The organism is Acidobacteriota bacterium, assembly GCA_016703965.1.
Lineage (GTDB): Bacteria > Acidobacteriota > Blastocatellia > Pyrinomonadales > Pyrinomonadaceae > OLB17.
This window is the reverse complement of the sequence record JADJBB010000027.1, coordinates 1-51,661: the sequence shown is the minus strand read 5'-3', so window position 1 is coordinate 51,661 and position 51,661 is coordinate 1. Positions and strand designations below refer to the sequence as shown.

The window sequence follows — 51,661 nt, the reverse complement described above, 5'->3', positions numbered from 1 at the left end:
AGTATTCGGTTTCGGTGAACCGACCGCTGTTGTAGTCCTCATTGGGTTCCCAAGCCTTTCGCGGACTGCCGTATTGGTCGTATTGGACGCACGACGATATCCAAGAATTCGTCTCGTTATTCCACAGCTTAGTAGTCGTGGGCTCGCGAAGTAATCTTGAGTTAGCTGGTATCGACAGGTCGGTCGATGGATCGGTCCAAGTACTTACAAGGTTCCCGCTAAGATATCCGCTACTTGCCCCCAGATAATTTTGTTCATCAAAAAGTGTTTGCGTTTTGGTGAGGACATTACCTTCCTTGTCCAACGCACGGCTCTCTGTAGGGCAAACTGTTTATTCCTCTAGCTTATAGTCAGGGGATATATAATCCGTTTCTCCAATCGTGGCGATTGTTGATGAATTAAAATAACCAGCGATCTGACTAAACGTCCCCGTCTGAGCGAGACTCAACGGAATATTCCTGAAATGGTGCGATTTTGTGCGCTTCAAATTAAGGTGAGCAAAATACTCAGCATCCGTGGGTGCAGTATTGTTATTGACACCCGGCGTCTCATATTCATTTTCACTTAGCGTCGCCAAGGCCTGACCGTTTTCGATAATAACCGAAACCGTTCGCGCTACTTGTGGATCACGCTGAGCGAGCGAATTCGCGGGTCTGATAGGATCATTCGTCGCAACTGGCCCGTGAACCGTCCACTCAGTCAGAGTTCGTGAACGCAAGACGTTATTCTCATCGAAGCTACGTTCATCTACCGGCATCCTGGCTTTCGGTTTTATCGAACCCAAATTGATGTTCGTACGCCGTGTCGGACAAAAGATACCTCTCGGTCTTTGCACCGGCGGTGGATGAAGAGTTACCTTTCGACGAAGTCATCGTGACTTTATAGTTGGCGTTCGCCCTGATCCTGTGAACGCAACAGCATACGTCCAATGCTGGTCTGGAACAGTACTATTTGCCTGAAAGACATTTCGTTTCTACCACGCCCTGTTTGTCTGGTCGTGGCGGGATAATCAGAAGCCGTCATCGGGGCGATCTGCCCGTATTGGAAGGTTCGAAACTGCCGGTTGGGTAAACGATCTTTGTGATCTCGCCGTATTGGTTGTACCTGAACTCATACTTCTGCCCGTTGGGAAGATCAACGCCCGCCAGAACCACTGGGTTGAAACGTTTAGCTAATGCGGTTGCGGGCGTATCACCATCAAACGGATTGCAAGACCGCATGCCAATTCCGTTGAGCGGAAACAGTTTCTCCGTTGTATTCGGATTTGCCGAATTCACTGGATTCTCGGCGCTACCAAAACACGTAATCGACGTGTAGTAATAGATGTTTTGCTCAGGATGTTCCAGTGATCAGGTTTAGTGGTAATGGAACTTCAAACTCACGGCCCACGGTGTCCTTTACCTTCCGAACATTTTGGCCGTCGACTGTGAATTGATTAGGAGTTTCGGAAGTACTATAGACGGTTCGATTTCCGTCAATGTCAACCAGTTCTTTCGCCTCGAATAAGGCCGTCTGATCAAAACTTCCAGTTGATTGGCCCGGAAATTGATAGCGACTGCCATCCGTCATATGGAGGGTGCTCCCATCTGATGTACGAACGAGAGTCATTCCCGACCCATCCACCGCAAGAAACTTGCCCAACGTATCTGGAACACCAAATACGCCTTCGCAGTCGGGGCCGTCGTTGACCGAACCAGAGCAATAGCCAAACACGGCGTCGGATTTTCGAAACTCATGCGTCGAACCATCACCCATTCTCACATTTACGCGCTTAACGTAGTGCATCTTTGGCGGATTTTCGATGCCCGGAGGCGGCTCTATGTCTATGTCACAGTTGGGATGCCATGACGGGCATTGCGGCTCCTCGACACAAAAGGAGCAGGAGGCGGGACAATAACCGTTCTGGTAGTGGCATGAGGCACCGCCACCGGGGCCACCGCCGCCGCAGTTGGCAGTGTTCCAGTCAAAGCGCGTGCATTCCCAAGGGTCACATACTCCATTCTCGCACGTACGTGTTCGTTCGATGCAGACCCAACCACAAGGCAAGTTGGGATTACTAAGCAAGCCAGAACCCCGCCCCGCTGTTGCAGCCTGTTGGGTATAAAAATTGAATCCGTTGATATCCTCACCGGGTGTGAAAACTTCGCCTTCTTGATTATAGATCTCAAATTTCTCTTCAATTGTCGGGGCAGCCAAACTGCTGGTCCAACCTGCAGCACTTCTCTCCGCGAACATCGGGGCTAGCTGAGTTACGTATTGTTTGTAATGACCAATTGGAGTGAAATAGAAGTAGGTTGAGCGATTGTCCATTCTCCATAGTTTTGATGAGTAGCTCAATCCAATTGGCAGACTGTTGCCATTTCGACCCGGATAGCTGAAAAGCGGTATGTTCATCTCCATTGCCAAGGTTGAAGGATTAACATGCGCGAGACTTTTCAGATTTTGATCTGCTGCCCCACCAGTGTCTTTCGACTTTGCTCGTGAGGACCCGCCCGACTGCCCATTGACTATCAAAGCACATACCAGCAGAGCAATGAGAATTCCTATATGCTCCAGCCCTGTAAAACGACCTATCCCTAGATTTCGCTGCCAAGCTGATCTCGCCTCAAGATTCTTTGTGTTAGTTTCCATATCACGTTTCCCTTTCACTGCCGCCGCCAATTACTTACCTTCGAAAATATGCAGGTACCGGAATATCATCCGCCATTCCCCAATGCTCTTGTCTTAGGGTGTTCGATGAGCCGGACTTGCGGATGTACCAGTCGCCACTTGAATTGCGCCAGACGGCGATATCGACCTTGCCGTCGCCGTCGAAATCGTTTGCGACGGGGATGTCACCGGCGGCGTCACCAGTCGGAGTGGTCGTCGTGGTCGAGGTCCATGAGGCGTTCATGATGATCCAACCGGCATTGTGCCGGACGGCGTAGTTGGCCTTGCCGTCGCCGTCGAAATCGGCTGAGACCGGAGTGTCGCCATCGTTACCGAATGTCACCTGCTGTGTGGTCGTGTCGGAGCTTCGGAGTGTGTAGAAGGAAGTGGCAGAGGGCCGCCAGACGCTGATGTCGGCTTTGCCGTCGCCGTCATAGTCCCTCGGTGTCGGGATGTCGTTGTTGACGCCGTAGGTCACTGTCGTCGTACCGCTGTCGGATGATCTGGAGATGTACCAGACTCCTGTCGAAGGCCGGAAGACCGCAACGTCCGTCCTGCCGTCACCGTCGAAGTCGGCAACCGCGGGTATATCGCCGCTGGCACCGAAAGTCACCGTGTAATAGCTGCTGTTGCCGGAGGTCGCGATCCACCAGACGTTGGTCGAAGGCCTGAACACAGCAAAGTCGGTCTTGCCGTCTCCGTCGAAATCGCCCTGGACGGGCGTGTCGGTGCTGTTGCCCCAAGCGTAAGATGTCCAGGCCGAGGTCACGAGGTTGTAAACGTACCAGGTCCCGCTTGACGGCCGCCAAACCGCAAGATCCGCCGGCGGAGTCTCGTTGGCGTTGGCATCGACTACAGCCAGCATTCGTGAACCAGCGTACACGTACTCTTTGCTAAGCTGCGGTGTTGGCGTAGGAAGTGGTGCCGCGAAGGGGTTCCAACTGCTCGAAGCATTCTTTGGCAATGCCTTGCCAAACCAGCCGGTCCGCTGGCCGTTTAGAGGATCCGTGCTTGGCAGCCACCCGCTCTTTGCAAATATGCCGATGCCGACCAGGGGCAAAACAACAATCACTCCGATCAGGACCAGATGCGAACGCACAAACGTTGCGATCCGGGCGAATTTCTGGCGTCGAGGTTCAGCGAGTTGGTCCGTTGGCTCTAAAATATGAGACGGTTGATCCGATCGTCCGAGATCTTTGGCCTCAACAACGCTGTTTCGTAGTGTCTTCTTGGACATGGGCTCTCCAATAAGTATGTGTAAATGGAAAAACTAATGCGGCTTGGGAACAGGCGAAGGGATTTCTCTTGTGAGGAGTCTTTCGATTCGGGAGTTCAAAGCCAGCATTTGCAAATAACAAGTGCAATCAAGAAAGCCGGTTCCTTAGATAATGCCAGTGAGGCGGCTCAATCACAATGTTTCCGGCATTAAATACTACTGTTAAAGCAATGTCAAACCGAGGTTGAAAAAAGTATCCTCATTCGAATCGCAGAGACGTCTGACCCAAGTAAATGCGCCAGTTGCCAATCATTCTTCTAACTTTCTGCATGAGAACCACCTCCACTCAGATCCAGGGGGATCGGGTTCAGCATACGAGGTCTCGACTGTGGTGTTCGGCAGTCAGTAAGGCACCTCGGTGCAGAAGCGGCAATCGCGCTTTTTTTGCCCCAAGGCAATCAGCGTGTCGATATGCATTTGGAAGGCGAACTGTTGCATGGATGTTCCGTCTGTTACTGTGCTGTTTCGGAGAGGAAATTATTGGAGAAAAACAAAACGGGTAACGACATTCGATACCCGTAACGTGTTAAGTTAATTGGCTCCGCAGGTAAGACTCGAACTTACAACCCTTTGGTTAGCAGCGGAACGCATTCTGAAATGATTCCGCTAATGTTCTCACTTTGATTTCGACTCCTGTCGGGTATTCGGTTGCTCGACAAGACCCAACATGATTAGGTTGTTTGACGAAGGGGCGGCGGACAGGTTCTCAATATCAGGAATTGGCAATGCTGGGCCTTTCCACGTTCTGTCCGAAGTAGGAGTTCCGACCAGAAAGAGTGTCAATGCTTCGTCACGCACTTTGCCAATTGGTACGGCCCAGAGAGTAAATCGATGGGGACCAATCTTTGAATACATGTAAAAGTAATTTCTATGTATCATCGAGCGGCCATGCGATACGTAATTTCTTTCTTTCTTCTCCCAAACTATACCTTCGAGATCCTCTAACTTTTCGGGGAACGATCCCCGCTTCTGATGAAATTTTAGTAGATCTCTATTCATTACTTGAGTCGCATCAAAAGGAATTTCAGCACGGCGATCTCGATCCTCGGACCAAAGGGAATAGATATACACGCCAACCAGCATCATTAACGCGAGCGGCGCCAGGATGAGTGATATCTTGAGTCGGTTTAACATGGATCTAAATTTGCGAAAGTTGACTGACGGGGGCGGAAGTCGTCATGAATCGCACATCCTCAGGAAGGCGGTGCAGGGCATTCTTAATCAAATCGGAGTTCTCGGCGGATTCTACATCGAGCAGAAAATCAGATTCGGTTTCGCTTGGTGACGATCCAACTAACTCCGCAATTCTTTCACTGGACAACACTCTGTCAACACCGGCTGAAATTATTTCTTTTAACGAAGTCCTTTCGGGATCTGTCAGTTTAACTTTCCCAGCATCACCAGAAAGCGAGAATTGTGCGTCTATATCGCCCAGATGAACTTCTTTCGGGGCCCCTTTGTTGGGAGCAAGATACATTTCATTTGACACCGCGAACGGAGGGTAAGCTGCGCGAATTGGCGGTGCAGTGTCGCTTATTATTAGAACTTCTGAATGGGCAGCTGTCTGCCGGATCTCGGTCGGCAGCATAAGAGCACGTTTTTGCTCGGCATATCTTGTATTGTCCTGCTTCTTCCCCGGATAGTCCTGAAAGGTCTTTGAAAAGATCGTTGTATCGCCAAGCTGCTTTGATGCGTAATCAGCGGTCACGTCGTCTAGGCCGGGGAGAAATATCTTGGTCATTATGGTTCCAAGAATCGCGTTCGCCTGCTCTCGTCCATATTGGTCATACATCTGAGGCAGGTCCTGATATCCGAGACCTAATCCCACGCCACGACCTCGGCCGATGCCTGAGATTCGCTTCACTTCGGAAACGTTCAACTGATAGGCCTCGTCAATAAGGACAAAACAAGGAAACTCCGGTTCATTAACACCATCAAGTCTCATTTCCATAACGGCCTGTCCGATGAAGGTTGCTATCAGTTCCTTGTACACGTCCGCAGCTCCTTCCGAAACAACCAGGTAAACAGCAGTTCCGGATTCGCGAAGATCTGAAAAGTCTATCACCCGGCAACCTAGTGCAGTTTCATCCTTGGCTGGCGGGGAAGTAACCATCCGGGCAGGAGCAAGAGTAAACGGTCGCAACTTGTTATACAGACCGATCAGAATCGAGCCACGGGTCTGCACCGGTGCCTGTCGAAAAGCCAGGTAAGCCTGTTTTGCGTACAGACTAGGCGAATTCATCATCGCATCGTTGAAAGCCTCATCGCTTTCACCGCTAAGAAATAGAAGAAAGTCTGCTGCAAACGCGGGAATCGCTTTCTCGCGATAAACCTCTGATATGTGCAACAAGATCGCGGTCAATGCTATTTGTTCGGCATCGCCCCAGAACGGATCGGCATTCGTGCGGCGGCGGCCTTCGATCCCGATCATCATTCCGGCAATCTGACATGCAAAAGCCGGATCGTTTCTACATTTGGGAATGAAGTTCCATCGATCGCTTTTTGTCGGGTCGTTGAGGTCCAAACGATAGATCGTTTTGGCTGATTTGGCAGTCTGGGCAAAAAGCTCACCCTTTGGGTCGTAAACCAGACACGATGACTTCTTAAGGATCGCCCGGATCATCGACATGAAGAAGGTTTTTGATTTGCCGGATCCGGTTGGGCCGAACATGACAAAGTGGCGGAGCCACTGGCTCGCGGGAAGAAAAACATCGCGGCCACGAAAGGCTTTTGCAAGGGGAAGCGCATTTGCGGGTAACGGCAGTCCTTTGATCCGGTTCATCAGACCACAGCGGATCAAGTCAGAGGCCTTCGCCCACCTCGCAGAGCCGTGGGCGGTACTCATTCGTCGGACGCGGTAGGCCCACATCAGCGAGTACGCATCTACAAATGAGCCAGCGACACATATCAATGCCATCGCCCAAAAGACCAAAGTGATCAGCCCATAGACGTCCAATAGGATTCCTGCATACAAGCAAAGTAATGATCCGAGTAGCCCCAATGTGATGAAGAACAGACACATTCCAATATCCGCAGACCATTGCCAAAATGCCTGATACGACGGCAAATATTGCTCGTTGGCTTTCCGTGGTATCCCATAGGAAGCGTCGAATTTCTCAATCCATTCTCGAGAAAACATATCGTAATTACCTATAGTGCATTTAGTAAAAAAGCACTTTGCTCCTTAAGCGAATCGATGGTCGCGGAGTTAAGCGACATCACATCTCCCCGCCAGTGCCGGATCTTCCATCCTGAGGCACTCAGTTGTTCCGTGGTCGATAGAGCGGCCGGGATTGCTTTATCGCGGAGAGCTTCAAAGTAAAGAACTGTGTTAGGTTCGCTTTGCGGCAGCGGAAATCGGAAAAGCAGTTGAGAGCCTTGATCAGATCTCGGGATAGCGAGAACTTCAAATGAAAGAGGTTCGCGCCGATATGCGATTTGGAATGTGCTCTGTTCGGAAACAATGGTCCCATTCTTAGAGTGAATACCAGGCGGTAGTAGGCGAGCCCTCTCAAGATGTCTCGTAATCTCTGCAACACTGCCCGGCAGTTTCCCGGTTTCCGTATTCAAGGACAACACCGACAACGAGACCGCCATCCCCAATGCGGAGGCTTCCCTCAGTCTTACAGCGCTGTCATACTCCGGGCCGGAAAAAGGGTTTTTTATTTGCGATTCGGCCGTCGACGAATGCTGTTCAGGTTCACTGCCGCGAGTTTCGATAAATCTGACTTGGGCCGCTTCGTTCTGAGGCGATAGGATTCTGAAAGTTCCGTATATTCCGACAAAGCAAAGGACTACTAGAACGCCAACCTGGCGCGAAAGATCGACTGTTTGGCTGATCGTTCCGAGCCTTTTTTTGATCCTCGAATACAGACCCAATTTGCTTTCTGATTTATTCATATTGAAGAACCGGATAGTTGCGGCCACCGAAGCTTCCAATTGGAATCTCGTGAGGCAAGCCACGAATCGATATCCGGGTGGAAAGCGTTAATCATCGCGAGAAGATAGTCGAGCTGAAGAGTGAGCAGTTCTCGGGATGAACCCGTCTTTACGAAATAACAGAAATACCGAACAAGGCTTTTCGGATTCAGCGATTCGATCGAGTCCCGCTCGAATGCGGCAACTATGTCGATCGATTCACGAACGCTCGGATGATCCTCCAAACCCGCGATGCCGCGAACGGCATCGATCAGCTTGGTTGTGAGAGCCAACTGGACTGATGTGGCGTTTCTGTTTCTCGTGGATAAGATCTCAAGTTCCTTCTCCAGTGACGGGCTTGAGAAACGGCTATAGACGTGTCTCGAAATAAACGGCGAACTGAGTTTATGTCGAAGATCGTTTGAGGTCGTGATAACTATAGGTCTTGACTGCCAATCGGAAATGCCGATGGTTCCGCCTTCGTATCGGGGAATGTAGATGAGTCCGCGTTCGAGCGGCATAAGAAGGGAATCTTCTATGCTCGCTCCAAATTTATCGCTTTCATCAAGGATCAAGACCGGCGGCGGTTTTCTTGGAGTGCTAGATGCAGCGATTGCTGCAAGGTCATAGGCCATTCCAACTTCACCAAGAATCAGAAATCGGCGCTGCCATTTAGATCGCCGAGCGTTGTCGAGAAACCCGGCCTGCTCTTCGACTGGCAGCCGTTTTGCGAGAGCAAGGTGTTCTCTCATCCAAACTTCCTGCTCCTCGCCGTCCCAGTCATAAAGGATCTCTTCCTGCTTCAAACCATCCCGACCGGCCACGACGCACGTAGAAAGATTGCAGGCTGCAGCTAGTGCTTCCGGAAAAGCAGTCTTTCCGCTGCCTCTTGTTCCCGATATCAGCCATGCACGACCGGATTTTAAGCTTTCGCAAAAATCCTCGAATACTGGTTCATCGGGTACATATCCGTTGCGAGCCATCAGATCAAATAGATCGGCTTCACGTCCCATTGATACGAGTTTCCGGGGGTTTATCTGAGGTCGGCTTTTGTCAAAAGGATCATTCCTTATCTGCTCCCGTCGCTGTGGCGGTCATTGATGTTGTCGGTTCGGGCAGTTGGGTCACAAGAACGTACCCGCTGGTTCCTGCTAAAACTTCCAGGAATGTGTCCTCGCGTTCGGTTCCAAATAGTGACTCGCTGGTGTCCTCGGACAGCCTTTCCGATCCACGACGAAGCGGTTCGGAAAGGACAATAGTTCCACCTGAACGGAATGAACCGACCGAGCCCAATATCGACCCGGCAGTTTCCTTCAAGCCCCGAAAGAATCGCGCCCATTTTCCGGTGATCCTCTTCCTGTTTCCCTTGATGCCGGAAGCACCGTCTGTTCCCATAAGTTCACCGCTGAATTTCACCAGTTCACCAGAGGCCGGATCGATAAGCCCGACAATATTGACGAAAGCTCGGACGGATTCGCCGCCTCGCAGATTGCCAATAAGCATTGTGCCCGCACGGTATGAGTATCCCTTGCCTTCAATCGGCTGCGTCAGCTCCATGCGAACGACACCGCCAGAACTTCTGAGTGTGTAAATAGCTCCAATCAGTCGGACGGGAAGCAACGTCCCGAAAGGTATCTGGCCACTGCTCTTTGCCTTCTTAGGATCGGTAGCGAGATTTCCCGAAGATGCATTTTGAACAGGAGTCGCGTCATTTCTTGCTTTGGTTATTCCGAAGAAAAGCGATCGACCCACAGGCTCGATAGATGTATTCGGCTGTGTGAGTTGAGGGCCATTTCACACGCGGCCGATCGTCTTTGTTCCTAGTTTCCGAAGTTTCGTCCCGGGGCCTGTTTGTTTCCTGGGACGAGATACTAGTGCCGATATTAGTGGGCGGGGCTCCTCCAGATCGTGAGTCTGCCATAGAAACGATATCGCCGGGTCGGCCGGCGTTTGTTTCGGGTTTCCTCAACCGTCATTATCTCGGGCGTCTGGTTAGCTACAGAGTCTTTGCTAATACTGGGTTCTTTAGAGGCGACCATCGTTAGAGCCGCTTTGAGCTTTTCATCCTCAGTCATCGGAGCAGACAACGTATCTTTCTCGCCGGTGCGGTTCACGGAATGTGGTTTCTGCGTGGCGAAGAATCCCATACCGAAAAACCAGGTAATAGCTACCCCCATCAGAAAAAGAAATACTGTGAAAGCAGCGACGCTTTTTAGTACTTTTTCGGTTCGCGAGCCTCTGGGCTTCGAATCAGTTTCAGGAGCCAGGTCGTCGGAGTCCACCTCCTCATCTTCCGGTTCGTCGGGTTGATTTTCAAGAAGAAGATTTTCACGATCCTCATCTGCTTCGATGTCAGGTAAGGCGGTTGGAATTTCTGCGGCATTGGTTGATAAGGTTTGCATCGAATTCCTCCTTTATTTTGATCCGTTTAGAGCGGCTGAGATCGGGGCGTCGGCGGCATTGCTCTGGGCTACGACAACTCTGATCTTTTGATTGGTTCCGAGAGTCGGTGCTTTATAGACCAACGCATGAAAAGTCGTCGAACCCGGCAGGAGAAGTCCTTCAAATGCGGTTGTTTCCAGATACCGTATATCGAGTTTTGAGCTCAGAAGGCTGTTGCCGTCCTTGTCGAGCGTCTGTATCTGAAGTTCCGGGTTGCCTTGTACGAGCCTGAGGTTGGATGTTGTAGAGTTTCGAATGCCGATGATAACCAGCCGGTTCTCGGCATCCAGGTCCGTAATTCGCGTCAGTGAGAGTTCTAACCCGTGTAGCTGAGGTGTCCAAGTTCCGAGGTGTTTCTTGGGATCGCGAAGGACATCCGCGAGGCGCTTGTTCGAGGTTTTCGATATTTCGGAATCGGTCATTGCTCGCTTTGAACTGACGCGTTTTGTGTCGGGCAGATCCGTGAACGCGGCTTTGGCAATGGATGCTTTGTCGGAGTTCGGAGAATCCGAACTTCCCGCTTCTGCGACTTGAGCCACCCCGACGAGTTTCGATACTGCGCGCGAGTTGATCGGTGAAGAGCTGGTTACTTCGCCGCCAAGATTGAATGCGAGGCCCGCAATTTTTCGTGCCGACACAACAGCATCCCTGTCATATGTGATAACGCAGCGGTGTGCGTTCTTTTTAAGCTCACTAACGGGAACGAGTTCAAGGATGAGAACGAGACCGGATCGCATCTGAAGGCTGATCGCGGCCGAGGTTCCTCCGTCTTTCGATGGAACGAATCCTTCCCCCGGATAGATCGTTATCGACCGGTCAGTTTCCTTGGTAGGAGATTGAAATACGGATGCAAGCTTTGGGTTGCCCTCGTGTATGTAGTAGATCCCATCTGACGCAGGGAACTCCACAATTGTGACCGCATTTTGAGCAAGCCCGAGACGCACGATGGTCGGTTGCTTTGGATTGACCGTCACATTTGCTTCTCCCGAAAGAAAATCGGATTGCGGGGCGTTAACAACCGCCACGGGTTGAGCTCCAACGGGAGCAACGGAAATATTTACGGCTTTTTCGGCGATGTCCGACTTAGACTCGTGCGAGACGGGCCGGACAACCTTTTTTGGTTTCGGTTTGTTTGCGGACTTACGAATCTGAGCCTCAGCATTTCCGGAAGTCACGGCGAGCACGACAAGTGCGACTCCCAGCAACTTCAAAAAGTATTCAGCGGGTTTATATGTTCTTGGGTTTTTCATGGATAAATTTAGGTTCCTCGTTACTTGCCGCCAGGTGTTTCGCCAACGGGTTGATTTTGTGGAGATGTTTCCTCAGCATCTCCGATGAGTGTTATAGGCGAGACAGTCTTGCCATTTACGGGTTCGACCCGAAAGCGAAGGATCGTGAATCCCGTTCTCAGGTTGTTGTCATTGCGTATCGGTGCCGACGGACTGTCTTTAAGAAGGAATTTGCATTTGAGCTGAACGGACTCTTCCACGTCCTGGCCTGAGGCTTTTCGTCGTATCTTTCGCGTGCCGATCGCACGGAGAATGTATGGATCGCTTTCATCCACCGACAGATCTTGAAGTTCCCAGGAAGAATTCACGCTTTCTGTCTTTTCGGCAGCAAGGACGCCATTCTGCTTTAGTCGAGTGGCCATCGCCATCGAAAGATCGGGGTCGAGCATTCGGAGCAGTTTGTTGACTTGTGCCTCACGCGTCGTTTGTTCGACTTCGTAGAGCGCGGTAAGAAATTCCTTTACCAGATACTTTTTGTCCGTAGATGTTGGGGTGTCTTGTTCGATGCTGACAGTTTCCGTTGAACCGTAGTCGCGATTGTTTAGCTCTACAACTCGCCCACTGGATTTATCAACGACTATACGATCAGCCTTTCTGAAGATCAGAAACATATTTACGCAGCCGCTTAGAACAAGAGCAAACAACAACACCCCAAGGATCTTCAGGAGAGAGGCGATGGTTACGATGTCGTCCGGATCGCGGGTGAGATATGTAAGAGCATCAGCCGGGCTGCTCAATGCATCAGGTGATTCGATTTTGGTTTCATTTGCTTTCATAGGATTTATGTCTCGGTAGGGCTAATGGCAAAACCAGTGCCAAACGCGAAATAGCCAAACTTTTGCGGGTTCGCTCTTACAGCATTCTTGACCGGTGGAAAAATTTGCCGAACGGTGCGAAAGTCGTCCACGATTGAGTCGAAAATTCGCCGACTACTTACTTGGGTGTGAAATCTGGAGTGTGCCCGCAAAGGTTGACCGGGCGCGTTGAGCTGAATTTGTTGGAAGTGCCGGGTCAACAATGACGGGGCCGAAATCTAGTTCTGGGAGATGGTTTGAACTGCTGGAAGACATAACGCTTCGTTTACCGGTTCGCGGATCGTAGAACACCGATATAGCTTGGCTTCCTTTAACCTCAACTATTTTTGATAGCCCTTCTTTTCGAGCGTTTTGTTCGGGTCTGAATGTATTTGTGGGCACGCCCAGCCGTCCTTGCCGCTGAAGCCAACGATAAACCTCCACACCTTGCGTGACATATCCAACCGTCTCTTTGTACGGCGGGACACCGTTGGGCATTCGTCTCCTTGAGGCATTGATAACTCTTCCATTTACCCTTAATTCGCGGCCATGCAGGTAGGCTGAAACAGTTCCTTCGCCAGCGTTATATGCTGCCAAAACAGACTCGAGTTTCCCGTCAAATAGGCGTCCCAGATACTTCACGTACTTGGCTGCCGCTCGCAGTGAGGATGTTGGTTCATACGGATTAGCTAACCCAAATCGGGCAGCCGTCGCTGGCATGAACTGCATAAGCCCCTGAGCATTTTTCGGGCTCGTCAGCCATGGACGGAAGCGTGTCTCGTTATAGGCGATCGTCCACAGAATTAAAGGATCGACACCTTCACTTCTTGCCGCCTTTTCGATGGTCGGCTCGAACAATCTTGCTCTTGAAAGCACATCCATTCGGGCAAGTGAAGTCCGAGAAATTGTTTGTGTTTCCTGAGAGGCAACTGTCAGAGGAAATACAAAGCCAAGCACTGATAAAAATGTGATCGAGTAGATGGTTCGTTTTTTCATGTTGTCGGTTATGGCAACCGATGTGCCAGCGACATTTTTCGCCGTGCGGCACGACCCTTGCAAAGCGAGTGAAATCATTGACGTTTTCCCATTGCTTTCGGCAACGTCAAGGAAATCTATCTAGTGAGGACGATTATGAAAAAATTACTGACACGGACCAAGGGCTTGGCATCGGCGATGGCTCCGCTCGGCCTGATCTTACTTTTTACAAACCTGAGTTCGGCCCAAGGCCCGATCTTCACCGGCGACGCGAGCAATCTTTCCAACATCATCCGCGAATCGCTCAAACTCATGGCGATCATTCTGTTTTGTCTTGGAGCGGTCGGCGTCGCCTGGTCGATCTACAACAAAATGACCGGAAAGGAATGGGGCAACCAAGCGTTCGGTTCGATTCTTTCGTTTGCCTTCGGAACGATAGTCGCGGTGTTCTGGCAGCTTGCTCAAGGCCGTACTGTCGGAGTCGATACCAATTTCTAAGGAGGCAGCCAGATGAGAAGACGCGCAACGCGGCCTAATGTTTTTCGCGGCTTGAAACGGTTTGGAGTTTATTCGACCGACTGGAAGTTTATCTTCATTCCCACGGGTATCGCTTATCTCGTTCCGTTCGTTTTAGGTCTGTGGGTCGGTTATGTGCCGCTGGGCTTTCCGCTGGGACTGTTCGTGTTTCTGATTCTTCTGGGAGTCTTTAACTACCTGCGACTGAGCAAGCCGACCTATTGGCTTTCTCAGAAGTTCGACGCGGAGATCGACAGATGGGCGACCTTTCGACCGCCTCTGCGAGGGGATCTAAAGCCAGCCGACTGGAAAGCACCTAAAAGGAAATAGACATGGACACAGCAAACCTATCATTCACACAGATCGCCATTTCATTCTTCGGAGGGCTTCTTTCCGTGGGACTCGGTCTTACAGCAGGCTGGAGAATCTTGCCTGCTCTTAAGTTCCACAGAAGTCGTCCGAAGGACTTGCCACAACGGAGCCATGCGAAAACGCAGGTAGCGGCCGAGCAAGCGGGACGACTGTTTCCTACCGAAATAGCCGGACTTGATGGAAATATCATACGCTACAAAGACGGCAGTTTCGGAAAGGCATTTGTTTTCGAACCCGTGAATAGCCTTTACATCGACGGAAACGTCACTGAACAACGGATCGAGGAACTGAAAACTATCCTGAAATTCGAGAAACCGAAGGATACGATCATTCAGTTTAGGTTCGTGAATTCGCTGGATACGGGTGAAGTTCTTCGAGACCATCTGTCATCACGAGATTCGGCTACATCCGATCCGGTAGCGGGAGTTCTCCAGGCTACCAATCTGTCGCTCCATGAGGAAGCAATCAGATCAGGCGAAGTCATGCGCCAGACCGCTACTGTCTGGATTCGCGTTCCGGTCAGAGACCCGAACGATAAGGGCGTGTTGTCCCATCTCCTGCCATCGCTTGTAAAGGATGCAAAGGACTATGGCATCACACGACTCCTCCGATCTCCCCTTGTAAGGATAAGAAATCGCGAAAGTGAATTGATGGTGCGAAGGGAGGTGCAAAGTGAAGCCGCGTGCAAACTCAAAGCGTCACGGGTCTTTCAGTCATTCGAAGCTAACTTTCCGCGAAATCTACAGCTTCGAGAGATGAACCGGACCGAGATCTTCGAATCGCTCTTTACGAGCCATCGCCGTGAGCACGGTTCATTCCCAAATCTTACAAACTCAGCTTGCGTCGATCTGAGGAGATATCTTTGCAGCACGGATATCGAGAGCACACGCGAGCAGTATGTGCGGCACAGCGGTACTCCCGTGAGTCTCGTCAGTCTGAAAACACTGCCAAATGGCTTTGTGACCGCAGATATCATGCGTTATCTGACTGCGACGAGGGCTTTAGGATTTCCGCACGAGATCGTCGTCGATTTGATGACGACTGAAAAGCAGGTGGCCAAAAAAGACCTTCAAAAACGCATCGACCGGATCGAAGGCAGTCGCAACACCTGGCTCGGTTTCAGAAATCTCAAGAAGGACGCGGTCGTGATCAAGGCCGACCTTGAGAACCTTCTCGAACAGGTGGAAGGCGACAATGAAGAGATCTGTAATCTTCGCTTGAACGTCATAGTATTTGCTGCCCGGTCGAAAGGAGCAAAGGAGGCACGGCGGCAGCTTGAGATCCTGGACGACCGATGTGACGCAGTTGTTTCAGCGATCCGAAAGAAGATCGGCGCCGATGCTATGCGGGAAGACGCAGTGAGGCAACGCGCGATCTATCGGCGAATGCTTGCCGGCGAACTTTCTTGGAAGCCAACAGGTCAGGAACTTTCGGAGACGGCTGATTCGGTTATTTCGTTTGTTCCGACAGAAACGAGTTGGCGGGGAAGCCGGCGACCGCACAGCATCTTTACAACTCCGAACGGGCAGATGTTCGGCCTCGATCTTTACGACCGAGCCCTGATCAAGTCTCCGACAGTCATCGTCACCGCAGCGTCCGGTGAAGGTAAATCATTCCTGGCTTCGATGCTGATCACGGATATCAGGGCGCATCGCGGCAACGTAAAGGTTCGGGTGATGGACTACCGGCATTCTTTCAAGCCCATATGTCGGCTTTTTGGCGGCCGTCATATCGAGTTCAACGAAGCAGACCCGAAACCGATCAATATCTGGAACTATCCGGGTATCGAAAAAGGAATTCGACCGACAAAACGTCAGATTTCAATGGTGTTGATGGACATCCTCATTCTTAGCAAGACGGCAAGGACAGATGCGATCACGAGTGCTATTGCCGCCACTGTTATCGATGAGGTTTATAAGATGTCGCTGGCCCGCAACGGAGACGGCAGGCCGAAATTCCAGCCAACGCTTGGGCATTTTCTGGATGTTCTTAAGACCTATCACTGGGAGCCTGCCCAACAGGGCCAGGCGAGCGAGCTTTACTTGAAACTAAATGTTCACCGAAAAGACCCGTGGCTGAACTCCCCAACCCATTCGGATTATGACGTTCCGTCAATGTTCGACGTTTTCGAGCTCTCCGGAATTAGCGGCCTCGACGAAAAGATCCGTGAGAGTGTCGGATTCAGAATAAGCGCCCAGATCATGCAAGAGATAGGCGAAGAAGACGAGCGGAAGCAAAAAACACCGATCCTATTTCTCTGCGACGAAATGCGCGAGATCAACAAACACTTTCCGGCGATTCAGGAACTCATCGCCGAGGCATCAGTGACCGGCCGTAAAGAAGGCCTTGTTACAGTCCTCTTCTCGCAGGCCTACGAGCATTTTACGGGAACGTCAGAGCGTCCGAATGAGATCGGAATAGACCTGGTAAAAAACTCCGGCGTAAAGATGATCGGCAAACAGATCGGCGGCTTCGACCGCTTGGCCGTTGACTGCGAGCTGGCACCTGAGACCGTTGCAGCGATCCGTGCGATCAGAAATCAATACGGAAGATACACCCAGTGGGTTTTCGTTATCGGCAGCGGAGCGGACAAGATTGTCCAGATGGCCGAAATTCGGCTATCGCCCGCGATGCTTTGGGCTAATACGAACGACACGAACGAGGCGAATGCGCGAAGACTAGTCGAGAGTATTCGTCCCGACCTGCCGCCAGAGATAGTCGTGTCTTGGCTGGCCTCAAAATACCCGAGCGGATTGACCGCCGTCGGACTCACAGAAATATCTTCTTTTGACCTGAATGAATTGAACGGTTTGGAGGTATCAGCATGATCGGAAGTAACGAAACAATAAGACAGATCGTTCTCGGAGTAGTTCTTTCTTCGATCTTCATCGGGATCGACGTTCGCCCGGCCCGGGCACAGTGGACTGTATTCGATCCGTCACAGTACATTCTCCAAGTTGAGAAGAGGGTCGAAGAGGCGGCCCGGTGGCTCGAGACCATCAACCACTATATCGACACCTATGAACAAGCGGTCAAGCAGTACGAAAAGATGGTTGAAAGCGTAACTAATCTGCGAGGAATTCTCGGTAAGGTTGAAGAGCAAGTCATGCGGCACAAGCAGCTGATAACTACCTACGCAACTATCGGACGGCTGATACGCGGAACCTTCGAACTTAAGAAACGAATCGAGGCGACGATAACCAGCCAAATTCATTCGGTGGTCAATATTGCAAGACGCCTTAAGAACGGCATCTTCGATATGGACGCAAACAAGCGTGACCTTGATGATTTTCTTCGGCATTCGATCGGACGAAGTGCTGATGCCCACCTCAAAAATCTCGAACGCCTTGCAAAACTCGATTCTGAACTCGAACGGATGCTCTTTGACCGCGAAAACATGCTTCTCGATCTCGCCAAACTTTATGAAGAACGAGAGAAGATCGCTGATGAAACACGAGCGATAGAGGCTAATCCAGCTGCCAATCGGGACGGGGTTCAATCACTGATAGACCAAATGCTGGCGATCAATCTCCGCATATCAACGGTCGAGGGCCAACTGCGCGAACTCGAAGCGAAGATCCAGGCAAAATTCATTGCCTACGGCCTAAAGATCGAACAGATGACAGAATTCGGGAAAGAGATTCGCCGAAGCACTGAGATGATGACTGGTATCACACGAGCCTCGGACGAGTTTCTGCGCGAATTAGAACGCTATGAAGTGTGGAATGAGGACGTCTATGAAAGCCCTCTTCCTTAATCGCCAAAAAGATCAGAAATAAAACAAACAAAGCCATGAAAAACGTGACCTCTTTTCGCCACGCTTTAGCGACAGCTCTATTCATTCTTGCCTACTTCCTCTCGCCATACCTCCTCGCCCCGAAAGCGGCCGGGCAAACCCGGCCGCGCCCTCCTCGTGTCGAAGGCCAGACTCCGGTAGGAACAATGAACGGGCAGCCTGTGACGGCCAATGACCTGATAATGACGATCAACTCCGATTCTCCGTTTATGCCGCCGCTCGACGGAAGTCCGGCACCGGCACTTCGTGAATTCGAGAATAGATACCCCGCGAACCCCGTAGCGAGTCCCTCTCCCGGCCCGGTGATTCCGCCAAAAACTCCCGCCCCGAGTTTTAGCGAGCAGATCAAGAACCTCATGCGGACTGGACAGGAATGGCTATTTCAATCCGTTCTAAACACCATCATTAAGCCGCTCATGCCGATCCTTACATTTCTAGCATGGATCATAGCGAGTCTTGTTTTTATCTTCGCGTTCATCCGCCGGTTTCACGACAATCGCGGACTTGGACCGGAGCAACTTGTTGCCTGGGCGATCCGTTCGATCATCTTCATGGTTTTGATCGGCGCGAGCCCATTCATCATCGACGGTCTAACGATAACAGGCAAGTTCTTCGCGCGGCCAATTCGCGCCTACAACCGTTCACTCGTTACTGAATTTGACGACAAGATGAAAAAGTACGTGAAAGCAAACTTTGCCGTCGAAGATCCCAACGAATTGCTTGCAGAACGTCTTCCGAACGGGGAACCGGGCCTCGTTGGCATCATCATGGATAAGGAATCATCCGTGAAAGACATTACAGGTGAACTCAACATACTCGGATGGGATATGCCCCGAATGTTTACCTTTATGGTGATCGGGCAGAACATCATAAAGTTCGGCGGATTGTTTCTTGCGATCGCCGGCCTGTTTATATTGATCGGCCTGAAGTTGGCGGCTCCTGTGTTGGCTGCTTTCGGCTTTGACGAGAAGTTCGCGGCTCAGATGTTCTATCCATTCTGTTGGGGCGTTGCGACGTTCGCGCTGGCCTTTCCGATGGTGAAGGAAGTGACTCTCTATGTTTGCTATGCCCTTGGCGTTCTCGCTCTTTCTATTTACAACGGTGAGGCAACGTTCTCACTTGATCCCGTAACCGCGAAGATCATAACAAACGGTGCTTACGACCCGGCTTCAAGTGCACTGATCGTCACGGCATTGTTCTTCGTCTCCAGCCTATGCTTCATTCTGGTTCCGTGGCTCAGTTACAGAGTTCTGCGAGGACAGGTTTATGAAGGCGTTTCTCAGATCTCCATGGGCTGGATGCTTTCGAGTATAGGAACTGCGCTTGAAACATACGGACTGGTTGCAGGGGCCGCCATCAATCGGCAGGCCGAAAACACCCAAATTCAAGGAATCTACAATGCGGAGCAGACGGCCGCAAGAAAATCCTTGGAAGCCGCAAACCAATCAACGGACGCTCGTTTGGTCTCTTCCGTTGCCGGAGTCGAGGGCGGCCTTACCACTAGTTTGGGACAGATCCGGGCAAATCAGGTGACGCAGACTTTGCTTGCCGAGGCGAGCAAGAACTATGGACTCAGCAGTAGTGCAGCAGCAACTAAGCGCGAGATCGCGGGAACGTTAGCGGAGGCTCAAGGAACTAAAGAAGCTCGAACAATCGATGGAATGAAGGAAGTCGAACTGCGCGGTCAGGGCAACCTTGAACGGTTCGGGATGAAGACATATGAATTTACGCCAGGCGGCTCGTCGATCGCCGGAACGTCTGTCCCGATACGCACAGGGCAGGAACTCTTCGACTGGTCGAGGAATAAGCATCCGATTCAAGAAGTGAACAAGCAGATGGACTCCACCACTCGCAGTAACATCGCCCTTCAGAACAACAACACCGGCATCGTCGCGGACACGAAGGTAGAGGCGAGCAATGTCTATCAGGGTGAGATCAACCAAGCGCTCGAAACGCAGGCTACACAAAGCAAACAGGCTTTCAATACCGGCAGTTCGATCGCTTCGTCGAGTACCAGACAAGGTGCCGGAATTCAGCTTTCAGGAATTCGTCGTTCGGCCGACATGGAGAAAGTATCAAACCAGCTAAACTTTGACGGCCGCACCGAAGCCGCCTCAATAAATCAGACAGAGGCGATGGAGGCTGCGCGTTTGCGAATGGTCTCATCAGTCGTCACGGGGTTCTTCAGAGATATGGACCGTCGATTGGAGGAAATGAAGCCTAAGTACTGAAGAGCTTGGGACATTGACTCAGAATTCGATGGTGAGAATCGAAAGCACAGCATTGTAATATGGGAGAAATAGCGAATCTTCCCAAAGCGTAGGCTTATCACTATCATTGTCGAGACTTAACCAAACGTCCGCTTCTACTTCGCCCTCGGCCGCCGGATGGGAATGATCCAAGAAAAGGCGACCGGAGCAGGAGTTCTGGTCTAGTCGTGTCTTGGGAATGAACGGCCAAAAAGAGTCGTTCTTATGCGTCCACTCAATGTGATTATTAGTGCTCCAGACTAATGCGCACGCCTCATCGGTTACGTCGACGCATTTAATTGCTGTTGCCGTGAGAGAGGTTTGGTATTTGTTCGCAATTTCTTGCGCCAGGGCAAGGGTTGCCTTCCGGTGGTTAACAATTTCATACAGCCTCCTAGCCGGAAGCAATAGTTCTGAGGCAAACCGATTGGCCGAAACCTCCTTTTGGCGTGAGACGTGTGCTTGCCAAGAATTGATGTCCTTTGCAGTACAGGAACAATCAGCCGTGCCATGACCTGGTAGAACGAAATGGCCAATCTCGTGAGCCACGGTAAAAGCCTTTTTACCAGACTCACGTATCGTTTCGCGTACCGCGACGACACCCTTTAACTTATTTGGGACGCGAATCAGAGCGCCATCGAAAGTCTGAGAAGGCACTTCACGAACTTTTAAGCCAATCATCTGGGCAAATGAGTTAACATCTCCAACCCTTGGCATTTCGAAGTAACCCAGTAACTCCGTTGCGTATTCTTCCGGCGTTCGTTCAAGGGAACCCATAGTTATTCACAATCATCTTCAAGTTCTTTTGCCAACCCGTCTAGAATATTCTTATCCGCAATGGGCAGTTCGCCTTCGGATCGATTTCGGAATGAATAAACGGGCTTCGGAAACGCCGTCGAGATGGTGTTCATCATCGCGTTTATGTAATCCTTTGGCTTGATCGAGCTTAGATCCTTTTCCTTTTCATATTTGACGACATTCGCAAGTATCCGCCGAAGGTTGTGTGCTTCCTTGCTATCCTCCGAGAGTTCTCCGAGCGTGGCTCTGACGGTCTTCTTTAATTCAGTCGTGAGAGAATCAACGTCAACTGAATAGAGGCTCAGAATCGCACGTGCTGAATCTTCGTCAAGATCCTCATCTTTTCCAATCATTGCGTCGATAAATTCTTCATTTTTTTTCAACATAACTGAGTTACCTAGCATTTGATGCGCTTTCCGCCATTGATGTTTCCGCATGAAATCGATATCTAAGACGGGCGGTTCGTTTTGTGACTTCTTCCGGAGTGATTCGTAGCAAGCTGGCGATGTCTTCACGCGTGACCGGAGCCGACTGCTCAACGGCTATCATCGCGGCAGCGTCGATCACTTCTTTGGCTTCTTCGTCATCGTTGGCATACTTATAAAATTTCTTCGCAAGGTCGGCGATGGTTACAGCCTTGGAACCGTTATGGTCAACCGATCGGTCTCGAAACTCCTCGTCCTCTACATCGTCGGACGTTGTATATGCGCTGTTTTTTGTAACGATGTCCAAAAAATCGTTTTTCATGATCCTGATGATTAGAGCGAAGCATTTGTCCTCCGTGTCAGCGTCATATTTCGGCAAGTTTGCGTATAGCGTAGTAACCGCATCGTTGACAAGATCCCCGGGCGATTTGCCAACGCCTTTAAGTACCGCATCTGATCCTGCGAGAAGTCCTTGTTTGCGAAATAGGTTATATGCTACGCCGAGTGCCCGTAGCAGTACTGAATCCCAGTTTATAGAAGGTAAAGGCTTATCTTTCATGGGTCACCTATATTATAAAGCGATCTATCCAAGCAAGAATGTGGAAAAAGAAAATATTTCTTTTATACCTAATTTTCTTTGCCTGATTCGCTTATCAAGTGTGGACGTAGAATCTACACCACATTCGGATTTTGAATAAGGCGAGGTTTAGTAAAAGATGCAAGAAAAAATAGAAAAAGACGATGTACAAGAAGGAGTCACGGACAATGACCGCGATTTTATATTGATAGTGAACGGTGAGAAGAAGCGATATGACGAAAGGAAGATCTCTTTTCGGCAGGTTGTGGAACTCGCATTTGGCCGCGATGCCAATACGGACAAAACTTATTACACCGTTACGTACAAGAACGGACCCGACGAGAATCCTAGCGGAACAATGGTCGCCGGACAATCGGTAAAAGTGAAAAGGGGGATGATCTTCAATGTCACACCAACTGGTCAATCGTAGTCCGGATCTCAAGCAATTGAGAGACGAAGGCTTTGAAGTTGAGGTAAGGGACGCCTTTCTGCTAGTCAGCGGCGTTCCCTACGTCAATCAGGCAAGGCAGGTTAAGCGTGGCACACTCGTTTCTGAATTGACGCTTGCGGACAATCGAACGGTCACGCCTGGAACGCATGTCATAAACTTCATAGGCGAATATCCGTGTACAATGGACGGCGCCGAGATCGCACAGATTCGTCACAATAGTTCCCCTCAGACGCTCACGAACGGATTAACGGTAAATCATTCCTTTTCGAACAAGCCGTCTGGTGGATATCAGAATTATTATGAGAAAGTAACGCGATACGTCGATATCATCGCGTCGAACGCTCAGGCTCTCGATCCGAATGCGACCGCGCGTACTTTCAAGGTGATCGAGACAAAAAAGTCTGCCGACGAGATATTCAAGTACCTTGATACAAATTCAAGTCGAGCTGGAATCGACGTAATTGCTTCGAAACTTGAGAATCAAAGAATAGCGATCGTCGGCCTCGGTGGCACAGGAAGTTATGTGATGGACTTTGTCGCGAAGACGCGGGTGAAAGAAATCCATTTGTTTGACGGTGATCGATTTCTTCAACATAACGCATTCAGATCTCCCGGAGCAGCTTCATCTGGAGAACTGCGCCGCCAATTTTTCAAGGTCCAGTATCTAAAAATGAAATATCGGCGAATGAGAGACGGCATTGTAGCCCGGCCCTGTTTCATCAATACGTCTAACGTAAATGAGCTTTCTACTTTTGATTTTGTATTTATCTGCGTGGATAGATCGGATGCAAAGCGAATAATCGTCGCGATGTTAGAAGAGACTAAGATTCCGTTTGTCGATGTCGGAATGGGGCTGACGATTGTCAATGATTCGTTGATCGGAATCGTTCGAACCACTACGAGCACGACAGAGATGCGGAACCATATTCATGACAACGGGCGAATCAATTTGGCGGATAATCAAGAAGAAGACGGAGTGTACGAGTCAAACATACAGATTGCCGAATTAAACGCCCTAAATGCAGCCTTCGCGGTCATAAAGTGGAAAAAAATATTCGGGTTCTATCAGGATCTTGAGATGGAGTACCACAGTACATATTCCCTTAATGTAAACGACGTGAACAATGATGATTTTGGAAACTAAGTTTGTAGAATTCGTCCCGTCTGAGTTAAAAGAAGGGTTTCTTTACATCTCCGTGGAATACGGGACGGTTGTGCATCTGTGTGCCTGTGGCTGCGGAAACAAGGTGGTGACGCCACTAACGCCGACCGATTGGAAAATGACATATGACGGTGAAACGGTTTCATTGAATCCCTCTGTCGGTAGCTGGAACCTGTTGTGTAAATCTCATTACTGGATCGAGGCAAACGAAGTCGTTTGGGCGGAGAGCTGGTCGAACGAACAGATCGAAGCTGGGAGAAATGCTGAGAAACTGGCGAAAATAGACCACTATGGGGAATCTGTCCAAAAAGGTCCTTCCGAAGAGAAACAGCAAGGCTGGTGGTCGCGAATAAAGAGCTGGTTTCAGTAGGAACTGCCTTCGACTGGGACGGCTTAGGCCAGACTGGTGTCTAAAATGAAATTTCCATTTCGTTAATTAATGTAACCACGGTTTCAAAAGTCGCCTGAAACTTTGGCTTGTTGGGGACTGATGCGGTTGCGCTTCTCCAGCCTCGTTCAAGGCTTTTTGTATCCTTAGACTTCAAGACCGTCGAGAAACTCTTTGGCAACTTGGTTTCTCGAAATCCAAAGCAACGTTTTAGTGCCTGTGCCAAGATGCCGGCATCGGCTTTTGGTAGGAGGAACGCCAGATCGTAAACATCTTTTGAACGCGAGTTAATGTCTCCGTGCGAAATTGGCGCGTGCATCTTCTCAGCAACTATTGTTTCCACCGGATAGACCTGCCAACTCAGATTGCTGTCCGGAATGATCAACGAACTCGTTTCTGTCGACATCGGGCCGGGCGTTACGGGATCACCTATGCCTACGTCAAAGTGGACGACCTGTGCCTTGTTAAGATTTTTTAGAATCTCTCCAATTCCGGCGCGGTAGGTCTGTCGGATGCCGCCGTATTCGCCTTGTGTCGCCAGATCAACCTGGTCTTCGAACCGAAACCAAACACCGTCGTCCAAATCTGTCTCGGCGTTTCGTTTGGAGAGTTCTAGGATCGATTCGACATCTGCCTTTACAACCAGGGCATCGACATCAACCGTGTATCGGGCTGAGTTATAGACTTTAAGTCCAACAAATCCACCTTTGAAGACAAGATGTTTTTGAAGTTCTGCGTCAGCTGTCAACCGTGCAACCAGCCGTTCGAGAATGAACGCCGTTTCCAGATTCTGAAACGGCACACCGTTCTCAACACTTAGGTTAATGAGCTTTTGTCTTATGGACGTTCCTTTCGCCTTTGTGGTCATGGCACGATGACCTCCAGATATTTGGCGAGTACCGATTCAAGCTCAAGTTCTTTTGCCGCTTTTGCAAGTTTTGCTTCCGTAGTTTTTCTTGTTGCAAGAGCTTCTCTGGCTGCCTTTATGGCCGTTCGTTCACCGATCTTTGTGATGAATTTTAGAGCTTCTAGGACCGCCCGTTCGACTGTGACGATTCGATAGCCCTTTTCATCCACGATCTGTTTGTCGAGCCTCGTTTTTGTTCGAATCAGCTTATAACCGGTTTCTCGGGTTCGTTTCTCCGGAGGAACCATTACCCATATTTCTCCCGGCACTTGTTCGGCAAGATTGTAATGATATAGAGCTGTAAGCCCACCAATTGCCGAACCCGGCCCGAACTTTGAATACGCGATTTGGAATCCTACATCTTTATCCAGCGAGGCCTTCGGATGGAGGTAGATTCCGCGGCCGAGCCGAACGAGGTCATTTGCAGCGACAAGCCGGGATATGTCTTGCTGACTAATTCCCACGGACTTACCTTGAGCCAGTGTGAAGACCCCGAGTTTTCTGATTTGTGGCTGCTGTCGCTTATCCATCATTAAAAGGATGCGGTGGAAAGTGACATTTGTCAATAGATAATGTCGCAATACACCATATCCCTGATCGGTTCAGTTGAGCTAAAGTCATTATTCAAATATTTGGCGTTGAAGAAGATGACGCTAAAAAACCAAAAAAGCGGTTGGAAAGCAGCCGAATCAAAATGATAACTGGATACCAACGAGTATCGAGAAGGACTCCGTGCCGAATTTGCGGAAAACCGGACTGGTGCAGTACTACCAAGGATCACAATATCGCGTTCTGTGCCCGCTCCGCGACAAACGCCGACAGACTTAGCATCAAAGGTTGGGGCATCTTTTATTACGAACGTCGAAGCCCATTCCGAGTCGGATATATTCAGCCACAAAGGCAACTTTCGCGCTCAAAATCAACTTCCGTAGCCTCCGTTGAAACCAGAAATAGGATCTATCAGAGACTCATAAAGCTTTCGCCACTGCCTGAAAACATCAATAGACTTTACGGTAACGAATGGGTAACAAAACAAGGTGAGGAATTTGGACGCTTCGGATTGCTTCCAAAATCAGTTATCGAGAGACACTATCTGGTTCGATTGCTTATCGAGTCACTTGTAAAAGAAAAAGGAACTATTACAACTTTCAAAGGTATTCCAGGATTTTGGCAGGGATTGAACGGACGGCTACGAATGGGGAGTGATTTCGACTATGATGACGATCTACTTCTGATTCCGTTCTTAGATTCGAATGGTTTGATTCAGGCTTGCCAGATTAGAGCTATTGGAAGGGCTAAGAATACATTCGGAAAATACCAATGGCTCTCGTCGAGCGGAAAGCGTGAAGGGTGTAGTTCTGGCACACCGCTTCATCACGAAGGCTCAGTAGGGTTCAGAGGGACGACGACTAAGACGGTGCTTGTTACGGAGGGTGTCCTGAAAGCTGCCACGGCTCAGCATTTCATGCCTGATCGATATGTCGTCGCCAATGGCGGAGTTGCAACGTCGCATCAGGAAATTGTTAAAACGGCACGGCAAAAGATTCTGGAAATCGCCTTCGACGCAGATTGCTTCACAAATCCACACGTGGCGAGAGCACTGGCCTCACTGATCGCATTACGCAGGCGGGAGCAGCAGTTCTTGTCCTGCGACAAACCTACAAAAATTCTCGCGTGGGACACACGTTTCAAAGGAATTCATGATGCTCTGATCGCTGGAACCGCTCTTAAATATCTGGAAGTGTCCGATTGGCTTGGATCGCTCACGCCTGAATGTTTCGACGAGGCCAGCCATCAACTCGCCGGAATCTTGCCATAAGAAATTAGCGGCTGGCAGTTCACGTCATGAGCGAGCCAACAGTTCCCCCAACCTCATTCAAAGATCTCATCGAACAAGTTGCAGGGATTATTGATAGCGGACGAAAGATCTGCAACAAGGAACTTATTGAGATCTGCAAGGGGGCCGGAGTCTTTGATTCAAACATCGATGTACATATCTACCACGAGATTGCTGAAACAGCGTTGAACCTACTCATTCTGAAAAAGTACGGACGCGATCTGCTAGCATCAACGGATCCAAGCGAAGCAGTTTTGACTGTCTTAAGGCCTTTACAAAAACAGCTTCCCACGCAGACTTGGCGAAGTGAAACTCAGATCGCCTATCAACAGTTCTCGACGCCGGTTCCTATTGCGTATCTAGCCGCCAATCTTCTGAACATCCGGCCTGATGAAACAGTCCTCGAACCATCTTGTGGTACCGGTTGTCTTGCGGTTTGGGCGTTTGCTGCCGGAGCCAAAGTAATAACTAACGAGATTGACCCCAGGAGAAGAAGGGCGGCCTCGGCGTTGGGGTTCGAGCCATATTCTGTCGATGCAGAGTTCATCGACGATCTTCTTCCTGGGCATCTACTCCCTGACATCGTTCTCGCTAATCCGCCATTCTCTTCGACCGGCGGCCGTGTGAAAAATAACAGTCTCGACTTCGGGTTTCGTCATATCGAATCAGCTTTACGAAGGCTAAAGAAAGGCGGACGATTCGCGGTGATACTGGGTGAGAACGGTTCGCCGAGATCCCGCAATGGAAATCGGTTCTGGCAATATATCTCCCCTGAAATACAGGTAAGAGCATCAATTGAACTCCCCGGGCGGGAATTTTACAGTAACGGCACGAGCGTCAAGACGACGCTCATTCTCGGTACAAAACCGCTTCCGATCGATACGCCTTTAGGTTCCGAACTGACATCGGCTCCGCATGTTGTTGCTCGCTGCGTCGAGGACGCGTTTGAACAAGCCCTATCGCTAAATTTCCGTTTTTGACCAATAGAAAAAGCAATGTATTCAACTCAAGAACGAAGTTCGGAAGGACTTCCCGCGTCTGTACTTACTTCGAGCGAGGCAGTCGCAACGGTGGAGCATTCCCAAGGTAATTCGGACCAAAACATTTATTCTCCGCGATTTATTACCGGCGGTTCGCCGCATCCGGGAGTGATAGTCGAACCTCCAGGCCTTGCTAATGTTGAACCGCCGCCGATTCGTTACCGGCCGACACTTCCGAACTATCTATCGGACACCGGAAAGCTCTCGGCAATGCAAATTGAGAGGATCATCTATGCGGGACAGGCACATGAACAAAGGCTTGCAGACGGTTCGCGAGCGGGTATCAGCATAGGAGATGGCACCGGAACCGGCAAGACAGCGACGCTTGCGGGTATCATTCTGGATAACTGGTTCCAGGGAAGACGACGGGCTGTTTGGTTTTCTGTAAAAGCGGATCTAATCGAAGCCGTCTCGGATGAGTTTAGAAGACTGGGGCTGACGCCGCCGATCAAACTGATCAATGACTTTAATACCGATCAGGAATTAGACATTCGAGATGGCATTGTTTTCTGTACGTATCGCTCGCTAATAGCCAAATCGAAAAAGGGCAATAAACGGCTCGATCAGATTACCGGTTGGCTCGGACCCAGCGGAGTCGTGATCTTCGATGAAGGTCATAAAGCTAAGTACGCTTTTGCCGACGACCGCGGCAAATCTACACAGACTGGGGCCGCCGTCCTTGAGATCCAGAATCCAGAAAGGTTTCCGAATGTGAGAGTGGTCTACTCTTCTGCGACTTCGGCTGGGGAGGTGCGACATCTCGCTTATATGTCGCGGCTTGGGCTTTGGGGAGCAGGGACTAATTTTCCGATAGGATTCGAGCAGTTCGCTGAAGAGATTGAATCCGGAGGTGTCGGGGCTTTGGAGATGGTATGTCGGGACCTTAAGGCGATGGGACGATACCTATGCGGCAACCTGAGCATGGGAACCGATCCCGAGTCGGGCTTGTCGGTTGAATTTCGTGAAGTCATACATAAACTCACACTTTCTCAGCGGAGGATGTACGACAATATGGCCCAGGGCTGGCAGGAAGTTTTTCGGAATATCCATCGAGCGCTGGATCTAACTAACTCGGGCAAGGCCACTCGAAGCAGTGCTCTCAATCAGTTTTGGGCCGAACATCAGCGTTGCTTTCGAAATCTGATCACGGCATTTAAGGTTCCGACGTTGATCCGCGAGATCGAGGAAGCCCTCAGCAGAAAAGAGTCCATTGTGGTGTCGATTACGGGCACTGGCGAGAGTCAGACCAAAAAGCAGATCGAAAGGGCAGCGGATCAGGAAGAAGCGATTGACAGTCTCGATTTCAGTCCGAGAGAAACTCTTACTCGACTAGTCTCAAATTGTTTCCCGACCGCGTGCTTCCAAGAAAGAACCAATCCATATAGCGGAACTATAGAATACATCCCTCTCGTTGACGCTAACGGCGAGCAGGTTGAGAGTCGTGCAGCTTTGCAACTGCGAACAGAGCTATTGGATAAACTGTCCATTCTGGAAGTCCCTGAGCATCCGCTTGACCAATTGGTGAACTACTTCGGGGTAGAAAACATTTCGGAGATGACCGGCCGGAAAAAACGCCTGATCCGGACGGCAAAAGGCACTCTGGAGTATCGGCCGCGCCAACTTGCTGGTGTTCCTTCAAAGCTTATCAACCTCCACGAAAAGAACGCCTTTCAGAATGGTGACAAGAGAATTGCAGTCATGTCCGAAGTGGCATCGACCGGAGATAGCCTTCACGCGGGCAAAAGTGTCGGCAATCAGCAAAGACGTCTTCATATCGCTGCGGAGCTAAAATGGTCAGCCGATAAACAGATCCAGGACTTCGGGCGTACTCATCGGACGGGTCAAGTGGCACCGCCAGTCTATCTGCTAGTCTTCACCGAACTCGGAGGCGAGAAAAGGTTTTCCTCAACTATCGCTAGAAGACTCGGCAATATGGGAGCCCTTACAAAGGGGGACCGCCGCGCCGAGAAGGCTGGCAACCTTGATAAATATAATCTTGAATCGAGAGAAGGGCGTTCGGCGTTACGTGTTGTACTCACCGGCATCATGAGAGGACGAGAGATCGAGGGGATCGAAGATCCAAAACAGGCTCTTCGAGATATGGGACTCGTTAAGACTGTGGATGGTGACGAGCAGATCCCCGACAGCGAGAAGACCAATATCCCTCGATTCCTAAACAGGCTGCTTTCGCTTGAGATGGACCGGCAGAACGCACTTTTTGATTACTTCTACTCCACGTTCCTAGAGACCATTGAATATCTAAAGCAGAAAGGAAGACTCGATGACGGAATGGAAGACCTGAAAGCGATGTCAGTCGCCGTCTCGGGATCGCCGCAGGTTCTGAACTCCGATCCTTTGACCGCAGCAAAGACTGTCTATTACAAATTGGAATTTAAAGTCGCGACAACACCGGCTAGATATCAGGACATGGCGGCCAGTGATATACACCAGCTCTATCAGGACCGACGAGACGGATCGTTCATAGCGGTGAGAAGAACTTTATCCCATACTGATCCCGAATCAGGAGAACGGTATCAGATGTTCTCTATCACAAAGCCTTCCGGCCGCAACGTAGCCTATTTACGCGAGAGTGAGTTGAATCAACGGTATCGCATAGTTCCGAAAACAAAAGCAGAAGACTGGTGGATTAACGAGGAGAAGAAGATTCCAAACTTCGAACACAGAACCGTCCATATTCTCAGCGGTGCATTGCTGCCAATATGGAAATATCTTAAGACACTCAGCCACGATGCTCTGAATATCGTTCGAACCACAACGGATGATGGCACCAGACTCGTTGGAGTAAAGATATCGGAAGAATGGCTCAGAGACATCCGTCAGCACTTTGGCCTTCGGGCCAGTATTCCAACAACCGCCAATGAAGTATTGCGCGTGGTTGATTTTGAGAAGAACAGCGTCAATCTGATCGGCGATATCACTGTGCGGTCATCGCGGTTTCAGGGGCAACTGCTTACAGAGATCTGTCCTTCAACTTTCGAACAGATCCGAGAACTGCGGGGAATGGGACTCGTCAATATCGTACAGCACGGGCGCCAGAGATTTTTTCTTCCACAAGAATCCCCATGGCTCGCCCTTGAAAGAGTCTTGTTTCTTTATCCGCCGGAATCTACCGAGATTAGTTTCTTGCCTGAAATGTCGGGGGAATCTGATAGTTTCGAGAAAGCGACTGCGATTGAACTTCATGAGTGGATGATCGAGCCGGACCTGTGGGCTATTGACGAACTTTCCGTCGCGGAGGATTTGGCTAGTGTAAGCCAGAGAATCTGTTACGGCGAACAGCGACAACTAGCCAACGACCGACGATCGTTGGATTTCACGAGCGGAGTCTGAGTTTGGGGGTATAGGACTTGGGCATTGCATACCTTCCATCAAATCGAAAAAAAAATAGTTCCTTAGAAGTAACTTTTCCGGCTAACCAGGGTTTTTATTGATGTAGGTCAAACAATCGGAATTAAAAACGGCCCCTGGCTTTCCAAACGAAACGTCGGAGCTACCGGATGAAGAAACACATTCCGCATTGATACGGACCTTTGAAGCAGTATTCGGAGGGTCATTGCTAATGGACAGTCAGTATGTTTATGCGAACACAGACACTGCGTCGTCGGTCTTTGAGGAAAAAATAGCTCTGTACGCGCGAGTTCCGCATTACATTCTCATCACCGGTGAGAGAGGCACTGGCAAAACGACGATAGCCCGACAAATCCACGATCTTAGCATCCGATCGGGGAGGGAGTTCGTTGGAGTAAATTGCGCGAGTTTTTCATCAGAACTTCTAGAATCCGAACTCTTTGGCTACGAAAAAGGTGCGTTTACAGGCGCAGTCGCTCCTAAGGCCGGACTTTTTGAGACTGCCAGCGGAGGGACTCTTTTTCTCGACGAGATCGGCGAGTTGTCCCTAAGTCTTCAGGCAAAATTTCTAAAGGCGGTAGAAGAAAGGCGTATTCGTCGTGTCGGCGGGACGCGGGACCGAGAGATAGATGTTCGAATCGTAGCCGCGACTTCCAGAGATCTACAATCGATGGTGAACAGCGGCTCATTCAGGGCGGATCTATTTGATCGCTTGAATATTCTACAACTTGAAACTTTACCTCTCAGATATCAGAAGGAAAGGATTTTAGAGACATTCTTGGATCAGTTGGAAAAAGAGAGAGTGACTATAGGTATAGAATTGCCGTTCAGAATCGAAAAGGATGCTCTTTCCGCAATCCAAGAACTGGAGTGGAAGGGCAATTACCGCGAACTTCGCAACTTTGCCACCCGTCTCGCTGTGGAATCTATTGATGAGGTGGAAATCACTCATCAATGCGTTAGTCGTATGGTGCGCGACAGCGACAGAGGCCCGCGTGTGGAGTTACCGATAGCTGATGAAAATGGAAGCTATCTGACAGTAATCCTCGACCCCGAAACTGATGATTTGGATAGTGTTTACGTAAAGGCGGCCGCAACATTTATTGAACACGCGTTAAGACGATCCAACGGGAATTTGCGACGTGCGGCGCGTTCGATCAATACTACTCATTCAACGATTTCGCGGATCCTTAAGAAGAACCAAGAACGTTTCGTTTCTCCGTCAAACCCCGCTACATCTTTCGCTGCGGCAGCGTAAAAATAACATCCAGGCTTATCGGATATAGAGGTTCGCAAGGTTTCGCGAGCCTTTTTTCTTTTGTCCGATGACGACTGGGGAAACAAAAATAGCGGTGGATAGGACTGTGGAGATAGAGATATGGAAATTCTGAATAGCGGTTCGTTCATTCCGCTTGATAATCGCGAGAAGATAGAACAACTGATCTTCACTGCCAGAACGCTCGCAAATGAGGTTAGTCAAAACGAGGGATTTCAAAGCAGCGGACAGACGAATCAGCAGATCGGACTGGAACTCTGGAAAGGTGCCGAGTATATGACCCGGTCCCATGAGGAAGTAACGATCCGGAACATTTTTCTGAGCAAGTTTCTGGAGCGGCTCCGAGATATCGAACGTGAAACGGTTCAACGGTCATCTACTCCAATCCCGCGTTCGAGTCCCCCCAGTCCTTTTGAGGAAGCAACGTTCGCTGAATCGAAGACCGATATCAAGGCCGATATCAAGACCGAATCTGCCATCGACGCAGAAGACGAGTTCCTCGGTATCGTTGATTCGAAAGAATCAGCCGAAGTGCGACCATCTTACGCAAACGAGTGCAAGCCCGAATGCGAGGAGGAGATCGTTTCGATGTTGGACTCGTCTGATACCTTCGCAAATGTCGAGCCGATCCGTGACCTAAAAGTAGAACTCAATTCTGCCCCAACTCCCGAACAAATTAACGAAGTCGCCGAAGTTCAAGAACATGATGCGGTTAAGTCCGCTTCTGAGGTTGAGAGTGACCCTGAGCCAACGCGCTCGATAGAATGGTTAGATGGCTCAGTGTCAGATCGAAACGACACTGAACAGTCCGTAAGATCGGTTGTCCTATCTGAAAAGGAACCGTATAACTTTGACACCTGCACCGTCACGGCCGTGATCCAGTTACTGCCCGAATCCAATGGTTCAAGAGACTGCATTGTCAGTGTGCGTTCGCATGACTTTGCTCCGCAGATCGCATTTACGAACCTTTGTAACGAAAGTGGTGAGCTATATCTATCCGATCCGATATCGATCGCCCTCGAACAGTACAGAAACTCACTGCCGCTACTAGCGGCCGAGAAAATGAAGAAGGAGCAGGCCACAACCAGAAAGCGAACTCCCAAGAGTGCTCCGAAAAGTCCAGATAACCCTTCTGAGAAGGCGGTCACGGGCGCCGACGCAACTTCAACATCAAGTGCAGTACCGCAGGAACCAGCGAAGGATCAACAGTCCCTCTTCGCTTCATAGAAAATCATGGAAAACGAAACTAATACGCCTCCGGATGAAAGTACGCCGGAAACCGCGAACGGCGCCGAAACGGAATCATCGGAAAGCACGGATGCGACAACTCCGGTGACCGATCCGAAGGCGACGATAAAGATCGAGGGCCAGACCTTCGAACTGGATTCATCTCTCGCACAGGAAGATAAGACACTTAAGGTTGTGCTTCAGCCGCATTTCGCTTCGATCGAGAACGCGAACATCACCCGTGAGGTTAAGGACGGCAAACTCAGCGTCACCATCGTCAAACGAGCTCAGCATAAGGGCTATGCAGCCTGATGAATCGCCTTTCGAAGTATTGCGGGCTGAGAACGAGCAGATCAATCCGGCGATCATTCTTGCGGAACGGCTAATGCGGCGGGAGGCGGCAGAACTTTTGAGCGTCGAGGAAGTAAATGAGGCCGAGAACATCCTAACGATCGGTACTCAGGAGATCGAAGTAATCGAATCCCACCGAAAGGCGTTTCAGAAGACCCCGGCATCAGCGATCGACTATATTCCGACTGGCTTCTGAGGTAAGGAGGCTCCATGACCGGATTAGGATCGGCGAGGGCCGAGAACGGAAAGCCGGTGTTTGGCTTTGGCGAACGTCTGAACCGCTCTCTCGAATACCTGCGATTTAAGGCAAAGAGCTACAACGCCATATATGCATGCGAAACAGTCTCCAGAGTCGTATCGGAACAGCACAAATATCGGCTCTATATTGAAATGTTTCCAAAAGACTGGGAACAATCAACAAAGAGTCTTTACAGAGCAGGTTATTTCAAGGCGTACAACGAACGTACGAATGAGTTCTTTCAGCTGATAAATGATAACCGCTTTCCATTGCTCGAATACTGGCATGATGATCCGGAGCTGGAACTTGAACGATTTGCCATCCCGCCGATGAACTTCGACCTGTGTTGCGAAGAAGTTGATTTCGCAAACCTTAGGGACAGTTACCTGGCCGGACTGATGTTCTATTTCAACGAAGATGAAGAGATCTGGAATTACTTTTCTGAAAAGTACGGAGTTGATAAAGAGTCACTGCCTGCGATCAAGACGGCACATGCAAATATCTGGAAAGAAAAGCATCGTTCAAAAGAAAAACCTTTCAGCGATCTGATCCGACTGGTCGATCACTCCACCGGTAATCCGTGGCTAGACGTTACTAACTGCCAATATCCGGAGTTCTTCGAATGGAATAAAGAGACTGTTGAGGGACTGACCGAGGCGTATAAGGCCGCAAACCTATACTTCAAAAATCTCGAACATTTGGATAGAAGGATCGAGGAAGATGCTCAGACGTTCTTTAGTGAGCTTATTTCATTCTGGAATACGGGAAAGATATCGTCGTGGAGGTGAAGCTAAGCGATGAATAGGCCCTTGCAAGTACCTGCCGATGCTTCTGCGGCGCTGTATTTCCTGCCGGGTCAATATCTCTTTGCCGATCTTAAAGAATCGTCTGTGTCTTTGAAGGCTCTTTCGAGTGACCAAGTGGCTAGAGCTTTTCGAAAGGTTCATACAGATACGGGATGGCTTGGTAAACGAGTCTTGCGTTACCGCGAGGCTCCCGAAGGCAACGCGATCCTCTCGTACGAACCAGCCGCAATACGAAAGATAACCATCGCTTTTGCTGACAAGGGACTTTTTGAAATCTCAGTTCCGCTGCCCCCTCTCATCCTTCTCGGTAAAGGACGGGAATATTATCTCTGGGCCGCGCCTTCATCTCACATATCGGCTAACACCAATCTTGCTGTTGCTCCTCTGCCCAATGTCGGCTCGGGTAAGATCTGCTTTGGAAAGAATGAAGTCCCTGAAACACATCCTTCTACTCTTAGCGAAGTGTGGAAACTGATCTTTGAAACGCCATTCAATGCTGACCACGCCGGCGAGCGATGCCTCACCGAACCGCAAGATGTACGCGAACTTCTTTGGAAACTGGCGGCTGACAAGGCGAAGAAGTTTCCAAAGTCCGAACTACTCTTATCAAGCACTACAATCGACGACGCATGGGAAACGATCGTTGAACAGCGAAGGTACGACTCACGGTTCTAAATAAGAGTATGGAAATAAGAAACGAGTTTATTGGTCACCGGATCGCAAAAGAGCGATTCGAGCCGATAGAAGCCATTCTTTACGAGTACCTTCTCGCGGGCAACGGCGTACTTCTACGAGCTCAGCGTGATGAATTTACGGTTTCAGTTCCTCTGGTGTTCAGAGAGATAAAGGGCCTTCCAACCGCATTTGTAGGTATCACATGGCTTAAGCCAAGAGTTCCAAGTCGTGTATGGGACGAGATTTGCAAACACGCCCAAATTTCCAACTCGAAGGAGAATTTTAGAGAGGAACTTTATCTTATCTACTGGGACAGCGAGCGATACGCGTGGGAGTGGAGTACGTCGAGCAGTGACAGGACATATGCCTCAACCATAGCCGATGATAGACGGCCGGAATACTCTGAGGCCTGCATCGAGATCCATACGCACCCGGATGGGGCATATCAGTTCAGCACTGCAGATGACCGCGACGAATCGGGAAAGTTCCGCATCTTCGGGATAATTGCGGACGTTCACGATAAACCAAAGATTAGATTCCGCTGCGGGATCTACGACCACCTTGTCCCAATTCCATTTTCCTGGATCGGACACTTGCCAAGCGGAGTTGTCGATCTGAATGAGGTCGAAGCTCTGCTTCAGATGACGTTGTAATGGAAATCGATCTTAGCTTCTCGCAGGCCGCTGTCGTAATGCCGGTCGAATACAGCACCCTTCGATTCATTGTCGTCGGTGCCGGAGGAACAGGTTCTTTTATCGTCCCTGCTCTAGCCCGATTGATCTTCGAACTGAAGCAGCAGCAAAATAAATCTGCTGAAATGCTGATCGTTGACCCGGACGTGGTAGAAAACGGAAATATACCGCGCAGCAATTTCTGCTTCGCGGAAGTTGGGCGGTATAAGGCGCAGACGCTTGCCGAAAGAGTTGCTACGGCCTGGGGAATAGAAACCAGTTTCTCGTGCGAGAAGTTTGATCCCGAGAGACATCTTAAAAGCTCGAACAGCGATTACAGGAGTCTGACGATCATCGTCGGTTGCGTCGATAATTACCTTGCTCGGCGAAAGATGCATCTGGCACTTGATGAGTTTCGCGGTTACGGTGACGCGTCCAGACTCTGGTGGATAGACGGTGGTAACGGAAGATCGTCGGGCCAAGTATTGCTCGGTTCGACGACCAAGCGCCTTAAACCCGAACAATACTTCACGGGAACTAGTATCTGCCGAGCACTACCTGCTCCGTCGCTTCAGCACTCCGATCTTCTTGAACCAGAAAGAATTGAAACCAAGAGCGATGTGTCGTGTCCCGAACGGGTAAGCCTCGGTGAGCAAGGCCTTAACGTAAACCAGCGAGTAGCGATCGAAATCGCAGAGATCCTTTCGTCAATGCTATTGACTCGATCCTTAAAACGGTATGCGGTCTATATAGATGTGGAGAGCGGCACTACAAGATCGACCTACATAACTCCAACCGCTGTTTTTGGGAAGAGCGATCGCCCGTGCTTCGACGGCAAGACAAATAGGCGGCAGACATCATGCGAATAGCTGAAAAGCGTCAAACCTGTATGTCGAAACTATTATCGGAAGAACTTAAGAACGCTCTGCCAAAGATTGGTGACCAAGAGGGGAACAAGGACCCCGCCGTCTTTGCCGTGTTCCGCTTTCCATTGAGCGGATGGATATGGTTCGTAACAGAAGGCGATTCTTCCCTGGACGACATTTGCTTTTTTGGTTATGTCGTCGGGCTTGAGCGCGAATGGGGATATTTCTGTCTCAGTGAACTGGAATCTGTTGACATCGACGGGATCAAAGTTTGTCGTGACGAGGCTCACGTCCCGAGGCCATTATCCGAGTGTCTTCAGCAAGACGGAATCGTTAAAAATTGAGCGGTGGACAGGATGCGAATGGAAACACAAACGTCTGCCGGAATTACCGGCACGCAGGTATTGCCGTCACTAGCATCTTCGGTGCTCCGAAACGTCTTCGGTGGTTCTCAGATAGAGGATACATCGACCGAAGAAATTTCTCCGGGTTCTTTGGTTGATCAGCGGTCCAAAATTGCCAGAGAAGTACTGGCTCGGCTTGAAACCAGAAAGGACCGAGCCGCGACGGAGTTGGGCATTCGTGCTCAAGAGGTTGAGTCTCTTCCATTCGATCTTTCAACACTGGAAAGTGAAGGCATCTTCATGAACATCGATTGTCGAGGTTTCGGTAGTCTTGTTCGGCAATTGGAATGGAAAACTCTTGGAGTTCAGCTACCTGAGAATGCGGCCGTCAGAGTGAGTCCGCCGCGAGCCGGGTTGCTGCCTGATATCTATCGGAATCGCCTGATGCGAGGAGCCGCTCAGGCTCATAACGCCCTCAATAAATTCGGCTTCCGATTCACGCTTTGCGAGACCGTCTGGGGAACAAGCGAGTACAAGTGGATTCCGTGGACGGCGTTTGAAAGTTTTGAAAAGGCATATCTCCAAGCCTGCGAAACTCTCGCCGCAGCAAAGAGGGAGGTTCTTTCGAAATACGACGAAATCCTCACAATCCTTCAGGACAGTTTCTATCAGCTTGCGAGAGATTCTGCCAACAGATTCGAGGCCACGAGCGACGAAGCCTTTGATAGAGAGGAGTTCGTTAATGCGGTCGCGGCACAAGCCATCGGAATGGTCCCGACACGCGAGATGATCCGCGATGGCCTTGTGATAACAATGAAGCCGAAGGTGATTATTCTCGGGTCGGAGATGATCGCCGAGCGAAACCTCGCAAAATCTCTTGCACTCGAAACCACTCGTATAAATTCTGATCAGATAAAGATCGATCTTGAGATCGATGCGAAACGCCGCATCGAAGAAATAAAGGTCGATGAGGTGACTGCTGAAACCCGGCGAGAACGCGAGGTAAAGGAGCGTATCCGCGAGATGAAGATCGAGGCGGCAAGACGCGAAGCTGAAGAAGCCGTTTCTCCGATCAAGGAAGGCTTTGCCCAGATAACGGCGAAGATCTTCGATTCCGCTTCGGAAATGGCAGAACGAATGAAGGACGCGGAGTTTGTGTCAGGCTCTTTGGCTAAACGGGCACGTCAGATGTGCGAATGGTATCAGTTGATGAACTTCACGGGCGATACATCTCTTGAAAATGTTCTCGAACAACTACAGACAGCCGCCGGCCGCGAAGCCAAGCAGCGTTCGCCGGAAGAGATGCGAACCGCTCTAAGCGACCTTCTGAGGATGACATCCGTTCATTCAAAGAAACTCCTTGATGAAGATCGGCTAAGCGCTCTCGAACTTTAGATCAACGAAGACGAGGTCTTAAAAATGGCAAACTTCGACCTGAGCAAATACATCCCGGTTCACGCACGCATAGCAGAGTTCTACGAGAAGTATCCGGACGGCCGGATCGTTACAGAGATTATAAGACTTAACGAAGACAGCGGTTTCGTATGTATAAAAGCCGGAGCGTACCGGAACCGAGATGATGCGGAGCCTAGTTCTACCGGACACGCCTTCGAGATCCGGGGGCAGGGGTATGTAAACACAACATCCTTTATCGAAAACGGCGAAACAAGTGCTGTCGGCAGGGCGTTAGCAAATCTAGGGTTCAAGATCGACAACGGCATCGCCTCAAGAGAAGAAATGCAGAAGGTCGAAAGAATGACCGAAGCAGCTAAACCGACCGGCAACAATGGACGAAACGGCCATAACGGGCGTCTTGTCACACATTCCGTTTCTTAAACACTTTCCAGTAAACAAATAATGTCTGAATTAGAAACCGGTGCCGACAGCATCCGGAAGTTCCTGCATGAGCTCGATATCAGGATCAGAGCCCGATATCCGCTTATCGCGATCAATACATTCGAAGAAGACCGAGTTAGAGAGGCATTGATCGATCTCGTCTTTCAGGATAGGCATAAAGAAAAGCCTCTCTATTTTTGGAGCCGGCCAAGTGGTCTTCAGAAGGTATCGGATCCAAAGGAGGGACTGCTAAGCTCGCCTCAAACGATCGGCGACACGGAAGATCCAGAAAGTCTACTTGGCTTTATCAGCGAGCAGAAAACAGGTATCTTCCTGCTGTGTGACTACGCACCTTACATCTCACCGTATGGGCAGGAAGACCCGTTACTGGTTCGACGACTTCGTGAGATCGCCTGGAAACTAAAATCGACGAAGGCCACCATTCTCTTTGTAGGACCGAATTTTCCCGAACTAAAAACACTCGAAAAAGAGGTCACGCAGATAGATCTTGATCTTCCGAAGGAGTCCGAGATCGAAGATTCGATAGAACTTCAGTTTGAGAACCTGCGTTCCAATGGTCTCGATATCAGCCTTACTAAGGAAACCCAGGTTGCACTGCAGCAGTCTCTCCTTGGTCTAACAGCAGTCGAGATCAGCAATGTGGTAGCTAAGGCAGTTATCAGCTGCAATGGTCTCAATCAAGACTCGATCAATGTCATCCTTGAGGAAAAGAAGAACGTAATCCGAGGCAGCGGTTCGTTGACTTATGTTCATCCTGAACCGGCAAGCAACCTAGGCGGCTACCAATCACTCCGAGCCATCCTCGAACGCGCAGCCTACACTTTCAGTCCGAGAGCGAAGGCTCGCCACGTCGAACCCTGTAAAGGCATACTGCTCGTCGGCCTGCCTGGATGCGGAAAGGATCTCTGTAAACGTGTCGCTTCAAGCATCACAAACCGAGCATTACTGGATCTAGATTTCGGTTCGATTATGGGAGAGGGCGGGGGCGTCATCGGTTCCTCGGCAATGTCGATAAAGCGCGCTCTATCTATCGCCGGAACGATCAAAGGCATTCTCGGTATCAGTGAGTTCGAAAAGGCAGTCTCAGGAATGAAGTCGTCCAACAAGACGGACGGCGGTGAGACAGCACGAACCATCTCCTACCTCCTCAACTGGATGCAGGACAACCAGGATGTTCTTGTGTTCGCTACCGCCAATGACGTACGCGATCTCGAATCCGAGCAATTCAGGATCGGTAGGTTCTCATATATACACTTCGTCGATCTTCCCGAAACAGAGGACCGTAAGGAGATATTCCGGGTTCACCTTAAGAAAAGAGCACTCGATGCGGAACACTTTGATCTCGACAAGCTCGTAGAAAAAAGCAAGGACTTCTCCGGCGCGGAGATCGAAGGTGCAGTACAAGACGGAGTCCTTGAAGCCTTTATCGACGGTGACCGGCAAGCCGAGACTCGCGACATTATTAAAGCTGCCGAGAACATCACGCCTACAGCACAGATGATGAGCGAGAAGATAGAAGAGATCCGAAAGTGGGCGCGGAACAATATCAAAGGCGTGGGCTCTAGAATCGAAAATACTGGCATCGCCGGAAACCGCACCGATCGAATCTATGAACTTTAGGTAGGGAGAATTTCAATGAGTAAATACATGACATTCGACTCTCAGTCGTTTCCGAATCGAGAGCTGCTTCTCGAAGCCTTGGCCGAATGCGGATTCGCATCTCCGACTGTGGGAACCGACATTCCTCTCGAAGGATGGGATAAACACGATCCACAAACGGCGGACGTCGTAATCAGGCGTCGTGAAGTACGGGGACGGTCGCTTTTAGGAGATATCGGCTTCAGGAAAACGTCAAAGGGCTACATTGCCGTCATCGACGACATGGACTTGAATTACCACTTAGGGAGGGACTTTGTGGTCAGGCTCCAGAACAGCTATCACGAAGCGGCCGCACGAAAGGTGGCTAAGAAACTCGGCGGTACGCTTATCAAAGAACGGATCGGAAAGACTCTCAAAATACGTATCAAATATTGAGAAGGGAAATGGTGGATTATGCCCGAGATTGAATTTAAGATCGATACAGAACTTGGAACCTGCAAAACCGAGATAAAAGGGTATCAAGGCGCCGCTTGTGAGAAGACCGCGAGACAGCTAAAGGAAGTTCTTGGCGATCCTACTGGTGAAACTAAAAAGCAAGAGTATTTCGTCACGCCGAGATGCAAACTGACCGGCAAACGAAAATGAGCAAAGAGATCACTTTCATACTTGAACCAGACAGCGGGAAACTCACGACCGAAGTATCAGGTATTTCCATCGAGGTACTCACCAATCTAAGAGATGACCTTGGCACCTCCCAGAATGTGAATTGCGGAAAGCCGCTCCAAAAAGATGTTGCTAAACTTCCACTGTCAACCGCATCCACTTGCAACGACAATCAGTCAATCTGGCTGCATCGGATATATCACAATTCGGTCGTTGATGGGCCTGGTAGAAGAAGCGTAGTTCAAGTTGCGGGGTGTTCGATTCGTTGTCCTGGATGCTACGTTCCGGAAACACATTCTAGGCAGAACGGACGTTTGGTCAGTGTCTCGTCAGTTGTTGAAGAAGTTATGCTAAACAGGTACGGCCATGATGGCGTAACAATTCTTGGCGGGGAACCATTCGACCAACCGGGTTCCGTCGCCGAGATCGTATACAGGTTGAAGCGTCTTGGCGTTCATATCACGATTTATTCTGGTAGCACGCTTGAAACTTTGAACGGACAAAACGACAGTAATATTCATTACATCCTTACTCATATCGATCTTCTAATCGATGGTCCATTCATACGTGAGCTCGCCGACAACGTCAGTGAGTATCGAGGTTCCCGAAATCAACGACAAATTTCTCAATTGACGAGATTGGGTTAAGTTAAGTCGCTGTTGACTACTAATCCGTGAACTTAATATGCGGTAATTTATCCAACTCATTGACTGTTTATAGTAATCCATGAACTACCGCTATTCGGCCTGCCTAAGACCTCAAATAGCGGTGGTCGTACAAGCCAATTTCGATCAATCTGCATAGGGTATGATTATTCTCTAACTTCTTCTACCTCGCATGCGAGGTAGTGTCAGAGCGGATATTCCCACACCAACGGGTTCGATGCATTTATCGAGAACGTGTACGTAGGCCGCCAATTTGGCGATGATCTGAATACGGTCAATTCCATAGCGAACGGACAGCGGAGCACTCTCTTCACAGACCTACTGGAACGCGACGGCTAATTATCGGATCGAGCGGTGGAAAACAACATTCTTTGTTACCGCAAAGAACTTGTTCGATCGTACCTTCATTATCGATCGCAGCCGCGGCATTCTGCCGTCCACTTCGCGGCTTGTTCAGTCAGGAGTTCACATAAGGTTTTAGGGGCGAGGAAAGTAGGAAACAAATATGAAGATGAAGATGTTTTTAGGGGCGGCCGCCGCTTTCCTCCTTATTTCAATGACCGGATGCGGACTTGATTCGAACACGAACGGTGCGGCGCCCAACGGGCTAGTGAACTCTGCAAGTACTCAGAAGGTCGTTATCGCACTCAAACCGGACAAGATCCGGATCAAATACTGACCGAGGGGGCGGATTAGCCAGAAGCCGGCCGAGCACTTCGTGCTTTTTATTCCGCTGGCGGGTCCGTATATCGAAGATCTTTTTATAAGTCAGATTCGTACATATTGTTCATCAGCATCTGAACTCTTCCAGAATGATCGTTCCATTGCCGGGCATCGCGGTCGAATTATCTCGGGTTCAAGAAAGCCGGTCGGAGTCGCATCTTTCAATTTCGACTGCTGCTCGATATTCCTCGGGTGTGTTCAAGTTTAAGAACAAGAATTCGGAGCCTTGAATATCTTTGATCTCGAAAACCCAATTACCCGTACCTGGAGTCGTTCACGCAATCGTTGTATTCGCCATTCACCATCGGACAACATTGTTTCGACCTTGGGAAGGCACGGGTCCCGCCGGTACAGCCCACAAAGCGGCTGATTGCGTCCATCTGGCTGTTCGGCGAAGATGGCATCAATATGATTCATTTCCGAGTCTAGGCAGTGCCGCAAAATGTCTACCATCCGAGTCATCAATTCGCCAGTGACAAATGGCAGGTCGCACGCGAGTACGGCTATCCACTCGGTTTTGGCGCTCACAAGCTGTATATAATCCCACGATTGCTCCGCGGGCGTCTCTCATAATGGGATGATCTTGAATTATCGGAAGCGAAGTAATTGCGTCATTTGAATTGCCGACCAAATAAACTGTGTTTGCGATCGAAAACATGGCACCGGCTGCCCGATCTATGAGCGTCCTGCCTCCGACCAACAGTGCCGCTTTATCTTGCCCCATGCGTCGGCTTTGGCCGCCTGCCAAAACAAATCCATCGATCAAACTCATTGCGTTCTAAGAAGATTCTCCGGTTCTCTCGTAACTCCTCATTGTTGGCTTGATAAATGAAAAATAATTGACCACAAGACAAATCACGGAAAATAAAGAAAGAAACACAAACCCGAGCGTATAAGATCCGGTGGCGTCCTTAACAAAGCCGAGTTCCAGTGGTGGAAAAAAACCTCCCAGCCCGCCAAACGCCCCAACAAGTCCAGTGACTGTGGCGGTTTCGTTCGGGAAATACTGAGGAACGAGCTTAAATACGGCTCCGTTACCCAGGCCAAGTGCAGCGGCGCAACCAAGCGCTCCGATCGTGAAAGGAACGATAGAAACGGAGCTCAACAGAAGTGCAAGTACAGCGATCGCCGCGAAGACACCGAGTAGAACCTTGCCGCCTCCGATCTTGTCGGCCAAGATCCCGCCAACTGGTCGCAGGACGGTTGCTACAAGGACGAATCCCGCCGTGCGGGCCCCGGCGTCGGTCGGGGTTAAGCTAAATATTTCCTTCAGGAAGGTGGGCAGATAAAGGGCGAGAGCGACGAAACCGCCGAATGTAAGGGAAATAGAATAATGACAGTATCCAGGCGTAGCCGGAGGTTCGCAGAACGCTGAGATTCTGCTTCAGTGTTTTTGGAGCGGCCGTTACAGCAGCGTCCTGAGCAGAAAAATAGAACATTAGTCCCCAGCTAAATGTGACGGCCGCAAAGATGAAGAAAACATAACGCCAGTCACCCAAGTAGATCGCGAGGACAGGTGCGGAAAATACAGCGATCGACTGTCCAATGTTGCCCATTCCGTAAATGCCAAGGGCGGTTCCCTGCTTTTTACGACTGAACCATTTTGAGGTAAAGCCGACGCCGACCGGAAAGGATGTTCCGGCGAGCCCGAGAAATAGGCCGAGGATCAGCAATTGGGTGTAACTTTGCGAAAAGCCTATAGCGATCGCAGGTACCGCTGAAAATATGAGAAGAGCCGCAAAGATACGTCGACCGCCATATTTATCCGCCAGCATTCCCGCAAAAAGACGGCCGATCGAGCCCAGCAGGACAGGAATCGCGATCAAAAGGCTCTTTTCCTTGCCAGAAAGGCCGTATAGCTCGGTGAAGGTGGGGGCGAGTGCGGCGATAAGACCCCAGACGGCAAACGTAACGGCAAAGGCAGTTGTCGAAAAAAAGTGCCCGAGCTGAGCCAGGCTGAAATGTCTTAGTATCCATACGTCTTAAACAACGTCCCCCTCAAGTCTTATACCTGTGGCCACGAACCGAGGGGAATAGATCAACAAGCTTAATGAAAAACCGGGTCGACTCATCGAGGCGGAGAGGGCTTCCACCAAACGATTATGCTAAGTGCGATCAGCCAGCATATACCTGAGGCAATGACGAGCGGAGCCAGTTGAGTGTACGCATGAGCAAGAGCAGCCTCTACCGCTGCCGAGAGGATCCAGGAGTTGAGCCACGTTGATCATAACAAGCATCGCGAGACGGGCCTGCCAAACGGCGGCGAGTCCGCGGCTCTGCGGTCTTTGCGGCTTGACGTTAGCCTTCATTTCCAAGCACCTCTCTTTGAACTGCAAAGATCTCGCCATTGATCGTCTCAAGCTCAATTCTGTCGAGCGGACGCGGCGGCGGGCCATATAATACTTCGCCGGTCTTGGAGCTAAAACCGCCATTGTGACACGGGCATTCTAGACGGTCATTTGCTTTTGAATAATAGACCGGGCAAGACAGATGCGTGCATTTCTGCCCAAAGGCAGCGTAGGTGCCGTCGGTGCCGCGTATCAGGATCGCGGTATCTTCCTCCGAAGGATACGCGAAATTCAAGGCTGATCCGGGTTCGATGCTAATAGCACCGTCGATCTTCGCCGGGGTAAAGGTCATTGGCGATCGAGCATCATATGCAGATTTCCCTGCAAATCCAGCTGCGCCCAGAAATAATGCACTCGATGTCAAAAAGAGAAAGTTGCAGAACTCCCGCCTTGTAACCTGTGCTTCGCTGTCTCGTTCGTAAGGGAACTCGGCCTGAAACGGAGCCGTCGCTGTGCGGACACTTACTTCATCCGATATTTCATTATCTGCGGCTAGTATCTTCTTGATTGACTCTTGGTCGAATGCTTTAGAATTCATTGCTTTTATCGGATTCCTCCACTTGGGTGTCTATCCACGATTCTTCCCTAACAGGAGCGCCATCGAGAGCTATCTGTCCCTCGAAAACGCCACACCCATCAATGCTGACCTCGTCAGCGTCTGTCGGCAGCATCATGTAGACCTTTGTCTTGACACTCTGATTGCCAAAAACATGAGCATTGACCGGCTTGGTTCTTCGCAGCGGAACGATCTGCTCATAGGTGCCGAAGGCTAATGCACCGGTCGGGCAAACGCTGGCGCACATTGGCATTAGACCCTCACTTGTTCGGTCGTAACACATGTCGCATTTCATCTGCAAATGCATCGCCGAGTTGTACTTCGGCACGCCAAACGGGCACGCGTTCACGCAATTGCGGCAATCGAGACAGCGGGGTTTTAGAGCGGACATAACCACGCCATCTTCATTTTGTTTGATCGCGTCTGCGGGGCAGACAAGCGCACAAGTCGGTTCTTCACAATGCATGCAAATGGTCGGCATGGTTGCGGTTGTCTCGCTGCGGTCGATGTAATCGACAAAGATCATCGAGTAACCCTTATGCGTCGAACACTCGCGGCACGCTGCGACACAGGATCTGCATCCTATGCATCGCTGTGGATCGATAAACATGGTTTCGTTCATGCGCTATTTTCCTCTCTGCACTTCGTTCTGTGACATTCCCTTTCGTACCTCGCCTAGTATCGGCAATTCTCTCGTATGTATTTTCTCTAAACGCGGCACATGCCTTGAATTCCGGTATCTTTGAGGTCGGGTCGAGTGCTGCATTGGTGATCTGATTCGCCGCGAGTTCCTCCCAATGATAGGGCACAAAGATCGTGTCTGGCCTGATCGTTTTTACGACCAGAGCGGGAAAGATGCCTTCACCGCGACGCGAAACTGCACTTCACACGCTCGCCGTCGTTGATCTTGTACTTCATCGCGGTTTCAGGATGCATCTCAACGAAAGGCTCCGGGCACTGCTGAACAAGAAAGCCGATACGCCGAGTCTGATTACCGGACAAATACTGGTGAACGATGCGCCCGCTGGTAAAGATCAGAGGATACTCTTCATCGGGCTTCTCGGCGGCCCCTTTATACTCGATCGCGTGAAATTTAGCCTTACCGTCGTCGTGAGCGAACCGGTCCTCGAAAAGGCGTGGCGTCCCCGTACTTTCCTCGGTCGGGCACGGCCAGAAGACGCCGTCCTGCTTGTCGATCTTTTCGTATGTGATTCCGAAATAGTCAGCCTTACCACCCTTGGACGCGACGCGAAGTTCGTCAAATATGGCCCGGGGGGACTCAAACTGAAAGTACTTACCGCGGCCCATCCGGACCGCTATCTCCTGCAATATCCGCCAGTCCTGGCGTGCTTCTCCCGGAGGGTCTATCGCCTTATTTATCTTTATCACACGGCCCTCACCGCTCGTAGTCGTACCTTCGTCCTCGGACCATGTCGTGCCGGGAAGTACTACATCGGCGTAACGGGCGCTTTCGGACAGAAAGAAGTCGATGCAGACGTTAAATTCAAGCCCTTCGAGCGACTTGCGTACCTGGTTTGTGTCAGGTAGCGAGACCATCATGTTGCTGCAGATCGACAAGAGGCCTTTGATCTCGCCCTCGCGCATTTTATTGAATAACTCGACAGCGGATACGCCTGGTTGAGGCAATTCAGATTCGTCTATGCCCCAAACTTCGGCTATGTATCTCCGATGTTCCGGGTTGAGCATCGACCGATAGCCTGGAAGTTGGTCGGCCTTCTGTCCATGCTCACGGCCGCCCTGGCCGTTGCCTTGACCGGTGATCGTGCCGTAACCGCGGCCTTCCGAGCCGATCTTACCGGTCGCAAGTGCGATATTGATATAACTCAGCACGTTCTCCGTCCCGTTCGAATGATGCTCGATGCCGCGAGCATGCATGATCATGCCGGTTTTTGCGCGGCCGTAGAGGCGAGCGGCCTGAATGATCTTTTCCGCTGGAACGCCGGAGATCTCCGAAGCGACATCGGGTGGATAATTTAATGCCGCCGTCCTGGTCGCTTCCCAGTCATTAGTGCGGCTGTCGATAAACGCCTGATCGATAAGATTTTCGGTGATCAGGACATTCAAGATGCCGTTGGCGACCGCGACGTCTGTACCGGGCTTGAGCTGTAAATGTAGATCGCCCTGACGAGCTGTTGGGGTCTCACGCGGATCGATGACTATCCACACACCGCCGTTGTCACGCTGTTTCCAAAGGAATCCATTAAGGATCGGAAACGTCTCGGCACAATTTGCTCCAGCGATTATCAGAACTTCCGCGTGGGGAATGTCGCTCCACGGGTTTGCCGCCCGGTCAATGCCGAACGCTTTATTGTTACCGCCCGCGGCAGATGCCATGCAAAAGTCGTCCGTTGTAGTCAATGTACCTGGTCTGCAATCCAAGGCGGGCGAATTTACCTACGAGATAGGTCTTTCGGTCGTCAGTGAAGAGCCTGAATAAACAGCGATCGAATCCTTGCCGTATTTTTCCTGCAGTCCCTTAAATTTCGACACGATCAGATCTAGAGCCTCGTCCCCAGCTCGCTCGCTCGAAATTGCCGTTTCGTTTTATCAGCGGATATTCCAGCCGATCTGGATGATGTGTCTGTAGATACGCAGTCACTCCTTGGGACACAGACGGCCTTCGTTAACCGGAAAATCGTAACGCGGTTTCTACGCCGACAACATGATTCTTTTCAACCAGCAGATTCATGCCACACTGCATACCGCAATATGGGCAGTGGGTTGGCACTATTTTGTCGATCTTTCGTTCAGCACTCTAACCGCCGATCGGCTCATCGTGCAGATGGGGGCCAAAACGGTCAATAATGCTTGCGAGATTTTCTACTTTTGACATTGTTAATTATTCGTCGTCAGCGGGTGCCGTGAAAGACCTTATCGGGGCGATCCATAAGAACGGAGTATGCCAGCCCTCGCATTACCCGCTTACACCGTGGGCAATAGTCCGCAATGTTTCGCCATTTTCCATTGTGTAGTCGAAACCAACTTTTCGACGACGCTCTTCAGATCTCCGAGCCACATAATGGATGCGAATTCTACGCCGCACCGCCGACATTTTGCCTGCTCCATTTTCTTTGGCTCGCTGCTGATAGAGTTCCACGCCGATCGAGGCCGGGCGCTGGACGATATGAAACAGCTTGCCGAACGGTAGGAAGAAAAGCGTCATTATCATTATCGCTTGATGTGTCAGGGCAATGAACGAGTACATATAACACTTCCGAAATATGTGCCGATGCCGTTAGCATAAGCCCCGAGACACAGATCGCGATCAATAGAAGATGGGGAACAAAATCCAACAGAAATTGCTGAACAGCAATTGCTCCGCGGTCCTTTAATCGGCGATGGATCGCAACAGCACAGCCTGCTAGAACCATGAGGGCTGTAAAATTGAGGGCCTTGAATGTAAAAAAAGCCATTACGCTGTGGACGTCCATCGACTGCATTGGAAAGCCGAATACGTAGGCTTTGTAGCCTGTCTCGCTCTCAAGTTTGAAATGTATCCAGCCCCAAACAAGCGGGAAGGTGATGGCCGCTGACAAAACACAGCCCCACATGATCAGAAAATGCATCAGCCATCTTGATTTGGCCCGTTTGAAGATAAACTTCTGGGCGAGCATGTTTATGCCAACCGTTTTTGTGGCATCTAGTGTGTTACGTGCAAATTTCTTTCGCTGGAAAAAAAGCTTCAACCCTCTGGAAAATATGCCCGCGTCGCCGGACGCTGGAGCCAAAGTGCATAGCGGAAAAATATTGCGCGGAACGCGACGATACCGCGATCAGATACCCGAATAAAGCCGAATCGAAATGTTCAAGATTGCGCAAACCGACAATAACAAGTGCCGTCAGAGCCATGGATGCCCGGAGCCCGGATCAAGGTCGGGTTGCGATAATTAATCGAAGTGGTAGGCTCTGGTGATCTCGATGGGCATTCGTTTTTCTATAGGGCAACCATCTGTCGTCTGCAAAATGAGCGCCAACCTAAAAGAGAATATGGTGCGTACCAACTAATGAGCAATTCTTGGGCTTAGATCATCACTTATATTCGAAACGTTACAGGCGAAAATACCAGTGCGTATTTATGCGGATCGGCAGTGTGAAAACTCGCGGTCAAAGAAGATCCGGATCGATAGCGAGTAATGTAAAATGAGTAGAAGGCCCCTTTCTCGTAAACCGGGATAGATCACAGTCGAATTTCTGTTAGTAAAAGTGTACGGGAGAAAATACTTCGCGTGAGTCCCCTCGTACTCCCCTTATTAAATATCAAATTCCGGCCGTTCGATTTATGATTTGGCTCATGAAATGTAAACGCTATTGTTTTGGGAATCGCTGGGGGCTTCATATTGTCCAGACAAATATCCGACCATTTTAGTGCTGAGCTAATAGTTGGCCCCTTTGGTATTGGACGCAGACGTTCGTTTGGTGGCGGAGAGTACGTTTTTTTCGAGGGTGATCAGGCCACATTTTTACCGATCATATTGGCTGGAAAGATCAAACATGGTTCGCTATCCTGAGTGCGGGTAAGGAGATCATCATTGGCACGTTTCAGGTTGGCGAGACTTTTGCACTCCGCCGGGCGATGGATGGAAAGCGATTTCCCGCAATAGCCGTCGCACCGAGAACAGCTCGCTTCTAATGGTCCCGCGGGGGTGAGTTTCTCGCCTAATGGAATCATCGTCGGAATTTTCGTCCCTGAGCTTAACCGAATGTGTGTATCTCCGTGACCGGTTGCCATACTGTCTAGATTTTGGCTACGCCATCCGCCGAGCAGCGTGTGAGCGAGCATTATTTGAGGCTTACGGGTGAAATGAATGCGGGCGAAGTTAAGAAGATCACCCATCGACGGCAAGATATAGCTGAGATGGCAGGGGTTTTCGCTCGAGACCACGATCCGACTATCCGAAAACCGCGGAAAAGGATATCTGAAAATAGTTGGCGGAAGAATATTGTCGAAACGACCGAGCACTTTCGCACCTTATCCGGGCTGTTAGCCATATGCAAAAAGTGATCTGATCATATTTCGGCGACCGTGCTTCGTGTTACGTTCCTTATTCTAAGACTTGCGTTGAGGATGGATCATGAAACTGAATTAGAGAGAACACTCTTCGTTTTCGGTTAATAAGTTCCGAAGTCGAGACTTTTGATCAAACAGGAACCAATGGGGACAACGTGCGGTTTGGGCCAGGAAAACGACTTTGGTTACTTGCCTTGAAAAGACGCCCAACAGTAATTTTTCGGCCTCTTTGCGGACGGAATAATTGTGGTTCATGCGGTACCCGCCCCCGACGCCAATAGCTGGGCCAACTCCGACGAGGTTATCTTGCCGGAACCTTTCTGGGGACGAACAAACTGAACTCAGAATATTGATCGAAAAGGACTTTGTTTGTCTAAGTGCCCACAAACCATGAAGACCAGTCTGACCGCTATCCTCACACCCCCAAAGGCGACGCCGCGTGCTGCCGTACGACACGACCATCTGAGAATAACGGATTTTCCGGTCCGACCATTGCGGCCCGGCGATTGACCGAATTGGGTTTACTGATGAGTTTGA

At 50.2% G+C, this 51,661-nt stretch carries 50 protein-coding genes and 2 pseudogenes; 27 read left to right on the top strand and 25 right to left on the bottom strand.

Annotated elements, in window-relative coordinates:
• Window positions 1–331 precede the first annotated feature (331 nt).
• The 13 genes from IPG22_23125 to IPG22_23065 all read right to left on the bottom strand — a co-directional run bounded on the left by IPG22_23125 (window position 332) and on the right by IPG22_23065 (window position 13,442).
• Window positions 332–757 (bottom strand): hypothetical protein, encoded by a 426-nt coding sequence (locus tag IPG22_23125; protein ID MBK6591159.1) that lies wholly within the window; start codon window positions 755–757, stop codon window positions 332–334.
• A gap of 262 nt (window positions 758–1,019) precedes the next feature.
• Window positions 1,020–1,277, bottom strand: coding sequence for a hypothetical protein (locus IPG22_23120; protein MBK6591158.1), 258 nt, complete (start codon window positions 1,275–1,277; stop codon window positions 1,020–1,022).
• 55 nt (window positions 1,278–1,332) lie between these two features.
• Window positions 1,333–2,631, bottom strand: coding sequence for a hypothetical protein (locus tag IPG22_23115; GenBank protein ID MBK6591157.1), 1,299 nt, complete (start codon window positions 2,629–2,631; stop codon window positions 1,333–1,335).
• A gap of 34 nt (window positions 2,632–2,665) precedes the next feature.
• Window positions 2,666–3,886, bottom strand: coding sequence for a VCBS repeat-containing protein (locus IPG22_23110; GenBank protein MBK6591156.1), 1,221 nt, complete (start codon window positions 3,884–3,886; stop codon window positions 2,666–2,668).
• A gap of 654 nt (window positions 3,887–4,540) precedes the next feature.
• Window positions 4,541–5,059 (bottom strand): hypothetical protein, encoded by a 519-nt coding sequence (locus tag IPG22_23105; GenBank protein ID MBK6591155.1) that lies wholly within the window; start codon window positions 5,057–5,059, stop codon window positions 4,541–4,543.
• 4 nt (window positions 5,060–5,063) lie between these two features.
• On the bottom strand, window positions 5,064–7,064 hold the full coding sequence (locus tag IPG22_23100) for a type IV secretory system conjugative DNA transfer family protein (protein ID MBK6591154.1): 2,001 nt from the start codon (window positions 7,062–7,064) through the stop codon (window positions 5,064–5,066).
• 11 nt (window positions 7,065–7,075) lie between these two features.
• Window positions 7,076–7,825 carry a hypothetical protein gene (locus IPG22_23095; protein ID MBK6591153.1) on the bottom strand — a complete coding sequence of 250 codons (750 nt, stop codon included), beginning with the start codon at window positions 7,823–7,825 and terminating at the stop codon, window positions 7,076–7,078.
• A complete protein-coding gene (locus tag IPG22_23090; GenBank protein MBK6591152.1) occupies window positions 7,822–8,856 on the bottom strand; it encodes an AAA family ATPase in 1,035 nt (344 codons plus the stop codon). The genes IPG22_23095 and IPG22_23090 overlap by 4 nt, the downstream gene beginning before the upstream one ends.
• Before the next feature lie 49 nt (window positions 8,857–8,905).
• Entirely contained in the window at window positions 8,906–9,595 is a 690-nt protein-coding gene (locus tag IPG22_23085; protein ID MBK6591151.1) for a hypothetical protein, read from the bottom strand.
• 131 nt (window positions 9,596–9,726) lie between these two features.
• Entirely contained in the window at window positions 9,727–10,245 is a 519-nt protein-coding gene (locus IPG22_23080) for a hypothetical protein (protein ID MBK6591150.1), read from the bottom strand.
• Between the two features lie 12 nt (window positions 10,246–10,257).
• Window positions 10,258–11,535, bottom strand: a complete 1,278-nt coding sequence (locus tag IPG22_23075) for a hypothetical protein (GenBank protein MBK6591149.1) — start codon at window positions 11,533–11,535, stop codon at window positions 10,258–10,260.
• Window positions 11,536–11,555: 20 nt separating this feature from the next.
• A complete protein-coding gene (locus IPG22_23070) occupies window positions 11,556–12,350 on the bottom strand; it encodes a hypothetical protein (GenBank protein ID MBK6591148.1) in 795 nt (264 codons plus the stop codon).
• Window positions 12,351–12,503: 153 nt separating this feature from the next.
• Entirely contained in the window at window positions 12,504–13,442 is a 939-nt protein-coding gene (locus IPG22_23065; protein MBK6591147.1) for a lytic transglycosylase domain-containing protein, read from the bottom strand.
• Window positions 13,443–13,499: 57 nt separating this feature from the next.
• Between IPG22_23065 and IPG22_23060 the strand changes: the two genes are divergently transcribed.
• From IPG22_23060 to IPG22_23040, 5 genes are read left to right on the top strand one after another with little or no spacing between them, the layout of a single operon-like run.
• Complete coding sequence (locus IPG22_23060) at window positions 13,500–13,841, top strand: hypothetical protein (protein MBK6591146.1); 342 nt, start codon at window positions 13,500–13,502, stop codon at window positions 13,839–13,841.
• A 12-nt stretch (window positions 13,842–13,853) separates the two neighbouring features.
• Complete coding sequence (locus IPG22_23055) at window positions 13,854–14,189, top strand: hypothetical protein (GenBank protein ID MBK6591145.1); 336 nt, start codon at window positions 13,854–13,856, stop codon at window positions 14,187–14,189.
• Between the two features lie 2 nt (window positions 14,190–14,191).
• Window positions 14,192–17,059 (top strand): hypothetical protein, encoded by a 2,868-nt coding sequence (locus IPG22_23050; protein ID MBK6591144.1) that lies wholly within the window; start codon window positions 14,192–14,194, stop codon window positions 17,057–17,059.
• Window positions 17,056–17,988 (top strand): hypothetical protein, encoded by a 933-nt coding sequence (locus tag IPG22_23045; protein MBK6591143.1) that lies wholly within the window; start codon window positions 17,056–17,058, stop codon window positions 17,986–17,988. The genes IPG22_23050 and IPG22_23045 overlap by 4 nt, the downstream gene beginning before the upstream one ends.
• 35 nt (window positions 17,989–18,023) lie before the next feature.
• Entirely contained in the window at window positions 18,024–20,258 is a 2,235-nt protein-coding gene (locus IPG22_23040; GenBank protein ID MBK6591142.1) for a hypothetical protein, read from the top strand.
• 18 nt (window positions 20,259–20,276) lie between these two features.
• On the opposite strand, the gene IPG22_23035 is transcribed toward IPG22_23040, so the two are convergent.
• The 3 genes from IPG22_23035 to IPG22_23025 are packed head-to-tail and all read right to left on the bottom strand — an operon-like array spanning window position 20,277 to window position 22,058.
• On the bottom strand, window positions 20,277–21,053 hold the full coding sequence (locus IPG22_23035) for an ImmA/IrrE family metallo-endopeptidase (GenBank protein ID MBK6591141.1): 777 nt from the start codon (window positions 21,051–21,053) through the stop codon (window positions 20,277–20,279).
• A 2-nt stretch (window positions 21,054–21,055) separates the two neighbouring features.
• Window positions 21,056–21,460, bottom strand: a complete 405-nt coding sequence (locus tag IPG22_23030; GenBank protein ID MBK6591140.1) for a hypothetical protein — start codon at window positions 21,458–21,460, stop codon at window positions 21,056–21,058.
• Window positions 21,461–21,467: 7 nt separating this feature from the next.
• Entirely contained in the window at window positions 21,468–22,058 is a 591-nt protein-coding gene (locus tag IPG22_23025) for a sigma-70 family RNA polymerase sigma factor (GenBank protein ID MBK6591139.1), read from the bottom strand.
• Between the two features lie 157 nt (window positions 22,059–22,215).
• Between IPG22_23025 and IPG22_23020 the strand changes: the two genes are divergently transcribed.
• Genes IPG22_23020 through IPG22_23010 form a run of 3 tightly spaced genes read left to right on the top strand, consistent with a single transcriptional unit; the run spans window position 22,216 to window position 24,059 of the window.
• The gene (locus tag IPG22_23020; protein MBK6591138.1) at window positions 22,216–22,506 is read left to right on the top strand and encodes a multiubiquitin domain-containing protein; all 291 of its coding nucleotides are present in this window, start codon (window positions 22,216–22,218) and stop codon (window positions 22,504–22,506) included.
• Entirely contained in the window at window positions 22,481–23,671 is a 1,191-nt protein-coding gene (locus tag IPG22_23015) for a ThiF family adenylyltransferase (GenBank protein MBK6591137.1), read from the top strand. Before IPG22_23020 ends, IPG22_23015 begins: the two co-directional genes overlap by 26 nt.
• The gene (locus IPG22_23010) at window positions 23,652–24,059 is read left to right on the top strand and encodes a hypothetical protein (GenBank protein MBK6591136.1); all 408 of its coding nucleotides are present in this window, start codon (window positions 23,652–23,654) and stop codon (window positions 24,057–24,059) included. Before IPG22_23015 ends, IPG22_23010 begins: the two co-directional genes overlap by 20 nt.
• A 40-nt stretch (window positions 24,060–24,099) precedes the next feature.
• Here the strand turns inward: IPG22_23010 and IPG22_23005 are convergent, their stop codons facing one another.
• Both IPG22_23005 and IPG22_23000 read right to left on the bottom strand, forming a co-directional pair.
• Window positions 24,100–24,945 (bottom strand): nucleotidyl transferase AbiEii/AbiGii toxin family protein, encoded by an 846-nt coding sequence (locus IPG22_23005; GenBank protein ID MBK6591135.1) that lies wholly within the window; start codon window positions 24,943–24,945, stop codon window positions 24,100–24,102.
• Complete coding sequence (locus IPG22_23000; GenBank protein ID MBK6591134.1) at window positions 24,942–25,514, bottom strand: type IV toxin-antitoxin system AbiEi family antitoxin domain-containing protein; 573 nt, start codon at window positions 25,512–25,514, stop codon at window positions 24,942–24,944. The genes IPG22_23005 and IPG22_23000 overlap by 4 nt, the downstream gene beginning before the upstream one ends.
• Before the next feature lie 572 nt (window positions 25,515–26,086).
• Here IPG22_23000 and IPG22_22995 point away from each other — a divergent pair.
• The 19 genes from IPG22_22995 to IPG22_22905 all read left to right on the top strand — a co-directional run bounded on the left by IPG22_22995 (window position 26,087) and on the right by IPG22_22905 (window position 43,147).
• Window positions 26,087–26,803 carry a hypothetical protein gene (locus IPG22_22995; GenBank protein ID MBK6591133.1) on the top strand — a complete coding sequence of 239 codons (717 nt, stop codon included), beginning with the start codon at window positions 26,087–26,089 and terminating at the stop codon, window positions 26,801–26,803.
• 26 nt (window positions 26,804–26,829) lie between these two features.
• Complete coding sequence (locus tag IPG22_22990) at window positions 26,830–27,801, top strand: SAM-dependent DNA methyltransferase (protein ID MBK6591132.1); 972 nt, start codon at window positions 26,830–26,832, stop codon at window positions 27,799–27,801.
• A gap of 15 nt (window positions 27,802–27,816) precedes the next feature.
• Window positions 27,817–31,212, top strand: coding sequence for a strawberry notch family protein (locus IPG22_22985; protein ID MBK6591131.1), 3,396 nt, complete (start codon window positions 27,817–27,819; stop codon window positions 31,210–31,212).
• 229 nt (window positions 31,213–31,441) lie between these two features.
• Complete coding sequence (locus IPG22_22980; GenBank protein MBK6591130.1) at window positions 31,442–32,488, top strand: sigma-54-dependent Fis family transcriptional regulator; 1,047 nt, start codon at window positions 31,442–31,444, stop codon at window positions 32,486–32,488.
• Window positions 32,489–32,608: 120 nt separating this feature from the next.
• Window positions 32,609–33,733, top strand: a complete 1,125-nt coding sequence (locus IPG22_22975) for a hypothetical protein (protein ID MBK6591129.1) — start codon at window positions 32,609–32,611, stop codon at window positions 33,731–33,733.
• Between the two features lie 6 nt (window positions 33,734–33,739).
• Complete coding sequence (locus IPG22_22970) at window positions 33,740–34,045, top strand: hypothetical protein (GenBank protein ID MBK6591128.1); 306 nt, start codon at window positions 33,740–33,742, stop codon at window positions 34,043–34,045.
• Complete coding sequence (locus tag IPG22_22965) at window positions 34,035–34,280, top strand: hypothetical protein (protein MBK6591127.1); 246 nt, start codon at window positions 34,035–34,037, stop codon at window positions 34,278–34,280. The genes IPG22_22970 and IPG22_22965 overlap by 11 nt, the downstream gene beginning before the upstream one ends.
• A gap of 14 nt (window positions 34,281–34,294) precedes the next feature.
• Window positions 34,295–35,110: a hypothetical protein gene (locus IPG22_22960; protein ID MBK6591126.1), complete on the top strand. Its 816-nt coding sequence runs from the start codon at window positions 34,295–34,297 to the stop codon at window positions 35,108–35,110.
• Between the two features lie 132 nt (window positions 35,111–35,242).
• Window positions 35,243–35,803 (top strand): hypothetical protein, encoded by a 561-nt coding sequence (locus tag IPG22_22955; GenBank protein ID MBK6591125.1) that lies wholly within the window; start codon window positions 35,243–35,245, stop codon window positions 35,801–35,803.
• An 8-nt stretch (window positions 35,804–35,811) separates the two neighbouring features.
• Window positions 35,812–36,456 (top strand): Mov34/MPN/PAD-1 family protein, encoded by a 645-nt coding sequence (locus IPG22_22950; protein MBK6591124.1) that lies wholly within the window; start codon window positions 35,812–35,814, stop codon window positions 36,454–36,456.
• Window positions 36,456–37,343: a ThiF family adenylyltransferase gene (locus IPG22_22945; GenBank protein MBK6591123.1), complete on the top strand. Its 888-nt coding sequence runs from the start codon at window positions 36,456–36,458 to the stop codon at window positions 37,341–37,343. Before IPG22_22950 ends, IPG22_22945 begins: the two co-directional genes overlap by 1 nt.
• A gap of 20 nt (window positions 37,344–37,363) precedes the next feature.
• The gene (locus IPG22_22940; protein MBK6591122.1) at window positions 37,364–37,684 is read left to right on the top strand and encodes a hypothetical protein; all 321 of its coding nucleotides are present in this window, start codon (window positions 37,364–37,366) and stop codon (window positions 37,682–37,684) included.
• Between the two features lie 18 nt (window positions 37,685–37,702).
• Window positions 37,703–39,079 (top strand): hypothetical protein, encoded by a 1,377-nt coding sequence (locus IPG22_22935; GenBank protein MBK6591121.1) that lies wholly within the window; start codon window positions 37,703–37,705, stop codon window positions 39,077–39,079.
• 24 nt (window positions 39,080–39,103) lie between these two features.
• Window positions 39,104–39,520: a hypothetical protein gene (locus tag IPG22_22930; GenBank protein ID MBK6591120.1), complete on the top strand. Its 417-nt coding sequence runs from the start codon at window positions 39,104–39,106 to the stop codon at window positions 39,518–39,520.
• Window positions 39,521–39,541: 21 nt separating this feature from the next.
• Window positions 39,542–41,161, top strand: a complete 1,620-nt coding sequence (locus IPG22_22925) for an AAA family ATPase (GenBank protein MBK6591119.1) — start codon at window positions 39,542–39,544, stop codon at window positions 41,159–41,161.
• A 15-nt stretch (window positions 41,162–41,176) separates the two neighbouring features.
• Window positions 41,177–41,575 carry a DUF1257 domain-containing protein gene (locus IPG22_22920; GenBank protein MBK6591118.1) on the top strand — a complete coding sequence of 133 codons (399 nt, stop codon included), beginning with the start codon at window positions 41,177–41,179 and terminating at the stop codon, window positions 41,573–41,575.
• An 18-nt stretch (window positions 41,576–41,593) separates the two neighbouring features.
• Window positions 41,594–41,785 (top strand): DUF2997 domain-containing protein, encoded by a 192-nt coding sequence (locus tag IPG22_22915; GenBank protein MBK6591117.1) that lies wholly within the window; start codon window positions 41,594–41,596, stop codon window positions 41,783–41,785.
• Window positions 41,782–42,450, top strand: a complete 669-nt coding sequence (locus IPG22_22910; GenBank protein MBK6591116.1) for a radical SAM protein — start codon at window positions 41,782–41,784, stop codon at window positions 42,448–42,450. The genes IPG22_22915 and IPG22_22910 overlap by 4 nt, the downstream gene beginning before the upstream one ends.
• A gap of 523 nt (window positions 42,451–42,973) precedes the next feature.
• On the top strand, window positions 42,974–43,147 hold the full coding sequence (locus IPG22_22905; GenBank protein ID MBK6591115.1) for a hypothetical protein: 174 nt from the start codon (window positions 42,974–42,976) through the stop codon (window positions 43,145–43,147).
• Between the two features lie 447 nt (window positions 43,148–43,594).
• Here the strand turns inward: IPG22_22905 and IPG22_22900 are convergent, their stop codons facing one another.
• From IPG22_22900 to IPG22_22870, 7 genes and pseudogenes are all read right to left on the bottom strand, one after another.
• Entirely contained in the window at window positions 43,595–43,963 is a 369-nt protein-coding gene (locus IPG22_22900; GenBank protein ID MBK6591114.1) for an NTP transferase domain-containing protein, read from the bottom strand.
• A 6-nt stretch (window positions 43,964–43,969) separates the two neighbouring features.
• Window positions 43,970–45,146: pseudogene (locus IPG22_22895) on the bottom strand (NarK/NasA family nitrate transporter).
• Between the two features lie 343 nt (window positions 45,147–45,489).
• Window positions 45,490–46,077, bottom strand: coding sequence for a Rieske 2Fe-2S domain-containing protein (locus IPG22_22890; protein MBK6591113.1), 588 nt, complete (start codon window positions 46,075–46,077; stop codon window positions 45,490–45,492).
• Entirely contained in the window at window positions 46,067–46,717 is a 651-nt protein-coding gene (locus tag IPG22_22885) for a 4Fe-4S dicluster domain-containing protein (protein MBK6591112.1), read from the bottom strand. The genes IPG22_22890 and IPG22_22885 overlap by 11 nt, the downstream gene beginning before the upstream one ends.
• A pseudogene (locus tag IPG22_22880) lies at window positions 46,632–48,817 on the bottom strand (molybdopterin oxidoreductase family protein). The gene IPG22_22885 and the pseudogene IPG22_22880 overlap by 86 nt, the downstream one beginning before the upstream one ends.
• Window positions 48,818–49,148: 331 nt before the next feature.
• Entirely contained in the window at window positions 49,149–49,844 is a 696-nt protein-coding gene (locus IPG22_22875) for a hypothetical protein (protein MBK6591111.1), read from the bottom strand.
• Between the two features lie 719 nt (window positions 49,845–50,563).
• A complete protein-coding gene (locus IPG22_22870; protein ID MBK6591110.1) occupies window positions 50,564–51,076 on the bottom strand; it encodes a hypothetical protein in 513 nt (170 codons plus the stop codon).
• Between the last annotated feature and the right edge of the window lie 585 nt (window positions 51,077–51,661).

Excerpts from the sequence above, each read along its gene's own strand:
- IPG22_23125 (MBK6591159.1), bottom strand. The coding sequence starts at position 757 with ATGCCGGTAGATGAACGTAGCTTCGATGAGAATAACGTCTTGCGTTCA.
- IPG22_23115 (MBK6591157.1), bottom strand. The coding sequence starts at position 2,631 with ATGGAAACTAACACAAAGAATCTTGAGGCGAGATCAGCTTGGCAGCGA.
- IPG22_23110 (MBK6591156.1), bottom strand. The coding sequence starts at position 3,886 with ATGTCCAAGAAGACACTACGAAACAGCGTTGTTGAGGCCAAAGATCTC.
- IPG22_23105 (MBK6591155.1), bottom strand. The coding sequence starts at position 5,059 with ATGTTAAACCGACTCAAGATATCACTCATCCTGGCGCCGCTCGCGTTA.
- IPG22_23100 (MBK6591154.1), bottom strand. The coding sequence starts at position 7,064 with ATGTTTTCTCGAGAATGGATTGAGAAATTCGACGCTTCCTATGGGATA.
- IPG22_23095 (MBK6591153.1), bottom strand. The coding sequence starts at position 7,825 with ATGAATAAATCAGAAAGCAAATTGGGTCTGTATTCGAGGATCAAAAAA.
- IPG22_23090 (MBK6591152.1), bottom strand. The coding sequence starts at position 8,856 with ATGGGACGTGAAGCCGATCTATTTGATCTGATGGCTCGCAACGGATAT.
- IPG22_23080 (MBK6591150.1), bottom strand. The coding sequence starts at position 10,245 with ATGCAAACCTTATCAACCAATGCCGCAGAAATTCCAACCGCCTTACCT.
- IPG22_23075 (MBK6591149.1), bottom strand. The coding sequence starts at position 11,535 with ATGAAAAACCCAAGAACATATAAACCCGCTGAATACTTTTTGAAGTTG.
- IPG22_23070 (MBK6591148.1), bottom strand. The coding sequence starts at position 12,350 with ATGAAAGCAAATGAAACCAAAATCGAATCACCTGATGCATTGAGCAGC.
- IPG22_23065 (MBK6591147.1), bottom strand. The coding sequence starts at position 13,442 with ATGATTTCACTCGCTTTGCAAGGGTCGTGCCGCACGGCGAAAAATGTC.
- IPG22_23060 (MBK6591146.1), top strand. The coding sequence starts at position 13,500 with ATGAAAAAATTACTGACACGGACCAAGGGCTTGGCATCGGCGATGGCT.
- IPG22_23055 (MBK6591145.1), top strand. The coding sequence starts at position 13,854 with ATGAGAAGACGCGCAACGCGGCCTAATGTTTTTCGCGGCTTGAAACGG.
- IPG22_23050 (MBK6591144.1), top strand. The coding sequence starts at position 14,192 with ATGGACACAGCAAACCTATCATTCACACAGATCGCCATTTCATTCTTC.
- IPG22_23045 (MBK6591143.1), top strand. The coding sequence starts at position 17,056 with ATGATCGGAAGTAACGAAACAATAAGACAGATCGTTCTCGGAGTAGTT.
- IPG22_23040 (MBK6591142.1), top strand. The coding sequence starts at position 18,024 with ATGAAAAACGTGACCTCTTTTCGCCACGCTTTAGCGACAGCTCTATTC.
- IPG22_23035 (MBK6591141.1), bottom strand. The coding sequence starts at position 21,053 with ATGGGTTCCCTTGAACGAACGCCGGAAGAATACGCAACGGAGTTACTG.
- IPG22_23030 (MBK6591140.1), bottom strand. The coding sequence starts at position 21,460 with ATGTTGAAAAAAAATGAAGAATTTATCGACGCAATGATTGGAAAAGAT.
- IPG22_23025 (MBK6591139.1), bottom strand. The coding sequence starts at position 22,058 with ATGAAAGATAAGCCTTTACCTTCTATAAACTGGGATTCAGTACTGCTA.
- IPG22_23020 (MBK6591138.1), top strand. The coding sequence starts at position 22,216 with ATGCAAGAAAAAATAGAAAAAGACGATGTACAAGAAGGAGTCACGGAC.
- IPG22_23015 (MBK6591137.1), top strand. The coding sequence starts at position 22,481 with ATGTCACACCAACTGGTCAATCGTAGTCCGGATCTCAAGCAATTGAGA.
- IPG22_23010 (MBK6591136.1), top strand. The coding sequence starts at position 23,652 with ATGATGATTTTGGAAACTAAGTTTGTAGAATTCGTCCCGTCTGAGTTA.
- IPG22_23005 (MBK6591135.1), bottom strand. The coding sequence starts at position 24,945 with ATGACCACAAAGGCGAAAGGAACGTCCATAAGACAAAAGCTCATTAAC.
- IPG22_23000 (MBK6591134.1), bottom strand. The coding sequence starts at position 25,514 with ATGGATAAGCGACAGCAGCCACAAATCAGAAAACTCGGGGTCTTCACA.
- IPG22_22990 (MBK6591132.1), top strand. The coding sequence starts at position 26,830 with ATGAGCGAGCCAACAGTTCCCCCAACCTCATTCAAAGATCTCATCGAA.
- IPG22_22985 (MBK6591131.1), top strand. The coding sequence starts at position 27,817 with ATGTATTCAACTCAAGAACGAAGTTCGGAAGGACTTCCCGCGTCTGTA.
- IPG22_22980 (MBK6591130.1), top strand. The coding sequence starts at position 31,442 with ATGGACAGTCAGTATGTTTATGCGAACACAGACACTGCGTCGTCGGTC.
- IPG22_22975 (MBK6591129.1), top strand. The coding sequence starts at position 32,609 with ATGGAAATTCTGAATAGCGGTTCGTTCATTCCGCTTGATAATCGCGAG.
- IPG22_22970 (MBK6591128.1), top strand. The coding sequence starts at position 33,740 with ATGGAAAACGAAACTAATACGCCTCCGGATGAAAGTACGCCGGAAACC.
- IPG22_22965 (MBK6591127.1), top strand. The coding sequence starts at position 34,035 with ATGCAGCCTGATGAATCGCCTTTCGAAGTATTGCGGGCTGAGAACGAG.
- IPG22_22960 (MBK6591126.1), top strand. The coding sequence starts at position 34,295 with ATGACCGGATTAGGATCGGCGAGGGCCGAGAACGGAAAGCCGGTGTTT.
- IPG22_22950 (MBK6591124.1), top strand. The coding sequence starts at position 35,812 with ATGGAAATAAGAAACGAGTTTATTGGTCACCGGATCGCAAAAGAGCGA.
- IPG22_22945 (MBK6591123.1), top strand. The coding sequence starts at position 36,456 with ATGGAAATCGATCTTAGCTTCTCGCAGGCCGCTGTCGTAATGCCGGTC.
- IPG22_22940 (MBK6591122.1), top strand. The coding sequence starts at position 37,364 with ATGTCGAAACTATTATCGGAAGAACTTAAGAACGCTCTGCCAAAGATT.
- IPG22_22935 (MBK6591121.1), top strand. The coding sequence starts at position 37,703 with ATGGAAACACAAACGTCTGCCGGAATTACCGGCACGCAGGTATTGCCG.
- IPG22_22930 (MBK6591120.1), top strand. The coding sequence starts at position 39,104 with ATGGCAAACTTCGACCTGAGCAAATACATCCCGGTTCACGCACGCATA.
- IPG22_22925 (MBK6591119.1), top strand. The coding sequence starts at position 39,542 with ATGTCTGAATTAGAAACCGGTGCCGACAGCATCCGGAAGTTCCTGCAT.
- IPG22_22920 (MBK6591118.1), top strand. The coding sequence starts at position 41,177 with ATGAGTAAATACATGACATTCGACTCTCAGTCGTTTCCGAATCGAGAG.
- IPG22_22915 (MBK6591117.1), top strand. The coding sequence starts at position 41,594 with ATGCCCGAGATTGAATTTAAGATCGATACAGAACTTGGAACCTGCAAA.
- IPG22_22910 (MBK6591116.1), top strand. The coding sequence starts at position 41,782 with ATGAGCAAAGAGATCACTTTCATACTTGAACCAGACAGCGGGAAACTC.
- IPG22_22905 (MBK6591115.1), top strand. The coding sequence starts at position 42,974 with ATGAAGATGAAGATGTTTTTAGGGGCGGCCGCCGCTTTCCTCCTTATT.
- IPG22_22900 (MBK6591114.1), bottom strand. The coding sequence starts at position 43,963 with ATGAGTTTGATCGATGGATTTGTTTTGGCAGGCGGCCAAAGCCGACGC.
- IPG22_22890 (MBK6591113.1), bottom strand. The coding sequence starts at position 46,077 with ATGAATTCTAAAGCATTCGACCAAGAGTCAATCAAGAAGATACTAGCC.
- IPG22_22885 (MBK6591112.1), bottom strand. The coding sequence starts at position 46,717 with ATGAACGAAACCATGTTTATCGATCCACAGCGATGCATAGGATGCAGA.